Consider the following 56,931-nt stretch of genomic DNA (forward strand, 5'->3'; position numbering starts at 1 on the left):
GTGTTAAGATGATAGCTTATAATCAAATTATCTGAAAAATCATACCCATTACAATCATAACTTCAACAAATACTTCAAAAAAATATACAAAAAATAAATATAATTAATATCATTATAAATAAAATTATTCATAAAATATCCACTATTTAGAAAATGAATATCAATACTTTATATTATTTTATATATTTTTATTAAAATTAGAAAAAATTGGAAAATTTTATGAAACTTTTATAAAAAATTGTTATATAATACCTATTAAGTTCATAAACGAAACTTAAATAAAACCCACAAGGAGTACATCATGGGAACAAGAAAAGAACACGACTTTATTGGTGAGTTAGAAATTTCTGATGAAGTTTATTATGGAGTGCAAACTTTTAGAGCACTAGAAAACTTCAATATGAGTGGTAGAAGACTACAAGATTATCCTTATTTTGTAAAAGCTTTTGCTCAAGTTAAAAAAGCAGCTGCTCTAGCTAACAAAGAAGTTGGAGTTCTTGATGCAGATAAAGCTGATGCTATTGCTAAAGCTTGCGATAGATTGATTGCTGGTGAATTTTTAGATCAATTTGTTGTGGATATGATCCAAGGTGGTGCTGGTACTAGCACAAATATGAACACTAACGAAGTTATCACAAATATTGCTCTTGAAAGTATGGGTCATAAAAAAGGAGAATATCAATACCTTCACCCAAATGATCATACAAATTTAGGTCAATCTACAAACGATACCTATCCAAGCTCAATCAAAGTAGCAACCTATGCAAAACTTAGTGATCTTTTAAAAGCTATGGAAGGTTTAAAAGCTGAATTAGAAGCTAAAGCTAAAGAATACAAAGATATCATCAAAATGGGTAGAACAGAACTTGAAGATGCGGTTCCTACAACCTTAGGAAACACTTTCAATGCTTTTGCTAGCTATATTAAAAGTGATATTGAAAAGATCACAGCAGCTCGTGAGTCAATGAGCTATTTAAATTTAGGTGCTACAGCTATTGGAACAGGAATTAACTGCCACCCTGATTATAAATTTGTGGTTGAGAAAAAATTAAAAGAAATCACTGGTGTTGATTTTAAACCTGCTGAAGATTTCATTGCAGCTACTCAAGATACAGCTGATTTTGTACATGTAAGTGGCGCATTAAAAACTGCAGCTGTAAGATTATCTAAAATCGCAAATGATTTAAGGTTGATGAATTCAGGTCCAAGATGCGGTCTAGCTGAAATTAGTTTACCTGCTATGCAACCAGGTAGTTCTATTATGCCAGGTAAAGTAAACCCTGTAATTTGTGAAGCAGTTGGCGAAGCTTGCTATGAAATTATAGGTAATGATGTTACTATTATGCTTTGCTCTGAAAGAGGTGAATTTGAACTTAATGCTTTTGAGCCAGGCATTGCTTATGGGTTATTTAACTCGATCGTATTGCTTGAAAATGCAATGAAAACTTTAGCTGAAAAAGCTATTAAAGGATTAAAAGCAAATCCTGAAAACTGCAAAAAACTTGTATTAAATTCAATCGGAATCGTGACTGCATTTAATCCTGTTTTAGGTTATGAAAAATCAGCAAGTATTGCAAAAGAAGCTCTAGAAACTGGAAAAGCAGTAGGTGATATTTGCCTTGAAAGAGGCTATTTACCAAAAGAAAAAATTGATGAGATTTTAACACCAGAAAATATGTTAAATCCTCATATGACAGAAAAAAGAAAAGCTTAATAACTTAGGAGTTTAATCATGGATATTATGATTATTTTACAACTTGTTGTCTTCCTTGGGGCAATATTCATAGGTATCCGCCTTGGCGGCATAGCAATAGGCTATGCCGGAGGTTTGGGTGTTGTTATTTTAGGTCTTGTTTTAGGCATGAAGCCAGGTAATATTCCTTGGGATGTTATTTTAATCATCGCTGCTGCTATTGCTGCGATTTCTGCAATGCAACAAGCAGGTGGCTTAGACTACATGGTAAAAGTTACTGAAAGAATTTTGCGTAAACACCCAAAATTCATTAATTATCTTGCACCAGCTTGCGGTTGGTTACTTACTATTTTAGCAGGTACCGGTAATGCAGTATTTTCATTAATGCCTGTTGTTATTGATGTTGCAAAATCTCAAAATATTAAGCCATCAGCTCCACTTTCATTAATGGTTGTTGCTTCACAAATTGGTATTACAGCTTCTCCAGTTAGTGCTGCTGTTGTTTATATGACTGGTGTATTAGAGCCACTTGGCTGGAACTATCCTGCATTAATTGGAATTTGGATTGTAACTACTTTTGCTGCTTGTATGATTACAGCTTTTATTGTAAGTTTAATTACTCCAATGGATCTTAGCAAAGACCCTGTATATCAAGAACGCTTAAAAGCTGGTCTTGTAAAAAGTGCTTCAGATGTTTTACATAGTGAAGATAAACCGGGTGCAAAACTTTCAGTTGCTATATTTTTATTTACGGTATTAGCAGTTGTTCTTTATGCTACTGCAATTTCTAATAATATTAAATGGATTGATCCTGTAGTTATCCCAAGAGATGCTGCAATTATGAGCTTTTTATTAACTGCTGCAACTTTAATTACATTCTTATGTAAAGTTGAACCTGCAAAAATTTTAGATACAAGTGTATTTAAATCAGGTATGACAGCTTGTGTATGTGTATTTGGTGTTGCTTGGCTTGGAAATACTTTCGTTGCAGGCCATGAAGCAGGTATTAAAGAAGTAGCGGGTGAATGGGTTAAACAAACTCCTGCTATGCTTGCAGTTGCTTTCTTCTTTGCTAGTATGCTTTTATACTCTCAAGCAGCTACTGCAAAAGCTATTGTCCCAGTTATCGTTGCTGCATTAGGAATTTCAGCTACAAATCCTGCAGATTCTTATATGCTAGTTGCTTGTTTTGCTGCTGTTTCAGCACTTTTTGTACTTCCAACCTATCCTACTTTATTAGGTGCAGTTCAAATGGATGATACAGGTACAACAAGAATTGGAAAATTCATATTTAATCACGCATTCTTTATTCCGGGTGTATTAGCTATTGCTATTGCTGTTTCATTAGGATTTTTAGCAGTAGGAATGCTTTAATGCTCTTACTTTCCGCTTTTAGCGGAAAGTTTTCTTCTTTTACTTATTAACTAATTTTAAGTAGAATATTTTTTTAATTTTTAAAGAAATAAAATGGCAAAATTATCTTTAGATAGAAATAATATAAGAATCTTATTTATAGGTTATATACTTATAGCTCTTTTTGGCACTTTCATCCTTATGCTACCCATTATGCACACTAAACCAATATCTTTTTTAGATGCATTTTTTACTAGTGCTTCAGCTGTAAGTATGACAGGACTCATTGTGCTAAATACTTCATTAGATTTTAGTTTTTATGGACAGCTTGTTATTTTACTACTTATCCAAATAGGTGGTTTAGGCTATATGAGTATAGCCATGGCTTTATATATTTTAGTACGAAAAAAGATGAGTTTTGGAGAAAAAAATCTTTTAAGAGAATCCTTAATTTATCCTGGTGCTGATGGACTTGTAGGTTTTTTGAAAAAGGTTTTATTTTTTGTATTTGCTATTGAAATTGTTGGTGCTGTTTTATTATTTTTAAGATTTAAATTAGATATGAATTTAACTGATGCTCTATGGGCTAGTATTTTTCACTCCATTTCTGCTTTTAATAATGCAGGTTTTAGCATATTTGAAAGTGGTTTAATGCCTTATAGAGATGATTTTTGGATTAACTTTATCATTACCTCTTTGATTATTATTGGCGGTTTGGGCTATTTTGTATTGCTAGAATTATACTTTTTTTCAAAAAAACGCTTTGCTAGTCTAAGTCTGCATACAAAGCTTGTTTTAATTTCCACTATTATACTAATCATTTTTGCAAGTTTGATTGTGTTTTTATTTGAATATCACAACCCAAAAAGCATAGGAGAATTTTCTCTTTTTGATAAAATTATGAGTGCATATTTTACAGCGGTAAATTACCGAACTGCAGGATTTAACACTCTTGATCTTAGCACCTTTAAGGATGCAAGCTTATTTTTTGGATCTTTGTTTATGATTGTAGGTGGTGCACCAGGTGGAACTGCAGGGGGCATTAAAGTAACTACTATTGCGGTACTATTAATTTATGCATATTGGAGTATCAAAGATAGTAATACAAGAATTTTTAACTTTGAAATTCCAAGCGAAACTATTAATAAAGCTTTCATTATAGCAGTAAGTTCAATTGTTTATATTATTACCTGCGTGTTACTTTTATCTTTGATTGAAGATGATAAAAGTTTTTTACCTTTGCTTTTTGAAACAAGTTCAGCATTTGCCACAGTAGGTGTTTCGGTTGGCGATGGTGGGACCTTATCACTTAGTGCGCTTTTTAGCTCCGAAAGCAAACTTATTGTTATTTTACTAATGCTTAGCGGTAGAGTGGGTGTGCTTGCGTTTTTATTTAGTATATTTTTTAAAGAAAAAGAAAAATATTTAAATTACCCAAAAGGAAAAATCATACTATGAAAAAAGAAACTTATGGTATTATAGGACTTGGAAGATTTGGCTCTGTTTTAGCAAAAGAACTTATTGACCAAGGCAAAAGAGTTATTGTTTCAGATATTGATGAAGAAGCTGTTAAAGAGTTGCAAGATCATGCAGATTTTGCTTATATCTTAGATTCTACTCACACCATAGCTTTGAAAGAAGCGGGCTATTCAAATGCTGATGTTGTCATACTTAGTATAGGTGAAAATCTAGAATCAAGCATACTTACCTTCATGGCCTTAAAAGAAATAGGGGTAAAAAATATCATAGCTAAAGCAAATTCTTCTACACATGGACAAATTCTTTCAAAACTTGGAGTTAATAAAGTCATCTATCCTGAAAAAGAATCTGCAAAGCGTTTGGCTAAAATTCTTATCACTAATCCAAATTTTGAAATCATAGATCTTTCAGCCAACACCATAAAGGTAGCAAAACTTTTAATCGATGAGAATTTAGCGGGGAAAACTTTGCAATCCATTGGACAAAATTTAAAAGTCATTGCACACAAACAACATGATACTTGGAGCATTATGCCAAATCTAGAAAATACCGCTTATTTAAACGATATATTAATGCTACTTGGCACTCAAGAAGAACTTAATCAATATGATTATTGAAGATTTTAAATGCTACTTTTACTTTGCACTATCAATATGATAAATCTAGAAAAGAAATTCTAACGCACGGCTACACAGACCCGATCCATATTCTAGGTCACTAAATTTTTAATGTCCTTGTAAAATAAGGACATTAAAATAAATTAAATATAATCAAAAAACTATACTTATAAGCATTCTTGAAAGCTAATTTACAAAATATAAAAAATAAATATAACATTAAAGAGATATTTTAAGTGGTGTCAAGGGGGAGACTTGAACTCCCGACCTCCGGCTTATGAGACCAGCGCTCTAGCCAGCTGAGCTACCCTGACATAAAAAGGAGTTAAAATTATACTTTATTTTGCTTAACATTTTATAAAATACTTATTTTATAAATTTTATATATTTTTTAACTTTTTTGTGCTAAAAATATGAAATTATATTTAAAAAGGATTTTAATGCAAATTAGCTCAAGTTATGGCGGTGCCTTTTATACGCAAAATCCTTATCAAAACAAAGACAAAGAACAAACAAAAGAAAATATCTCTGAAAAAGAAAACCCACAGCAAACAAAAGAAAATAAAAACGATCAAGAAAAAGATGAAAAAACTCAAAAAGTTAATGGTAAAGACTTAAGTAGTGAAGAAGTAAAACAGGTACGAGAGCTTGAAAAAATCGACAGAGAAGTAAGGGCTCATGAAGCAGCCCACCAAGCAGCAGGTGGAGCCTTAGCAGGAGCTGCAAGTTTTGGCTATACAAGAGGTCCTGATAATAAAATGTATGCAGTTGAAGGAGAAGTGCCTATAAGAATGCAAAAAGGCAATACTCCTGAAGAAACTATAGCCAATGCTATGCAAGTAATTGCTGCAGCTATGGCACCAGCTGATCCTAGCCCCCAAGATTATAAAGTAGCAGCTAATGCTATGCAAATGCAAAATGATGCACGCACCGAACAAGCTAAAATAAAAGCAGAAGAATCAAAAACTCAAAATGATAAAAATAAAGACGAAGACGATAAAAAAGCAAATCCAAATTCTAAAGCCATAAAATCATACACACAAAATTCATCACAAGATTACATAGGAAGTCAGTATAATAAAAGTGCATAGTGGCAGAGAGGAAGGGATTCGAACCCTCGGTGAGTTACCCCACACACGCGTTCCAGGCGTGCTCCTTCGACCACTCGGACACCTCTCTAAAAATGAAGATTATAACTTATTTTTTTAAATTTATACTAAAAAAGGGATTTTATGAAGCTTTTTTACTCTTGTTTTTATCTTTTTATTTTACTTTTTTTAAGTGCTTGTTCAAATCATGCTAATGTTAATTTATCTTATGAAAAAGCCTTTGTAAACAAACAATGCGATGAAAATACTTTAACTTTAAAAAATGCAGACAAAGACACTATATACACAGGGTTAAATTTAGCCTCTTTAGCAAGAGTTTGTAAAGATTATGAAAAAAGTAATGCTTTTTTTGATAAAGCAGAAGAGGCTTACAAATATGATGTAGATTTACAAAACGGGCTTCAAAAAGCCACAAGAAATTTTAGCGAAATTTTACTTAATGACACCATCAATGATTATCAAGGTTATTTTTATGAAAGGATTATGCTAAATACCTACAAAGGTTTAAATTATATGAGCTTGGGAGATTTTAAAAATGCAAGAGTAGAGTTTAACAGAGCTTTATACAGACAAGATAGAATGAAAGAATATTTTTATGATTATATACAAAAAGCTCAAGAAGAATACCAAAAAGAACTTCAAAAAGATAAAAAAACATATGCGAGTTTTCAGCAAAATTTAAGCCCTATCTATAAACAATATGATAATCTTCTTAGCACATTTAACGCAAATAAAAATTATACTAATATCTATGCTAGTTATCTTAGTGCTTTATTTTTCTTTTTTGATAAAGATTATATTAAAGCTTATGATCTTTTAAAAGAAGTAGCATTAAGCGATGTAAAAAACAAACAACTTCAAAAACAATTTCAAGTATTTGAAAAATTCACTCATTTAAAAACATCCTTCCCTCAACAAAAATATATTTTTATCATTTATGAAGATGGTTTTAGTGCTACAAAAGAAGAATTTGATCTTACCCTGCCATTTGTTTTTAATGATAATCTTGCAAATATTAGTGTAGCTTTTGCTTATTTAAAATCAAGAAATGCTTCTTATAAATTCTTGCAAAGTCAAGATGAAAAAACACAAAATCTAATTTATTTTGATGATATTATAGCAAGTGAATTTAAAACTCTTTTACCCTCTATGGTGATAAAAACCCTAGCCTCAAGTGCTCTTAAAACTTCAATTAATTTAGCCATAGCTAATAATGATTCTAGTGGCTTTTTATCATTTATTAGCACTGTTAGCACTGCTTTAATCAATAAAGCAGATCTTAGAATGTGGCAAGCTTTACCAAAAAGTGCTAGTATTTTAATGCTAAAAAATGAAGGTTTAGTTAAAATTTATGATGATAAAGAAAAAATAATCTTTGAAGATGAGCTAGAAAAAGATAAAAATTATATTGTGCTTATAAGATCTTTTGTGCCAAATTCAAATATTATTTACAAAATTAAAGAAAAATAAGGAGATAAAATGAAAAAAAGTTTATTTTTTATGGTTTTTGCGCTTTTGATTTTCAGTGCTTGTTCTTCACAACCAAAATATACTGATGGTAAAGCTTCGCAAAAAGTTCAAGGAAACGCACTTACTTTAGGACTTGATAGAGAAGATTTTGAAAAAACTGCTGAAGATATGATACAAAGCTTGCTTAGTGATCCTGCTTTTGCAAATTTAAATAGCTCTAATAGAAAAGTTATTGCCATAGGAAAAATCATCAATGACACCCCGCAAAGAATAGACACAGATAAACTCACTTCGAAAATTACCATAGCATTAAGAAAATCTGGTAAATTTATATTAACAACCGCTGTAGCAGCAGGTGGAGCAAAAGATAGTTTATCTCATGATGTAAGAGATTTAAGAGACAATGAAGAATTTAATCAAAATTCCATAGCCAAAAAAGGCACACTTTTGGCCCCAAATTTCTCACTTTCTGGTAAAATCAGACAAGATACCGTTAAACTTTATAATGGCAAAATCCAAACTGAATATTTTTTCCATTTAATTCTTACAGATTTAACTAGCGGTTTAGCTTTTTGGGAAGATGAAAAAACTATTGATAAAACAGGTAAAAGCAAGAGTGTAACATGGTAAAAAAACTACTAATTCTTTTTTTCGCTCTTGTTTGTTTTTGTCAAGCACAAAGCGCTTTAAACAAAGAAAGTTATGGTGAGGGTTTTGGAAATACAAGAAGTGAAGCAATAAAAAATGCCATCAATGAAGCTCTTGGGAAAATGGAGGGCTTAAAACAAGTTAAGCTTAAAAAATTCGAATTTAGCTTTAATGGAAATTTCAATATAGGATATGATGAAGAAATAGACTTAGTTAGCAATGGAGTTTTTAATAGCTATGATATTAAATCTTTAACTCAAACAAATCAAAATGAATTCCATGCAAAAGTTGTAATTTACAAAAAACTTTATAGTGAAAAAAATCTTGAAGATAAAAGTTCGCTAATTATCATCAATAAAGTTAAAGATGAACTTTCGGCTAAATTTGAACAAGAGCTTTTAAGCGTTTTGCTCCAAAGTAAAAAATTTAGAATTTTAGATAGAGCAAATCTTGATCTTTATAATCAAGAAAAATCTTTACTTATAAAAAATGCAAGCGATGATGAACTTGTTAAGCTTTATAATGTTTTAGGGGCTGATTTTTTACTTATTTTAAACCCTAAAATAACACAAACACAAAATGAAATTAACACTCAAACTTATAATATTAACATTGATTATCGTTTGATAGAATTTGCTACAACTCAAATCAAAGCTTCCAATACCTTAGAATTTAAAATGAGTTCTACAAGCAAATCAAGCAAACAAAAAGCCCTTAGAGGTATAGCTACAAAAATTACCGAAGATATTTTTAAACATTCTAAAGACAATGACAAAGAAGAAGAAATAGAACATGGTTTGGATGCAAACTATCAAATCAACAATGAAGGTGGAGTTAATTTAGGTTTTTAAAATGCAAAAAGCATGGGATATTAATGCAAAATTTTGGGATGTACAAATGGGAGATGATTCTAATGAATTTCATAAAAAAGTTGTGCATCCTAAAGTTGAAGAATTGCTAAACATACAAGATGATGATTATATTCTAGATATTGCTTGTGGAAATGGAAATTTTTCCGCTTATATGTGCAAAAAATATAATATAAATGTTTATGCATTTGATTATAGTGATCAAATGATAAAATTAGCAAAACAAAGATGGAAAAATTTTTTACACAAAATTCATTTTCAAACCATAGATGCTAGCGATGAATTAACTTTGCAAAATTTAGCTAAAAAACACACCTTTAGCAAAGCTGTTTCAAATATGGCTATCATGGATATGGAAAATATCCAGCCCTTATTTAAAAGTCTTTATTTTCTACTAAAAGAAAATGGAATTTTTGTTTTTGCTACTCAACATCCTTGTTTTGTAACATTAACTAAAAAATATCTTAGTCCGCATAATTATCTTGGGTATGCATTTGAAAAACAACCTGTAAAACATCACTACTACCACCGTTCTTTGGAAGAAATTTTCAACACTTGTTTTAAAAATGGTTTTATCATAGATGGATTTTTTGAAGAACCTTTTTTAGATGAAGAATTTCCTGAAATCATAATTGTCCGAGCAAGGAAAATCAGTTTTTAAATTGCAAAAACTCACATCTTTTGCAAAGGTCAGCTTTTAAAATTCCTTGCTTAAAGCCTTCTTTTAATTCTATATATAAAGACGAATTTAAAAGCTCGCTAAAATCTTTTTCAAAACAATTTCCAAGTTTTATATCCCCTTTAGTATCCAAACAACAAGGCACTAAAGTTCCATCGCTTAAAATAGCAATTTGTCCATTTAAAGCATGACAACACCCATTCTCCCTAATAACCTCATCCTTTAAAGAAGGCCATTTAAAAAGCCTAGCTTGGTGTAACATAACATGCCTTTCTAGGCGATTTTTAGCTTTTTGCTTTTGAATTTTTACTTTAAAATTTTGCTCTAAAAAATCATAAATTTTCTCATTTTCTAAAGGTGGGTTGAAATTTTTATCTAAATTCCAAAGTCTTAAATTGATAAAAGAATTGTTTTTATTTTCCAAGTGCAAAAAAATAAGTTTTAAAACAGGCTCAAAGTATTCTTTTAAACTCATTCTACTTTGAGATAAAAAGGCGCCCAAAGAAATATTGATTTGTCGTATGTTTTTAGAATCTAAAACAAGTTTTATTTTCTCATCATCAAAATAAAACCCGCTTGTAGTAAGTTCTATTTGCATATTAAATTTAAAAGCTATTTTTAAATACTCTTTTAAATTTAAAATCCTTAAAGGATCTCCAAGCACATGAAAAGTAAAAAGCTTGGCATGACTATGCACACTTTTGCAAATTTTTTCAAAATTTTCAAGGTTTATTTGTTTTCTTTGCGCTTTTTGACTAGGACAAAAATCACATTTTAATCCACAAATATCACTTAATTCTATATAAATTTTCTCAAAATGCATAATCACTCTTTTTAAAAAGTTCAAACGCCTTTAGGGCAAGTTTTGAAAGTGCAAGATGTTCTAATTCTTTATAAGAAAATGTTTTTGCTTTGAAATCTTCAAAATCATCATCTTTTAAAAAATACACCTTGGCATTAATTTTATATTTGGTGTAAGAGTGTTTAAATTCACCTATGAATTTTGCATTTTTTTCTTTATTGTATTCTAAAAAATTATACATATTAAAATATAGCTTTTCTTTGCTTTTGATAAGCAAAAACTGCTCATTTTTTTGCACTATGAGTATATTTAAAATAATATTTTCATATTGAGTTTTTTTAGATACATGAAATTTTTCATATTCATTTTTTCCACTACAAAAACTCTCTATGGGGCAAAGCTTGCATTTTGCATTTTTAGGTAAACAAATCAAAGCCCCTATATCCAACAAAGCTTGATTATGATCAAATGCATTATCATAGTTTAAAAACTCTTTTGCTTTTTGCGTTAAAAGTTTAGAGTTTGGATTTTGCAAACTATAAAATCTACTCAAAACTCTTTTAATATTTGCATCCACAAAAGCTTTAGCTTGTAAAAAACCAAAACAAGCTATAGCACCAGCTGTATATTCTCCAATACCAGGAAGTTTTTGAAGCTCTTTAATGTCAAATGGTAATTTTGCATTAAATTCTTGCACACAAATTTTTGCACATTTATGTATATTCCTAGCTCTAGTATAATACCCAAGTCCTTGCCAAGCTTTTAAAACCTCATCTTCGCTTGCCATAGAAAGTGCTTTTAAAGAAGGAAATTTAGCTAAAAACTGAAAATAATAATTTTGCAAAACACTCTTTACTTGAGTTTGTTGTAACATAATCTCGCTAATATAAACAGCATAAGCATTATCAATATTTTTTAGCTTTTTTAAATCATCCTCGCTACCATATTTTCTATATTCTTTATGCAAAATACGCCAAGGAAGGTTTTTTCTACCATTCTCGTTATACCATTTTAAAATACTTTCATGAATTTTTCGCATTAAAACTTTCTTTGTTTTTAAAAATTATACAATCTATTCTTAAAAGCTTTATGTTAAAATTAAAAAAATATTTTTAAAAAGGAGTAAAAATGAAAAGTTTTTTAAAAGGTTTAGGATTAGGATTACTTTGTTTAGTATTGTTTGTACTAGGAGTAGTTTTTAATACTGAATTTTTAGGTTTAAAAAATCATAATAAACAAAATGTAGAATTTTCAAGAAATATAGAAGTATCAAATGAAATCATGCCAAATGTTTTTAATGCTGTTTTAAATTTTAGCGCGAGCGAAGAACTTAGTAAAAAAACTATCATCTCTAGTGATGAAAAAAATCATATTGCTAAAACTTTCAAAGAAATTTCAGATCGTATTGCCAAAGAAGACTATTGTAAAGGTGGAAGTTATACTTTAGAGCCAAGTTATAATTATTATCAAGGAGTAAAAACACTTAATGGGTATAGATTGTATTCTAATTTCACTTGTCAAATCCCACAAAATAAAAATAAAGACTATGAAAATCTTATAAAAGATATAGAAAATATCAGCAATACTAATACTTTAATTTCTTTTAATACTAAAGCCTTGCAAGCAGGATTTGACGAAGCAACCTTAGAAGCAAACAAAGAAGATTTATACGATCTTGCGCTTAAAAAAGCTTTTGAAAAAGCTCAATATTATTCTAAAACTTTAACAAAAACTTGCATAGTAAAAAATGTTCATTTTGATAGTTGTAATATCAAATACAATTCTCCAAGTTTAGCAGTTAGTGCAGATAGTGTAGTGCTTCCTGTTATTAAAAATGAGAAGCAAAGCTTAAAAGCTAATGTGCTTTTTGTTTGTCAATAAATTTTATTTTGGCTTTATCTTGGGTTTTTATAATTTCTCATCATTAATTTAAAGGAGAAAAAATGAAAAAAATTATAGGTTTATTTATTATGGGTTCTTTAGCAGCCTCTTTAGCATTTAGTGCTGATTTTTCCAAAAAAAGCAATGATGAAATTTTAAATCTTGCAAAAAGCGTAAAAGCACAAGATCAAGCTGACTTAATTATAGAAATGAAAAAGAGAATGAATGAGATGAAATACAAAGACGCAAAAGTTTTTCATCAACAATTTAAAAGTAACTTACGCGAAAACATCTCTAAACTTTCTCCTCAAGAAAGAAGTCAAAGAAAGGCTATCGTTCAAGAAGATATGCAAAAACTAACCGATGAAATGAGTGGCAAAGAAATACGAGATTTAAATTTACATCATTATAATAAAAATGAACACAAAGCCCATAAAATGAATCATCAAGGGCATGGTGCAAATCATGGAAATTGCTCAATGAGATAAAATGGCAGCAAAAATTCTACTCTTAGAAGATGATTTAAGCTTAAATGAAATCATCAATGAAGCCTTAAGCGATGAAGGTTTTAAAGTCTCTTGTGTATATGATGCACAAGAGGCACTAGAAAAAGCTTATGAAGAAAATTTTGATCTTTGGATTTTTGATGTTAAAGTTCCAAAAGGCAATGGTTTTGAAGTATTAAAGGAATTAAGAGAAAGTGCTAAAAACACTCCTGCTATATTTTTAACTTCTTTATCCATGCTTGATGATGTAAAACAAGGATTTTTATCAGGTTGTGATGATTATATTAAAAAGCCTTTTGATGTTGATGAGTTAATTATCCGTGTAAAAAATATCATTAAAAGAAATTTTAGTCATCAAAAGGAAGACTTAATCTTACTTAGCTCTTCAAAAAATATTTCTTTTGATCCTATCAATAAAACCCTTTATCAAAATGAAGAAATTATCAACCTAACTAATAAAGAAAAAGAACTCCTAGCTTTACTTTTAAAAAAACGCCCTCATTTTGTAAATATAGAAACTATTTTTGACGAAATTTGGAGTTTAGATGAAGAGCCTGTGATCATGAGCCTTAGAGTGTATATCAAAAATTTAAGAAAAATTCTTGGTAAAGACCTTATCATCAATCAAAGAAATATAGGCTATGCCATTAGGCTAGAAAATGAAAAGTGAAAACTTTAATAATACCATTTTTAAAATCCTAGCCCTTTATATCATCACAAGTGGCGTATTTTTAACGATTTTTTTTATTACTTTTTATCAAAAAGAAGCAAATTATATACGATTAAATCAAATCACACACTCATACACTCACTATAATTATATTTTACAAAATATCATCGAAGCAAGACACGATAAAAATTTATTAAACAAAGATGATTTTTCTTATATTTCTAAAAAAATAAATACTCAATTTGCTATTGTTGCAAACAATCAAATCATTTTTAGTAATTTAACTTTTGATGCTTTAAAAATATTAACACAGCTTAAAGAAAACAACTTTATTTACAACGAAAACAAAAGATTATTCATAGATTTTTCAAGGATTAGAAATCTTAATACTTATATAGATACGAGTAATTTAAGAAAGCCAAAACACCATTCTCATTTTTTGAGACATAAAAATATCCATATCATTATAGAAACGGAAGATCTTGGCTTTAAAAAAGAACAATACCGCAAAGATAATTACAATAATTTAGATATTAACGATTATGCTAATGAACTTTGGAAACTAAAATTAAAAACTATTTTTTATACACTTATATGTATTTTACTACTTGCTATAATTGCTTATATACTCATCTTGCTTGTTTTTAAAAATATCAAAGAACAATTTAAAACACTCAATGATTTTATTAAAGATACCACGCATGAAATTAACACACCTTTGAGCGTGATTTTAGCTAGTATTAAAAAATTTGATGATACAAATTTAAATCCAAATAACACTAAAAAACTAAATCATATCAAACTAGCAAGTAAAAATTTAAATCATATTTATCAAAACCTCATAGCCTTAAATTTTTTCTTACAAAAAGAAAATACAAAAGAAGATATAAATTTAAAAGAACTTTTAGAGCAAAGATTAGAATATTTTGACACTTTAATCTCTCAAAAAAATCTCATCATTGAAAAAGAGCTTTTAGAGCAAAATTTCTATGCAAATAAAGAAGAAATGCAAATTTTACTTGACAATCTTTTAAGCAATGCCATAAAATACACCAATACTAATAAAAAAATCTTTATTTGTTTAAAAGAAAAAACACTTAGTATTAAAGATGAAGGTCAAGGTATGAGCGCTAAAGAAATTACTCAAATTTTTACACGCTACAAACGCTTTAATCAAGACCAAGGTGGTTTTGGCATAGGCTTAAATTTAGTCAAACAAATAGCCGATAAAAACAATATCAACATAAAAGTTTTGAGTAAAAAAGATAAAGGAAGTGAATTTATACTTTCTTGGTAGGGATAAAAATGGAAATTTGCTTAGAAAAAATTAAAATAGATAACGCTTGGAAGGAATTTTTAAAAGAAGAGTTTTTAAAGCCTTATTTTTTAGAAATAAAAACTCATTATATCAATGCTTTAAATGAAAGAAAAACTATATATCCGCCCGCGAATTTAATCTTTAATGCTTTTAATCTAACCCCTTTACAAGATTTAAAAATCATACTTTTAGGACAAGATCCTTACCACAACCCTCATCAAGCCATGGGTTTGAGCTTTAGCGTGCCAATGGGTGTTAAAATTCCCCCATCTTTGCTTAATATCTATAAAGAATTGCAAGATGACTTAAACATTCCTATAGCAAAACATGGTGATTTAAGTAAATGGGCTAAACAAGGAATTTTACTTTTAAATTCTATTTTAAGTGTAGAAGCAAATAAACCTGCTTCACATGCACATTTTGGTTGGCAAAAATTTACCGATGCGGTCATATCAAAACTTAGCAATGAAAAAGAAGGATTGATATTTTTACTTTGGGGAAATTATGCTAAAAATAAAAAAAATTTAATCAACCCTCAAAAACACTTTATCCTAGAAGCAGCACATCCTTCGCCTTTAGCGAGAAATGCTTTTTTAGGTTGCAAGCATTTTTCAAAAAGTAATGAAATTTTATCAAAACTTGGTAAAAGTCTTATTGATTGGAATTTAAACCCTTAATTTACTTAAAACTTATATACTTTCAAAAATTTTCAAAAAAAGGAATACAATGACTTGTCCAGTTTGTGTAAATACTGACTTATTGATGAGCGAAAGAAATGGAGTTGAAATTGATTATTGTCCAAAATGCCGTGGTGTTTGGCTTGATCGTGGTGAGCTTGATAAAATCATAGAAAGAAATTCTTCTCAAAGTACGCAACAACCTCAACAACAAAATTATAACCAACAAGCAAACTACCATCATAATAACGGCTATAAATACAAGAAAAAAGAAAGTTGGCTTGGGGAATTATTTGACTTTTAAGCCCAAAGGCTTAAAAGTTTTTATATTTTTACTTTAATTAAAGCATTTTCTGCCATTTTTGGCACCCATAAATACTCACCATCAAAAAACATATCTGCAGGACCTTTTATAGAAGCCAAATCAAGTTTTATTTCTTTATTATCTTTTAGAGTATAAATATATCCTTGAAGATTTTTACCCCAACTTGACACTAAAAGATTTTTATTTTTATCATACACAATGCCATCAAATTGTTCTATTTTTTTGCTTAATTCTTGAATTTTCTTTGAATTTAAATCAATACTAATGATTTTCCCACCTGCTTTATCACTTGGATCATAACCTGCTACAAATAAAGTATTTTTATCTATTAACAATCCATTTGGGCCACCATATTTTGAATCTAAATGGATAAAGTTTTCATATTTTTTATCCTTTAAAAATACTTTGTGGATGTATCCTGTACCTGTGTCACTAACTAATAATGTGTCATTATTTAACACAGCAATATCATTTAAAAATACCGCATTTTTTATAGGAAGTTTGAAAATTTCTTTTTTATTTTTTATATCAAAGCCATATAAAATATCAATATCAACCACATATAAAACATCACCTATTTTAGACATACCTTTTGGAGCATTAAGACCTTTTATAAATTCTAATTCCAAAATTTTTCCATCTTTATCTAATTTTGAAATAAAACCATCATTGTCTTTATTTAATGGAGTTAGCTCTTTTCCTACATTAGATACATAAACTGCATTTTTATCTACATATACACTTTCAGGATGTGCAAAACCTTTAAATTCTTGAACCTCTAAAGCATTTGCGCTACAAAATGCAAATAAGGCCAAAGTTAAAATACTTTTTTTCATAATTGTTACCTTTCTTAAATTTTATTAACAAATTCTAATAAAAAACCAAAATAAAATCTATCATTTTTAAGATAAAAAATATAAGTTTTTTGACTTTTGTTCTTGTTTTGGGGTAATGCCATATCTTTTTTTATATCTTGCTATAAACCAAGCAGGAGAATTAAATCCAAGTTCATAGCAAATTTGAGTGATATTTTTCGTAGAAAATTCAAGTAAAAATTTAGCTCTTTCAAAACGCTTGTTATCAAGCCATTCTTTAGGAGTAATACCAAAACTTTGTTTAAAATTACGACTAAAACTTGCTATATCCATTTTACTAAATTTGGCCATAGAAGCTACACTTTCAAAGTCATTTTGACAATATGCAAACATCTTATAAAGCTCTAATTTAAAACCACTTAAAATGGCTTTTAAAAAAGCTAAAAACTCTGCATTATCTTCACTATATAATAAAGACAAAAATAATTCTTCAAATTTTAATCTAAGCAGATATTCATTTTTCTCATTAAATTCATTTATACAAGGTAAGAAAGACTCGAAAATACCTTTAGTTATCAGATTAGTTTTTAAACTAAATAAACTTTTAGCATATTTTGGAGAATCTAATTTACAAATTAATTCTTGATATTTAAAAATAAGTTCTATTAAAATACTTTCCTTAAAACACAAAATAATAGATTCATATATATTTTCATCATTTAAATAATCTCTAATGGAAAAAGAATTTTTTGTAAAAAACACAAGCTCATCTTTTTTTACATTAAACTGATTATCCATAGTATAAATACTTTTAGAACCTTTTAAAATAAATACTAAAGCATAATCTTTAAATACAACTTCTTGATTTTTATCATTTGAAAAATCTTTTTGATACCAACATAAAGAAAAAAAAGTATTTTTCAAAACATTTTGACTGATTTTTTCAAGATCTTTTGGAAAAATTAACATATATACCTTTTTATAAGTTTTTTGATTATTTATATAATACAATAAAAAATATTTTTTATTAAGAATTTATGTTACAATATAATTAATTTCAATTAAAAAAGGAGAAAAAATGAAAAAAATCATTCTAGGTTCTTTACTAGCATCAAGCTTTTTATTTGGAGCAAATTTAGAAAATTTTAATCCAAAAGCACAAAAAGATCATTTAGTTATCAAAATGGAAATTCTTGATAAAAAAGCTAATAAAGATGCAGGCGAAGTTGTAGCAGTACAAACTCCTTATGGGGTAGCATTTTATCCAAATCTTAAAGGTTTAGAAAGTGGAATTCATGGCTTTCATGTTCATGCAAATGCTGATTGTGGAGCAACTGATAAAGGTTTAGGTATGAAAGCAGGTGGACACTGGGATCCTGAAAAAACAGATGCTCACTCAAGCCCATGGGATGATAAAGGTCACAAAGGGGATTTACCACCACTTTATGTAGAAAAAGATGGTAAAGCAACTAACCCTGTATTAGCACCAAAAATCAAAACTCTTGATGAGCTTAAAAATCATGCTCTAATGATACATTTTGGAGGAGACAATCACAGCGATCATCCTGCAGCACTTGGCGGTGGCGGTGCTAGAATGGCATGTGGTGTTATAAAATAAAAATCTAAAGGCTTTTTAGCCTTTAGTGTTATTTAAAAAGCTTAGTAAAATCAAAATCGCCCATAAAATCATGGCTTGATCCGCCAAAACTTTGACTAGGACTATAAGTAGCAATAGCCACTGCAAGCTCACTAAGCATAGAAGCTATTTCTTCTCTTTTATCGACTATATAAGCTTTCATACCTTCATAATCACTAGTTTCTAAAATTTTTAAAGGATTATAAATTTCAAAAGCAAATGCCTTTGAACCAACATTTACATTATAATTATTATCAAATAAAGCATTACCTAAAAATGAGCAATTATCTACTATTTTCAAACTTTCACTAGCAATTAAAACTTTATCTTGCACATCTTCATAGTTTTTATCTTCTAGAAGTTTTGAAATTTTTTTCAATGAAGAATCTAAAATTTGCAAAGCACCTATAAAGTCATTAGCATCAGTAATATCTTCACTAAATTTTTGCGTTTGATGTTTTAAATTTGCACCATCTATACTTGAACCTACTTGTCCTAAATGTTTTTGTAAGATTTCTAATTCATCTCTCATAATACACCTTCCTTGTTATTGCTATAACAAGAAAAGCATTTTTTATTCCAAATTTTGATCTACCCAAACTCTAAAATCTTTAGCAAAAAGCAAAAAAACCTCATCATAGTTTTGGATTAAAATTTGAGGATTATTATCATTTAATTCTTTTTCATAGTAAAAGTACTTACTCGCTATAAGTTTTTTAGTGTTTATTTGCACTAAATTTAAATTAATACCAAACTTTATTTTAGAATGCAACTCATCACTAAAATCTTGCTCTAAAATATCCACTTTACTTTCTAAAACATAATCAGCACTAGCTAGACTATCTTGATTTAAAACTGCTTTAAATACCCCTAAATCTTGCAAATGAAATTCCAAAAAAGATTTTATCATTAAAGCAGGATTTTCTTTCCAAAAATGATAAGCATAGGTATTGATAGTATAATCTTTTTTATAAAAAATTTCATTAGTATAAGCTAAGCCTTTAGGTAAGGAAACTATAATAGTTGCATTTTTTTTATTTTGACTTTGCTCTAGCTTTTCTAAATTAATACTAAAATATTTATTTGCAGGTAAAGTTTGACTTGGATTAATCAAAGAGCAAGCGCTAAAAAAAATAGCTATTAAACTAATATATAAATATCTCATTTTATTCTCCTGGAGCATATTGAGTAGCCTTATCTTTATAAATTATATCTGAAGGATTTTGCTTTAAAATATTTAATAATTGCGTAAAATCTAAAAACAAAACTCTTAAAATATCCAAATTTTCATTTAAAAGCATTCTACTTTTATTAAGCTCATTAAGTTGGCCATTAGCATTGTTTAAAAAATTTGAAAATTCATCTGCACTTTTGCCAAGTTTAGAGCTTGTTTTATTTAAATTTGCTAAGAATGCTGGTACATTAGCATTTAAATGTGCAGAAAATTCTGATGAATTTTGCAAAATTTGCTCTATGTTTTTTAAATTTTTATCACTTAAGAGTTTTTCTAATTTTATTTTTGAACTTGTGATTAGTTCTAATAAATTTGAAGTTTGCTTATCTATGCTTGCAAAAAAACTTTCTTTTGATTTTATAATAGGATAAACATCATCGCCTGCTCTCAAAACACTAGCTTCCTCACTACCTCCTGCAAGCTGAATAAATTTAAATCCTGTTATGCCTTGAATTTGCAAACTTGCATAAGTATCTGTTTTAACAACCAAACTAGAATCAAGCTTAACTAAAATTTTTACTCTTAGTTGCTTACTTGAGCTATCTATACTGATATTTTCAACACTTCCAACATCTACTCCTAAAAATTTAACTGGAGCTTTTACACTAAGTCCTGCAACTGATTCTTCCATATAAATTTCATAATATTTGAATGATTTTTCATCTTTTAAATTTCCATACCACACTATAAAAAACAAACTGATAAAAAATAACACACAAACAAAAATTCCAATCAAAATATAATTTGCTTTGTTTTCCATTATTGCATAAACCTCTCATAAAGTCTTGGATTTTGCTCTTGCAAAGCCTCGACATTTCCCAAAAAACCAACTTTTTTTTCTTCTATAATCAAAAAGCGGTTTAAAACATTTTTCATACTCTCTTTATCATGAGTAATTAAGACTACACATAATTTAAAGCTTTGTTTTAAACTCAAAAGTAACTCATCAAATTCTCTTGAGCTATAAGGATCAAGCCCTGAAGTTGGCTCATCTAAAAAAAGTAATTTAGAATCAAGTGCCAAAGCTCTAGCTATGGCCACTCTTTTTTTCATACCCCCACTTAACTCACTAGGATAAAGCTTAGCCACGCTCTCATCAAGCCCTACCATCTTAAGCTTCATCATAGCTATTTCTTTAATGTCGTTTTTGCTAAGTTTTGTGTATTCAACCAAAGGTATGCTAATGTTTTCAAGTATATTAAAAAAGCTAAATAATGCTCCATATTGAAAAACAACACCCCATTGTTTTTGCAAAAACAAAGCATCTTCATCGCTTATATTTTTTAATCTCTTACCTAAAATTTCATACTCTCCCTTATCAAAATGCTCAAGCATTAACATTTGTCTTAAAAGCACAGATTTACCACTACCACTACCACCTAAAATGCCAAAAATTTCATTATCTTGCACTTCAAAACTAATATCTTCATGCACACATTTACTTCCAAAATAAGTGCTGATATTTTTAGCCTTTATAATCAAAATCCAGCCTTTGTCAAAAATACAGAGAAAATCGCATCAAAAGCTATTACCCAAAAAATAGCATTTACCACACTTTTTGTCGTATAAACACCTATACTTTCGGTAGTTTTTTGTACAAAAAATCCTCTAAAACAAGCAATAGAAGCAATCAAAAATCCAAAAATAGGTGCTTTTATAAGTCCTATGATAATATGTTTTAGCTCCACTGCTTCTTTAAAACGACTCATAAACTCACTCGCACTAATTTCTAAACTAAACCAAGCAACTACAATTCCACCTATAATACTTAAAATATCAGCTACTATTACTACCAAAGGCATAGCAAGCGCTAAAGCTAAAACTCTAGGTAAAATGATAAATTCACTTTCTTTAAAACCCATAGTTTTCATCGCATCAATTTCATCAGTAAGTTTCATTACTCCAATTTGAGCTGTATAAGAACTTGCACTCCTGCCTGCAATAACAATAGCACTAATTAATGGTGCAAGCTCTCTAGTGGCAGAAATTCCCATTAAATCGACAATATAAATATTAGCTCCAAATTGTGCAAGTTGATACGCAGCTTGATAAGCAAGCACCACACCCACAAGCAATGAAGTTAGCATAATAATAGGTAAAGCATTAATAGCGCTATTTTCTACATGATATAAAAATGCCTTAAAGCGAAGTTTTTTAGGGTTTAAAAGTGTTTTAAAACAAGTATAAATAATAAGTCCTATGAAATTTAAAAACTGCACTAAAATTGTAAAAGAATTTGCAACTTTCTTTCCTAAATTTTCAAAAAAATCTTTGATTGTTTTTTTATCTTCATAAGAATCACAAAAGCTTTTGTAGTGTTTTTGACAAAGTTCAAAAAGCTTAGCATGCTCACTTTTAAGATTTATCCTACTAAACTCAAAACCTTTTTGCTTAAATTCATTTTCTAAAGCTAGAAAATACCTAATTCCGGCAGTATCTATAAAATCTAAATTTGCAAAATCAAAAATAATATTTTTTTGAGTAGGAAAATCTAATTTTTCCAATTTTCCTACGCTTGTTTTATCCCATATACCAAAGACGCTAAAAATGCATTCTTGATTTTTAACATCTTTGATTATTTTATTTTTCATTACATAGACTTAAAATATATGAGCTTAATTTCTCCTCACTAAATCCAAAATGCTCAAATACATCTTTATCTTTACCACTCTCACCAAAACTTTCTATACCATAAAGCTCATCACAAATTCTATAAAGCTCGTTTGAATTTGCAGCTTCCACGCCTATAACCTTACCTTGTAAAATTCTTTCTTTATAAGATTTTTCTTGAGCAATAAATAACTCATAACAAGGCATAGAAACCACATTAGCAATCACACCTTTTTCTTTTAAAATCTTAGCTGTTTTTACACATAATGACACTTCACTACCACTTGCTAAAAGTGTAAATTGTGCATTTGCGTTTTCTTCTAATAAATAAGCCCCATTTTCAACATCTCCAAAAACAGGCTCGCTTAAAGCACTTAACTTTTGACGCGATAAAACAAAAACACTTGGCATATTAGTTTTAAGTGCAATCTGCCATGCTTTTACATTTTCAACCCCATCAGCTACTCTAAATGTCAATGAATTTGGCATAGCTCTAAAAGTGCTAAGCTGCTCTATAGGTTGGTGTGTTGGGCCATCTTCACCTACACCTATACTATCGTGAGTAAAGATGAAAAAGTGTTTAGCCCTCATCAAAGCTGCTATTCTTGCAGCAGGTTTTAAATACTCACTAAATATAAAAAAAGTAGCACAATAAGGCAAAAACAAACCATATCTTGCAAAAGCATTTGATATAGCAGCCATTGCATGCTCTCTTATACCATAGTGGATATTTTTTCCATTTGGAAAATCGCCCATATCTTTGAGTTCAGTTTTATTTGATGGACCTAAATCTGCACTACCACCTAAAAATCCCGGTAAGGCTTTAGCGATAGCATTTAAAATCACACCATTACTATCTCTAGTAGCTAAATCTTGTCCTTTAAAATCAGGAAATTGTATTTTTGAAAAATCAGGCTCTAAAAGCTCTTTTAGCAATGCTTGCTTCTCTGCATTTAAATTTTGTACTTTTTGATTCCATTTAGCTTGTGCTAAATCCCCAAGTTCTATTGCCCCACTAAAGCGAATTTTAACTTCTTCTGGGATTTCAAAAGTTTTTTGTGGATCAAAACCTAAAGCCTCTTTTGCCTTTTTTATAAGCTCTTCACCCAAAGGTGCTCCGTGAGAATGATGACTTCCCTCAAGATCTAAAGCTCCTTTAGCTATGGTAGTATGAGCGATAATTAAACAAGGCTTTTTGCTTTCTTTAGCAGTTTTTAATGCTAAATCAATTTGCTCAAAATCATGCCCATCTATCTCAAGTACTTCAAAATTTTGCGCTCTAAAACGCTCTTTTACATTTTCATTAAAAGCAATAGTCACATCACCTTCAATTGAAATATTATTGCTATCATAAATGATGATTAAATTATCAAGATTATGCACACCTGCTAAAGAACAAGCCTCATAAGAAATTCCTTCTTGTAAATCTCCATCACCGCATAAACAATATACTTTATGATTGATAATCTCTTCGCCCAAAAGCAAACTTGCTTTTTTGGCTGCCATAGCAAAACCAACCGCATTTGCAATGCCTTGTCCTAAAGGCCCTGTGGCGATTTCAACACCTGGAGTGAAAACTTCAGGATGACCTGGGGTTTTAGAGTGTAATTGACGGAAATTTTTTAAATCTTCTAAACTTACATCATAACCGCTCAAATGTAAAAAGCTATAAAGCAAAGCACTAGCATGACCACCTGAAAAGATTAATCTATCGCGGTTTAACCATGTAGGATCTTTTGGATTATGCACTAAATGAGTACTTAAAACACTTATAATATCTGCTAAACCCATTGGAGCACCTGGGTGGCCTGAATTTGCTTTTTGCACCATATCCGCACATAAAAATCTTATAGTGTTGGCTTGTTTTTGTAACATTGTTTAACCTTTTAAATATTTATCAATCAAAATTTGAAGCTCATTAGCAAGCTTAGAGTCTAAATTTTTCATTTTTTCTTCACATAAAGCAATTTTATCATCTTTTACCTTTTTAGCACCTTCTAAACCTAAAAGTTTAACAAAAGAATTTTTATGCAAATCATTATGAGTTGGCTTTCCTGCTTCTTGAGTATCTAAAGTCGCATCGATAATGTCATCTTTAATTTGAAAAACTAATCCTATTAAAAGCCCTATTTCATAAATTTGCTCGCATTCTTTTTCATCTAACTCACAAATTTCACAACCCATTTTTAAAGCCGCTGCAATCAATCTTGCAGTTTTATGAATGTGCAAAAACTCAACTTGCTCTAAATTTAAAGGCATATCTTCAAAATAACAATCAATAGCTTGCCCGATAATCATACCACCAAGCCCTGCATTAAAGGCTAGAGTTTCTATGAGTTTTAATCTAACATTTTCTTTTAAATCAAGCTTAGAAAGAAGTAAAAAAGCTTGAGTATTTAAAGCATCGCCCACTAAAATAGCCGTAGTTTCATCATATTTTTTGTGTAAAGTTTGCTTTCCTCTACGCAAAGAAGCATCATCCATAGCAGGTAAATCATCATGTATTAAAGAGTAAGTGTGGATAAATTCCAAAGCCAAAGCTGCATTTAAAGCCTTTTCAAACAAAGCAGGATTTTTAGCATTAACTATACCCAAAAGCAGTTGGGCTCTAAAATGCTTCCCACCAGCTTCTAACATCCATTTTAATGCTTCATTAAAAAATGGATGAAAACTTTGAGTTTTAGGAAAATTTTGCTCTAAATGCTGTTTGAATTTTTCTAAAATCACTTATTTAGCCTTATAAAAAAGTCAAAGTATCCTTTATTAAAATGCTCAAAGTCATTATTTTTCGCTGAAGGGATATTGCTTGCTTGTCTTGAGACTAGAATATCAAAAGTATTAGCTTGAGCTAAAACAGCTTGAAGTTCATTAAAATTGTTGATTTTTTGATTATTAATTCTTAAAATTTTATCCCCTTTTAAAAATCCAGCCATTTGTGCTTTAGAATTTGGAGTAACTTCTGTAACATTCATTTTCATATCTACGCGTAATCCTAGATTACTATAAAAAGAACTTGGCTTAGCTTGAACCACTTTTTTAGGCTTAGCAAATGCACCCAAGTCTTTATCAAAAACCATAGTGGAGATATTAACATCTTTATTGTCTCTTAATACATTAAAGTATAAAGTTGCACCGCGATCAGCAAATAAAATTTTTTCATTTAGTTTTCTTAAATCATCATAAGCTTGTCCATCAACACTCACAAGCTCATCATTAAGTAAAAATTGTCCATTTTTACGCACATTTTTAACATAAATTTTGCCATCACGCATATCAAAATCCACACCTATATCACCCCAATAAGCATCAGGATATTTTGCAAAGTGTTTTAAATAACGATTACCTATAAGTTTGCCATCTTCTAAACTTATACCAAGCATTTTACAACACGGCGAGTTAAGCTCTCCGATTTTAGAAGCAAAGTCAAGTTGATCACGCTCTGTCAAACTTTGCCCAAAATACTTCAAATGCCCTATATAGCTTTTATTGCTATCTAAAATTCCCACCCAACTATTGCGTGTTAAATCTTCTTCATTTCCCATAGGTGCAGGAATTAAACTAAAATCTGTTTTTACTAAATACAAATTTAAAAAGGGATCATATTTAGTATAGCTGTTTAATTTCGCGTTTTTAGTTTTAACTACTGCTAAAGTATTTTCATTTAAAGCAAAGGCAGGTAAGCCCTCATAAATCAACATACTAGCTTTATTTTTTTCATAACAACCCAAAAAATCATTAAAAGTCGGTCTTGGCACAGCAAAAAGTGTGCAAACTACACCCAAAATACAAAGTAAAATTCTCATAGCATTCCCATTCCGCTAAATAAATTACTAGCCATTGATTTTTTATTTTGTTCTACCATTTTCATCACATCATTAATCGCTGCTATTAATAAAATTTGCATAGACTCTTTATCTTCTAACAAAGAATCATCAATGTTTATATCGATGATTTCACCTTTTCCATTAGCACTAACTTTTACTAAACCACCACCGCTTTTTGCACTAAATTCTTTTTTTAAAGCTTCTTGCTCTAATTCATTTGCTTTTTCTTGAGCCTTAGTTAAAAGCTCGCCCATTTTAGAAAAATCCATATTTTCAAACATTTATTTTCCTTCTTTTAATATCTCTAATACTACTTCTTTATCATTAAAAGGATATTTTACACCCTTGATTTCTTGATAAGTCTCATCGCCCTTACCCAAAATCACTACAAAATCATCTTTTGTTTTAAGCTCTAATGCTTTTTTGATTGCTTCTTTTCTATCACATTCTACAAAAACACTCTCATCTTTTTCTATACCATTTAAAATATCATTAATTATATCCATTGGCTCTTCTGAACGCGGATTATCACTTGTGATGATGAGTTTTTTAGCATAGTGTTTGGCAACTTTAGCCATTAACGGACGCTTAGTTTTATCTCTATCTCCCCCTGCTCCAAAAACCACAATCAAATCACGATATTTTAAAGCATCTAAAACTTTTTCTATACCATCGGGCGTATGAGCAAAATCTACAATCACATCTTTTGCAACCACTTGCATTCTACCCTCAATGCCACCAAAATTACTAATGGCCTTTTCAAGCTCTTTTAAATTTGGCTTAACAAGTTCATTTACACAAGCGCTTGCAGCCAAAAGATTATAAAGATTAAAAAGCCCCACCAAAGAAGAATCAATCATAAAAGTTTCTTTACCAAAATTTACCACAGCTTCAATGCCATTTTTTAAAGCATAAGCTTTAATGTGATAATAACTTGGATTTTCCACTCCATAAGTAAAAGCACCTTTGACATTAAAATTTATAGCTTTTGCATCTTTGTTGATAAATTTCATACACTCATCGGTAAAAAAACTTTCTTTTGCCACTCGGTAGTTTTGAAAATCCCCATGAAAATCTAAATGATCTTGAGTGATATTAGTAAAAATTTTAGCCTTAAACTCAAGCCCTTCAATGCGATTTTGCACCAAAGCATGCGAGCTTACTTCCATAATCAAAAATTCACATTTTTCCTTACTTGCTAAAGATAAAAGCTCTAAGGTTTGTAAAATAGGAGCAGTAGTTAAGCCTTTTGGAGTGATATTTTTATCATTTATAAAACTACCCCTAGTTCCCATTAAAGCACATTTATAACCTAAATCAAGCAAGATAGAGTAAATAGCCCCCGCAGTAGTTGTCTTGCCATTTGTGCCTGTAATGCCTATGATTTTAATACTTTCATTTATATTTAAAAGCTTCTTGCATTCGCCAATGCCAATAACTTTTGCTTGTTTTTCTAAAGCTTGATGAAGAAATTTTTCATTTTGAGTAGTTTTTAAGAAAAAACAATCTTTTTCGCATTCATTAGAATTATCACAAATGAAAGTATTTTCAATCTTTACTATCATAATTTAATTCCTTGATTTTCTCACTAAGCTTAATAAATCTATAATTAGAATAAAAATGCGCTGAAACATCTTCCATATAAGCTACGAGCATATCTTTATAACCATGTTCTAAAAGCTTTTCTAAAAAATCCACAAAATCTTCTTTATCGTTAATAATAAGTTTATTAGATATTATAACATTTTCTAAGGCTTGTTTAAACCCAACTTTTGCTTCGCTAAGTAAAAAATCTTGATAACTCAAGCCCTCAAAATCTTCGCTATCTTCTTCAAACTGCACACTTTGGCTAAGATTAATGAGTTTTTCTAAGTCTTTATCTACTTTAGTATTTTTATAATTTTGCATAAAAAATTCAAAAAAAACAAAAGCTTCTTCAGGGCTTTTTAAAGCCAAATCACAAATATTAATAAAAGTTAAAAGTCTCTTATTTTTACGCTTTTCATAAGCGAGAGAAAAATACATCTTAGCATTTTTAAAATCTTTTTTGTAAAAACATTCTATGGCTATTTTTTTATAATTTTGCAAATTCGCTTTCCCCACCTGCTAAATTTACTATAGTAATATCTGGATGTATATCGATTTTAAGTTGTTTTTCCAAGCCATATTTCAAAGTCGTCCCACTAGCTGGGCAGCCATGACAAGCTCCGGTTAGCTTCACATAAACTACACCATTTTTCACACCCAAAAAATCAAGCCCTCCGCCATCATTTTCTAAAATATGCATAGTTTTAGCTAGACTGGCTTTTACAGGTTCGATTAATTCCTCATCACTAAAAGGCATATTCATAATTTTTCCTTGATTATTTTTAGTTTAATTTTATCTTATTTGCCTTTAAAAAATGTAAATTATTGTTTATTTTAGACTTTTTGCTATACAATGGTAAAAAGACTTTAGGAAATTTTATGCAAAAACACACCCAAATAAAAGGTTTTGAAAAACTCAAACTCATTATCATACTAGGCTTTTTATCTGCCATAGCACCACTTTCAACTGATATGTATTTACCTGCTTTAAATGAAGTAGAAAAAAGCTTTCAAACAAATTCTTTTTACACTCAACTTTCTCTTGCAAGTTTTTTCATCGCCTTTTCTTTAGGTCAGCTTTTATATGGACCATTAAGTGATGTATATGGCAGAAAAAAACCTTTATACATAGGACTTTTTATTTTTATTTCTTCAAGTATTGCTTGTGTTTTAGTTGATTCCATTCATGCTTTTATAGCTTTGCGTTTTTTTGAAGCTTTAGGAGGTTGCGTGGGTGTAGTCGTAGCAAGAGCTATAGTAAATGATGTTTTTGAGCTTAAAGAAGCAGCAGGAGTTTATGCTTTAATGATGGTTTTTACTTCTTTAGCCCCTATGCTTTCTCCTACTTTTGGTGGAATTTTACTTGAATTTTTTTCTTGGCGTAGTATATTTTTAACATTGTTTATCTTAGGCTTTATTTTATTTTTGCTTGTTATTTTTGTTCTAAAAGAAAGCAATCACAACACCAAAGGAAAAAAATTCAATCACAAAGAGGTTACAAAAAGTTACAAAAAAGTTTTAAAAGATCGCCGTTTTGTAGTATATTTGCTTTGTGGAAATTTAATATTTGCAGGTTTTTTTGCTTATTTAACCGGCTCATCTTTTGTTTTTACACGCGTTTTTGGATTAAGCGAGCAACAATACGCAGCCCTTTTTGGAGCTCATGCTCTAAGCTTTGTTATATGTGCAAATATCAATGCAAGATTAGTCCTTAGGTTTTCTCCTTATTATATACTCCCTAGAGCGCTTATGGTAATTACTTTTTTAACTTTTTTACTCATTTTGGGTGCAACTTTTGAGCTAGGTTTTTGGGCTTTTGAAATTCCTTTGTGTTTTATCATAGCAAGTTTGGGTTTTATCCTGCCAAATACCACAACCTTAGCTATGGCAAGATCAAAACAAAATGCAGGCAGTGCTTCAGCACTCTTAGGTGCAGCACAATTTGCTATGGCAGGAGTAATGGCATTTTTAGTAAGTCTTTTAAATGCCAATACACCTATATTTTTATCACTTATTTTAGGAACTTGCACATTTTTATCTTTGATTTCTTATCTAAGTTTGATTAATAAAAGAAAGTTAAATAAAATCAAAAAGAAGTTAAGCGTGATTTCTCACGCTTAATTAAGCAATATTTTTGAAAAGATTCATTGACTATATCGAACCTTTTTCAAAAAACTTTATATTTATTTTCAAAACACTTATAAACAATTTATGTTAAAATTTCTCATCAATCAATAAAATAAAGGCTTTATTAATGAAAAAAATAGCTACTATTTTTGCAGGTGTTAATGGATGTGGAAAAACTACCTTATATTATAATGAACTTGAAAAAAACAAAGACTTTGGACTTAGAATCAACATCGATGAAATCGTAAGTAGCTTTGGTGATTGGAAAAATCGAGAAGATCAATTTAGAGCTTCAAGGATAGCCATTAAAATGCGTGAAAACTATATTAAAAAAGCTTATGATTTTAACCAAGAAACCACACTTTGTGGCACTAGCATTTTATCTTTATTCAAAAAGCTACAAAAAATTCTTACACTATAAATCTTTACTACATCGGACTAGACTCTCCAAACACGGCAAAACAAAGAGTTAAAATTCGCGTAGCTAAAGGCGGGCATGATATAAAAGAAGAGCTTATAGAAAAAAGATACTACGAGTCTTTACAAAATTTTAACACCGTTGTCAAATTCTGTAATCGCATTACTATTTTTGACAATACTCAAAATTATAAAAAACTCTTAGAATTTAAAAACAACAAGCTAGAAGTATTTGAAACTACCAAATGGCTAGAACCATTAATGATAAATTTTAAAAATCCAAGTTTATAAATTTTTATTTTAACTTGTCGATATGCAAATCATGCTACTCACTCCTTAAGGCAAGAAAGAAGTGAGTTAGCAATAGATTGAAGGCTTCAAGGCTATCAAGTATTACAAGGCTACCTCGATAACCTTGTAAAGCTTGATCCCAAGGTTTTTAAAACCTTGGGTTAAGATTATTGTTTTAATTGAAGCAAAGTATTTAAAAGCTGATCACTTGTGGTAATCGTTTTTGAGTTTGCTTGATAACCCCTTTGGATTACGATAAGCTCTGTTAATGCACGACTTAAATCCACATTCGACATTTCTATAGCTGAGCCTTTTAAGCCCCCTCTACCACCTTCGCCCGCATGACCTATGGTAGCTGTTCCTGAGTTTGCTGTCGCTTTATAAAGGTTATTACCCATTTCTTCAAGACCCATATTATTTGGGAAAGTAGCTAGAGCAACCTTAGCTAGCGCTAGAGTTTTACCATTTGTAAATTCTCCATAGATATAACCATTCTCATCAGTTCTTAATGCATCTGGCTTTAAGTTACCCCCTGTGTAACCATCTGTTTCTTGTTTAGTAGTAGATGAGTCTTTATCATAGCTTGTTAAACCATCAAAACCACCTGTTGTTCCAAAGTCAAGTTTTATAACTTGATCAGGTTTTGAGCCGTTGTTTCCGGTGAAATTTAATACATTTGGTGTATAGCTTTGAAGCGAACCATCATTACCAAATCTTAAATTTCCTACTACTATATTTCCCGGAGCTCCATCACCACTAAAATTAATCTCTGCAGGTTCAGGCACTGAAATGATGATAGACCATTCAGCCCCACCATCTGCTGTTTTAGTTTGTTTGGTAAATTGCACGGTTAGCTCATGTCTAGTTCCTAATGAGTCAAAGATTTCTATACTAGCAGTATGAGCTGAAAGATACATATCTTGAGAATATTTTTCATTATTACCTGCGTTGAAATTTCCATCTAAGGCGCTAAACATAGCTGTGAATTTATCATTGGTAGCGATTTTATTTACCTCATCTGAAAAACCTGTAACTTTAAAAGTCATGTCTTTTGAATTTTCACTTTTAGGATTAGTTATTTTAAATCTACCATCACTTTCTACTACTACTTCTACACCAGCATTAGCATCACCTTGACCGGGTCCATTATCAGGAGCGCCACCAGTTCCCCAATTTTCTAATTTCCCATCTCCATCATAATCCACGCCCCATCTTGCATCTCTTTGTAAAAGCTCTCTTAAATCTTCAGTAGTATGGAAAAATCTTTTACTATTCATATCAGGCATATTTGCTTGTCCAGCATTTGCTGCATTAGGATTAGGATTTGCTCCTATATCTACATTATTTTTACTATAAATATACTCATGAGCAGTTACCACTTGAACATTATTTTTCACATTTCCAGCTCCATTATCTCCATCTGTTCCAAGCCAAGCTCTTGTATTAGCATTATCTCCATTAGCGGTTATAACAGCATTTAAATCACCTTGAGTTGGATTTTGATTTGTTTGAACTTGAGATCCAGCTGTATTGCCATTATTTATGGTGATATTTAAATTTTTTGATTTGGCAGTTGTTCCTGTGCTATTGTCATTAGTAAAAGTCATTTTACCATCTACTATGGAAGCTACCACTCCAGTTTCAGCTGTCTTAGCATTGATAGCATTTAAAAATACATCTTTACCAACACCTTCAGCGGTAATATGCACACCATTTATAGTAATATCTAATCTAGCATTATGAACTGTTTCCCCATCTTTTATACCCCAAAAAGTATATTGCGTATTTCCTTGCAACTGCCCTCTCTCTGTTGGCATATCTGTACTCATGGTAATATTAGAAGTATGCTTAGCATCAGCAAAACTCACCCACATACCTTGACCATCTCTTAGGTTTAAACCCTCACCTTGAGCATTAAATACTACACCCATATCCACACCTTTTTCAGTTACTTGGGCTCCACTTTTAGAAGTAGTATAAAACTCAGTATGGCCAGTATCATTTTCATCTATAGTCGTTCCTGTATCAGCTCTAACTCCATGTTGTGAATCAAGAGCATAGATAGGACGCTTAGCAGAAGCATTCATACCCAAAGTATTACCACTATCTAAATTTGCTGTAAGGCTTACTGAAGTACTTGCTCTAGCAGGCATACTCATACCAGGTGGGATAACTATATCTTGCACTGAAGTTGAAGAGTCAATTTGCCCTGTTTCTTGATTATAATTCCAACCTTGAACGGTGTAGCCGTTATTATCTACGAAATTTCCTACTGCGTCTGTTTTAAAGTCCCCTGCACGGGTGAAAAACTGCGTAGTGCCACCATCATTTGAAACGATGAAAAATCCATCACCATTGATAGCCATATCGGTGTTTTTGTCTGTAGTTTGGATATTACCTTGAGAGTGAATTCTAGTAGTAGAATTTACACCTGCACCAAGTCCAACTTGCATAGGGTTTTTACCACCTAGGTTGCCATCTGGAGCTGTAGCTATCTTAGAAGTTTGACTCATAAGCGTTGAGAAATCCGCACGAGAATATTTAAAACCAAATGTATTAACATTGGCTATGTTATTACCTTCTACATCCATTGCGTATTGGTGTGCTTGGAGTCCTGAAACCCCAGCCCAAAGAGATCTCATCATAATTAAATCCTTTAAAAAATATTGCTTTGTGATTACTTCACAATCTACTATTGCTTAGCCAAGACAAAGCAATAAGTGTTCCAAAAATGTAAATAAAATAAAATTAAATTGAATACATATATTGTAAAAGTAATTTAGTAAAATAATGGAAAATAAAGCTTTTAGTCAAAAAATTAATGTCTACAATTTTCATAACAAATTGTTATAAAAATGCATGCTATGTCTTTAAAGTGTAAAGTTTTTTTAAAATTACTCGATATAGTTAGTGAATCTTTTCAAAAATATTGCTTAATTAAGCGTGAGAAATCACGCTTAACTTTTATTTCTTTCTTTTAATTTAGCAATCACATCATTTAAACTCAAATCCGCATCAGCTAATAACACTTCTAAATGATAAAGTAAATCAGCTGCTTCATTTATAAGCTCATCTTTGTCTTTAATAGTAGCAGCTAAAGCCGTTTCAACGCCTTCTTCGCCTACTTTTTGTGCTATGCGTTTAGTGCCTTTTGAAAAAAGCTCAGCCGTGTAAGAAGAACTTGCGCAAGTGTTTTTACGAGAATTAATCAGCCTTTCAAGACGCGATAAAAACACAAAATCAGCCTTTTTAGAAAGTGTTTCAAAACAAGAAGTATCACCCGTGTGACAAGTAGCTCCGCTAGGTTTAACTAAAATCAAAATACAATCTCTATCACAATCAAGCCCCATATCTATGATATGTAAAAAATTCCCACTTTGCTCGCCTTTCATCCACAAACGCTCTTTAGTGCGTGAGTAAAACACAACCTTTTGGTGCTTAAAACTCTCTCTTAATGCCTCTTCATTCATAAAACCTTGCATTAAAACTTCACAAGAATGATAATCTTGAATGATCACAGGAACAAGGTTATTAACCTTTTGCCAATTAATGCTTTTTATGAATTCTTCCTCATTTATCTTCATAGCTTTTCCTTTTTAAATACGAATTTGTATGCCTTGATCTTTTAAAAATAGTTTTAATTCTTTAATATCTATAAGTTTTTTATGAAACACTGAAGCTGCCAAAGCTCCATCAACACCGAGTTTAAAAGCGTCTAAAAAATGCTCTTTAACTCCTGCACCACCACTTGCTACTAAAGGCACAGGGCAAATTTGTCTAACTTTAGCAAGTTGATCAAGATCATAACCCTTTCTCATACCATCTTGATTCATCATATTTAGCACGATTTCACCCGCACCTAGCTCGCATACTTGCTTTACCCACTCTAGTGTTTTTTTACCACTATGATGAGATTTGCTCTCATCTCCGGTGTATTTATAGACTAAAAGCTCGTTGTTTTCATCTTTAAAAGTATCTATACCTACGACTACACATTGCACTCCAAAGCTTTTTGCAAGGCGTGAGATTAAATCAGGATCATTTAAAGCAGGGGAATTAATAGAAATTTTATCAGCACCATTTGCTAAAAGCTCTTTTGCGTCATCTTCGCTTTTTATACCTCCTGCAACGCAAAATGGTATAGAGATATTTTGTGCTACCTTGCTTACCCAAGTTCTATCAATGCGCTCATTTTTAGCTGAAGCTGTAATATCATAAAATACAAGCTCATCAATGCCATTTTGTGAGTAAAAATTAGCAAGCTCGATGATATCGCCCATATCTTCATGGTTTTTAAACTGCACCCCTTTAACTACTCTACCATCTTTTACATCTAAACATGCGATTATGCGTTTTGCAAGCATTCTTTAGCCTCCTTTATACTAAATTCTTTATCAAGTAAGGCTTTACCTACAATGATACCACTTACTATGCCATTTAGCTTTTTAAAATCTTCTAAGCTTGCCACACCTCCGCTTGCTTGGGTTTGTAAATGTGGGAATTTCTCATGCAAAGTTTTATATAAAGTGATATTTGCTCCACTCATCGTGCCATCTTTAGAAATATCTGTGCATAAAATGTGCTTTACATTTTTGTAAAAATTTAAAAGCTCAAATAATTTTTCATCGCTTGTTTTACTCCACGCATCAACAGCCACAAAAAACTCATCTTTAACACAAATACTATCAAGCGCTAAGACTATATTTTCTACGCCAAATTCGCTCAAAAGCTCTTGTGTAAAGGCTTTATTTTTAACCGCTAAAGAGCCTATAACTACGCGTTTAACACCGCTATCAAACAAAGCTTTAACCTCATCTTTAGTGCGAATTCCCCCACCTACTTGAAGATTTACTTTGATTTTAGAAGCTAGATTTTCTATGAGTTTTAGTTGTCTTTTACTAGGATCTTTTGCACCGCTTAAATCCACCAAATGAAGCCAAGCAATGCCTTGAGCCTCATACTCTTGAAATTTAGCTAAAGGATCAAAACTGTATTCTTGCTTTTTAGTATAATCTCCTTTATAAAGCCTTACTACTTTGCCATCTATTAAGTCTAATGCTGGAATGATTTGAGTTTGCATTTTTACCTACATATTTATGAAATTTTTTAATAATACTTCACCCGCTTCGCCACTTCTTTCAGGGTGAAACTGCACGCCATAAAAATTGTCTTTGTTTAAACTTGCACTAAATTTAGTAGAATACTCACACTCTGCGATGGTGTATTCATTTAACCCCACACAATAACTATGCACAAAATAAAAATAAGCCCCATCTAAGCCTTTAAAAAGTTCATGTGAACTAAAGACTTGATTCCACCCCATATGTGGGAAAGTAAAATTTGCTTTTTCTTGGAATTTTTGTGTATCAAAAGGCATAATGCCAAGTGTTTTTTGGTGTAATTCTTCTGAAAATTTACCCAAAATTTGCATACCAAGACAAATACCTAAAAGTGGTTTCGTGGTAGTTTGGATAAAATTTTCTAAATTAAGTGCTTGCAGATTAGCCATTGCTTTAGCTGCTGTGCCAACACCAGGAAGCAAAAGCTTATCTGCTTGTGAGAGTTCTTTTAAATCATGCGTGATAATACTTTTTTGCCCTAAACGCTCGAGTGCAAAAGCAAGTGAAGCTAAATTCGCACAACCCGTATCTATAATAGCTAGTTTCATATCACTCCTTTAGAGCTTGCTAGGTTTTCATTTTCTATTTTTATAGCCATTTTTAAAGCTCTTGCAAAGGCTTTAAAAAGTCCTTCGGCTTTGTGATGATCGTTTTTGCCTTTAACTTTTAAATGCAAACTCGCACCCATAGCATAGCTTAGTGAGTAGAAAAAATGCTCTATCATTTCTGTGCTTAATTCTCCAAGTTTTTCTTTTTTAAACTTAGCCTTATAAACTAAATGTGGCCTATTGCAAAAGTCAATCGCACAACTTGCCAAGCACTCATCCATAGGTAAAACAAAGCCATATCTTGCAATACCTATTTTTTGATCTAGTGCATTTTTAATAGCCTCGCCCAAAGCAAGTGCGACATCTTCTACGCTGTGATGTTCATCAACTTCTAAATCCCCTTTGCATCTTATCTCTAAAGATATATTTGCATGCGTAGCAATTTGCTCTAACATATGATCAAAAAATGCGATATTTGTTTTTATATTAGCTTTTGCTTTTTCATTAAAAGCCATTTTAACTTGAATTTGGGTTTCTTTGGTATTACGCTCTATACAGGCACTGCGGTAATTTTGCAAAATAAAATCAGCGATTTGCTCCCAGTTAAAATCGTTTTTATCGTATTTTAAACCTTGAATTTCAAGATTTTGCGCTAAAAGCATATCGCTGTCTCTATCGCCTATAACAAAACTTTTGGTTTTATCATAAAGTTTATTTTTGATATAGTTTTCAAGCATGGCAGTTTTTGGCTTCCTGCAGGCGCAATTTTCATGCTCAAAATGCGGACATATAAAAATATCTTCAAATTCTATGCCACAACTTTGAAAAACACTTAGCATTTTTTCATGAGCCTTGTCAAAATTTTCCCTAGGAAAAGAATTTGTGCCTAGGCCATCTTGATTACTTACCATAACAAATTTAAAACCAAAATTTTTTAACTTTAAAAGCGCATTGATAGCACCTTTTTCAAACTCAAGTTTTTCCAAAGAATCGATTTGAAAATCATCTTTTGGCTCATCAATGAGCGTGCCATCTCTATCGATAAATAAAATTTTTGCACTCATTTTAGACTTTCTAATCTTAAACTCACGGCATTTTTATGCCCATCAAGCCCTTCAGCTGCTGCTAAAATTTCCACCACAGGACCAAGCTTTTTAAAGCCTTCTTTGCTAAGTTCTTGTACAGTCATTCTTTTCATAAAATCAGCAAGCCCTAGTGAAGAATAAGACTTGGTAAAACCATAAGTTGGCAATACATGATTTGTTCCACTTGCATAATCTCCCATAGATTCTGGAGAATACTCACCTAAAAATACCGAACCTGCATGCATAATATCATCAAGCAAGCTAGATGGATTTTGTGTATGAATGATCAAATGCTCGGGTGCATAGTCATTTGAAATACTTATGGCATGTTTTATATCTTTTGCAAGAATGATTTTAGAGTGTGCTAAAGATTTTGAAGCAATTTCTTTACGCGAGAGTTTTTCAAGCTGTAAAGCAACTTCATTATCTACTTCTTTAGCTAATTTTTCACTTGTGCAAACTAAAATCGCTTGAGAATCTGCTCCATGTTCAGCTTGCGAGAGTAAATCTGAAGCTATAAATTTAGCATTAGCAAACTCATCTGCTAAAACTAACACTTCAGAAGGCCCTGCTTGCATATCAATAGCTACTCCATGATTATTAACTTGCTTTTTGGCTTCAGTTACAAAAGCATTTCCTGGGCCAAAAATTTTATCTACTTTTTGCACACTTTGCGTTCCATAAGCAAGCGCTGCTATAGCTCCTGCTCCACCTATTTGATACACTGCATCAACTTCACAAAGTTTTGCCACAAAAGCAATGGCAGGATGTAATGGCGCTGGGGAAGCTAAGGCTATGAATTTACATTTTGCAATTTTAGCAGGGATAGCTAGCATAAGTGCGGTTGAAAAAAGTGGTGCTAAGCCTCCTGGTATATAAAGCCCTACTTTTTCAATGGCTCTTGTTAGCACCTTGCAAGTTACCCCTTCAAAGGTTTGAACCTCTATGGTTTGACTTTCTTGAGCTTTGTGGAATTTATAGATATTTTCATAAGCTATTTTGATAGCTTGTTTTAACTCATCATCAATTTGCTCTGCTAAATTACTAAGCTCTTCATCACTTAGTTTGATGGAATTTAACTCTACTTTATCAAATTTTATAGCCATTTGTTTTAAAGCTTCATCGCCATTTATTTTAACATCTTCAATAATTTGTTCTACTATGGTTTTAACCTGCGCATTAGCACTCATAGCAGGACGCTTGAGTGCTAATTCTTGTTCGCTTTGGTTTAATTTTTCAAAATCAAGTATTTGCATTTTTATCCTTTAAGAGAGCATTTTTTCAATAGGTAAAACTAAAATCGCACTTGCACCTTCTTTTTTCAAAGCTTCCATAGTTTCCCAAAATAAATTTTCTTGACTTACCATATGTAATGCCACTCTAGCTTTATCATTTTCTAAAGGTAAAATTGTAGGTTTTTCAACACCTGGTAACAAGGCTGTGATTTTTTCTAGCTTTTCAATAGGAGCATGCAACATGATGTATTTTGACTCTCTTGCTTGCATAACTCCATGAATTCTAATGAGTAATTTATCGATTAATTCTTGTTTGTGTGAAGCTAAACTTTCTTTTCTTTGGATAATGCAAGCTTTTGACTTATAAATCACCATAACTTCTTTAAGTCCGTTTGCTTTTAAAGTAGCTCCACTTGAAACTAAATCACAAACTCCATCAGCTAAATTTGCACTTGGTGCTACTTCAACTGAGCCTGTTAGCATACAAGTTTTATAAGGAATGCTATTTTCTTCCATAAAACGCTTTAAAAGCTGTGGATAAGAAGTTGCTATGCGTAAATTTTTAAAACTTTCTATACCTTTATACTCACTATTTTCTGGCAATGCTAAAGACAGACGACACCCACCAAAATCAAGCTTTTTAAGCATTATAAAATCTGCATTTTCGTTTTTTGATTTTCTTTCTAACTCATTTTCTTCTAAAACATTTTCCCCAACTATGCCAAGATCTACTACTCCATCAAAAATTAACCCTGGTATATCATCATCTCTTACTCTAAGTAAATCAATAGGTAAATTTGTAGAAAAAGCAATTAAACTTTGATCGTGTATGCGAAGTTTTACGCCTATGGACTCAAGCAAGGCAATAGAATCTTTACTTAAACGACCTGATTTTTGTATAGCTATGCGTAATCTTGAATTTTCTTGCATTTTTTTCCTTTTTTGTAGTTAAAAAGATTAATAGTAGCAAAAAATGGATAAAAATACAAAAAATAGTAAGTAAATAAATAAAAATAAGAAGTTTTTAGCCTTTAAAAGGCTAAAAATTAAGCTACGAATTCGATGAAAGCCATTTCTGCAGCATCGCCACGGCGGATTCTTGTTTTGATAATTCTTGTATAACCGCCATTTCTATCTGCGAATTTAGGTGCAATTTCTGTTACAAGTTTATTTGTAGCTTCTTTATCTTGCAAGCTAGCAAAAACTGCTCTGTGAGCATTGAAATCACCTTTTCTTGCACGAGTGATCAATCTTTCAACATAACCTCTTAATTCTTTTGCTTTAGGTAATGTTGTTTCTATTTTACCTGCTTTAATAATAGCAATGGTAAGGTTTTTTAATAAGGCTGCACGATGAGTAGAAGTGCGACCTAACTTTCTATATCCATGTCTATGTCTCATTGATTATCCTTCATTTTGTGCTTTTAATTCTGTAATTTTTTTCTTTAGCGTTTCTTTTGCACTATCACTGAGTTTTGAATTTCCTATAGGGAAACCTATAGATTCCATTACACTTTTAATCTCATCTAAAGATTTTTTACCAAGATTTTTTAAATCTGCAAGTTCGCTAACACTCATTAAGGCAAGTTCACCAATATAAACTACATTTGCTTTTTCTAAGCAGTTAAAACTTCTTGCACTTAAATTTAACTCAGTTATATTTTGAAGTAATTTTACATGTTCTACTTCATTATTTGGTGTTTGACTTCTTACAACGCTTTGTGCATTAGTGATTTTATCAAACACTGATAATTGTTTATACATTGCTTCTAAAGCATTTTTAAAAGCGTCACTTGGTGAAATTTGACCATCAGTTGTGATTGTAAAAACAACTTTTTCATAATCTGGATTATCTTCAAAAAGCACTTTTTCTATATCATAAACCGCATGTTTTACCGGAGTAAAGAACGCATCAAGTGCTATAAATTCAGGATCTAAGAAATTTTGAATTTCTTCAGAAGGCACATAACCTATACCTTTTTCAATGATTAAAGTAAATTCTAAATCTGCATCTTCATTAATCGTTGCAAGATAGCTATCTGCATTCACAACTTCAACAACTTCATTGTCTAAGTCTTTTCCGCAAATTTCTTTTGGTCCTTTAAAACTAAAAGTTACGATTTCTTTTTCAGAATCTGTTTTTAGTTTAAATCTTAATTTTTTTAGATTGATAATAAACAATGCTACATCTTCAAGCATACCACGCATACTATCAAATTCATGCGCTACGCCTTTGATTTTAACTCCTGTTGGAGCAAAACCTACTGTGCTTGAATAAAGCAAACGACGCAAAGGATGCGCCAAAGTAATAGCATAACCGATTTCAAAAGGCCATGCACTTACTTTTGCTACTGTATCACTGATATTTTCAATACTAAACTCTGTTGGTGTATAAGCAGAAGTTGTAATATGTCTCATATCAAAAACCTTTATTATTTAGAGTACAACTCAACGATATATCTTTCCTCAACTGGAATGATAACTTCTTCTCTTTCAGGTTTTCTTGTAAAAATTCCAAATCTTTTATCTTTTTCTACATCAACCCAAGCAACTATACCAGTTTGAGCAGTAAGTTCGATCGCTCTTGAAATTTGAGGATTGTTTTTGCTTTTTTCAATCACTTCAACTTTTTGGCCTGCTTCTACTCTATAACTAGGAATATCTACTCTTTTACCATTTACTAAAATGTGTCCATGAGTTACAAGTTGTCTAGCAAAACGGCGTGTTGTAGCAAAACCCATTCTATAAACAACATTATCAAGTCTTTGTTCTAAAAGCTGGATCAAAAGCGCACCGGTATTGCCATCTTTTCTAGCAGCTTCACTAAATAATCTTCTAAATTGTTTTTCACTAACACCATACATAAATTTAGCTTTTTGTTTTTCTCTTAATTGAAGTCCATATTCACTAATTTTAGCTTTTCTTTGTCCATGCTGACCTGGTGCGTAAGGGCGTTTATCTAAAGCACTTTTACCTGCTAATCTTCTTTCGCCTTTCATTGCCAAGCTTACGCCAAGTCGTCTTTCTAATTTTTCTACTGGTCCTCTATATCTTGCCATTATAATTCTCCTAAATCTTATATCTTATTCTTAGACACGACGACGTTTTGGTGGTCTACAACCATTATGAGCTAATGGGGTAATATCTTTTAAGAAAGTTACTTTGATACCTTCCATAGCACCTACACTTTTAACTGCTGTTTCACGACCACTTCCTGGCCCTTGTACTTTAATGCCTACTTCTTTAATACCATGTTCTTTTGCTTTATTTAAAGCATCTTCTACTGCTTGTTGTGCCGCATAAGGAGTTGATTTTTTAGAACCTTTAAATCCTAAACCACCTGCACTACTCCATGCAATAGCATTTCCCATTTCATCAGTTACAGTAACCATAGTATTATTAAATGTTGCACTGATATAAACTATACCTTTAGCTATATTTTTTTTAACTATTTTTTTCTTAACAACTTTTCTTTTTGCCATTTTCTATCCTTATGATTTTGCACCAACGGTTTTTCTCTTACCTTTTCTAGTTCTGGCATTTGTTTTTGTTTTTTGACCACGAACCGGTAAGCCTTTTCTATGTCTTAAGCCTCTAAAGCTTCCTAGATCCATTAATGCTTTGATATCCATAGCAACTTGTTTTCTAAGATCACCCTCAACCATATAGTTTTCTTGAATTTCTTTACGGATAGCCGCTGCTTCGTCCTCACTTAACTCATGAACTCTTTTATCATAAGAAATTCCGGTTTTATCTAAGATTTTTCTTGAAGTATGCAAACCTATACCATAAATATAAGTCAAACCATATTCAATTCTTTTTTTCTTTGGTAAATCTACACCTGCAATACGAGCCATAAATTATCCTTGTCTTTGTTTGTGTTTTGGATTTTCGCAAATAATGCGAACTACGCCTTTACGACGAACTACTTTGCATTTGTCACACATCTTTTTAACAGATGGTCTAACTTTCATGCTTTACTCCTGTTATTGTAAATTCCACTTTTTTACAACTGCACCAGGTTTTTAGAGCAACCAACTATTTTCAAAATAAGTGGTGATTTTGAAAATACTTCTTCATACAGTTTTATTGCAATTTCTGCAAAAGTGCTAATTATACTTTACTTTTGCTTTTAAACAACTTAGACTTATTTGTATCTAAATGTAATACGACCCTTATCAAGACTATAAGGCGTTAGCTCTACTTTAACTCTATCGCCAGGCATAATTCTAATATAATGCATACGCATTTTACCTGCAATATGACAAAGTATCACATGTTTATTATCTAATTCAACTTTAAAAGTCGCATTAGGTAAAGCTTCGATTACATTACCATCGATTTCGATAATATCATCTTTTGCCAATATTTCTCTCCTTTCTATAAAATACAAAGCTATTATTTTATCACAATTTTTCTTTTTAAATTTTTAATATTTTTTTACAAACTATAATATTTTTACTATAATTACAAAATTACTACAAAAAGAAAGTATTTATAGATGTCAAAAACTTTAAAAAGAGGTGATTTTAAAACTCTTTCCTTATCTTCTTTGGGTGGAGCTTTAGAATTTTATGATTTTGTTATTTTTGTATTTTTTGCTAATTATATTTCAAGAAATTTTTTTCCTAGTGATTTAAGTGATTTTTGGAAACTTTTAAACACTTATGGGGCTTTCGCAGCAGGATATTTAGCTAGACCAATCGGTGGTATAATTATGGCACATTTTGGAGATAAAATGGGTCGTAAAAAGATGTTTATGCTTAGTATATTACTCATGGTGTTTCCAACTTTCTCTCTAGCTTTTATACCTACTTTTGAAACTATAGGATATTTTGCTCCTATTTTTTTACTACTTGTTAGAATAGCTCAAGGTATAGCTATAGGCGGAGAACTCCCTGGTGCTTGGGTATTTGTAAAAGAACATGCACCCGATGGAAGAGATAGTTTTTATATTAGCGCTATTAATGCTTCTATGGCTTTTGGAATTCTTTTAGGTTGTATTGTTGCCTTAGCGATTAATCATTACTTTGATCAAGAAGCAATTTATGAATATGCTTGGCGTATTCCATTTGCTATAGGTGGATTTTTTGGTATCATTTCTATATATCTTAGAAAATTTTTAGAAGAAACACCTGTTTTTCAAAAAATGCGACAAGAAAATGATTTAGAAAAATTTCCTTTAAAAACACTTTTTAAAGAAAAAAATATTTATTTAGACATCATTGCTTCTATGCTTTTAACTTGGATGCTCACAGCTTGCGTGATAATACTTATTTTACTTATGCCTAATTTTATATCAGAAGTTTTGATTCTTGATAAAACAGATGCGATTTTAATCCAAATGTTTGCAATAGTAATTTTATCTTGTGGAACTTTACTTGCTGGAATTTGGGTTGATAAATTTGGTTTTTTAGCTACCGCTTTAATTTTTACCATAGGATTTAGTTTATCGTGCTTTTTTTATTTTTATTTTTTCTATGCTCAAATTTTGCATTTGAGTATATATTTTTATTTTATAGCGTGTTTTTTTGGTGGTATTAATGCTTTAGCACCTATTTTAATGTGTAAAATTTTTAAGCCAAGTATTCGTTTTAGTGGAATTTCTTTTTCTTATAATATAGCTTATGCAATAGCGGGTGGTTTCACTCCTCAACTTGTATTTGCATTACATTCTTTGGCTATAAAACCTGAAAATCCTTTCGTGTATGGAATTTTTATTTATATTTTGTTTTTATCCCTGATAACACTGATAACTACCATATTTACTTATAAGAGGTTAAGATTTTAATGTTATAATTAAAAAAAATTATTAATTAAAAATTTATAAAATTAAAGGAAAATGATTATGAAAATTTTTATTGTTTTAATACTTTCTTTGTTGCCACTTTTAGCATTTGAAATGATTACACCTATACCAGAAAGCATTCCTTATAATAAAGAAAAAGCTATTTTAGGAAAAAAACTCTATATGGATACAAGTTTATCAAAAGATAAAAAAGTATCTTGCAATAGTTGTCATGATATTGCAAATTTTGGAGTAGATAATAAAACTTTTTCAACAGGTATTAATGGCATAATAGATGAGCCATTCCATACTCCTACAAATTTTAATGCCGTTTTTAGCCTAGCACAATTTTGGAGAGGCAATGCAAAAGATTTACAAGAACAAGCCAAACATCCTTTGTTAAACCCTAAAGAAATGGGGTTAAAAGATGCAGATGAAGTGGTGCAAATAGTAAAAACTAACGCAATTTATGAAAAAGAATTTAAAAGACTTTACGGAGAAGTTACCTTTGATAATATAGCAGATGCTTTAGCTGAATTTCAAAAAACCTTACTTACGCCAAATTCCCCATTTGATCGCTACTTAAAGGGAGATAAAAATGCTATAAGCGAACAAGCAAAAAGAGGCTATAATGCCTTTTTATCAAATGGTTGTATAGCGTGCCATCAAGGACAAAATATAGGTGGAAATATGTATCAAAAAATGGGGGTATTTGTTCCTTATGATAATGGAACAAATTGGAAAGGACGCTATGAGATCACTCAAGATCCTCACGATCAATTTGTAGTAAAAGTGCCAAGTCTTAGAAACATAGCCAAAACTGCTCCTTATTTTCATGATGGTTCTATGCCAACACTTGATGCTTGCGTACAATTTATGGCGTATTATCAGCTTGGTAAATTTTTAGAGCAAGATGTAGTTGATGATATAGTTGCATTTTTAAATTCTTTAACAGGAGAATACCATGATCCACTCAAATAAAAAAACTTTCTCTTTTTTAAAACAATTCATCACTTTATCCATAGTGGTTTTGGTATTGCTTTTAACTTTGACTTTATTTATTTTTAATACTTACAATACCACCAAAAGAAATTCACTTATTATGGATTCTTTTCAAAAATTAGAAATTCTAGATACTAAAATAGATGAAATTTTTAAAAATAAACTAAATCTACAAAACTATGACATTAGCGTCAAACTAGTAAGAGATTTTGAAAATACTTTAGCTATTTTAAAAGCTAATGAAATAGATACTAAAAAGCTAGAAGCAATTTTTCAGAAAAAAAATACACAACTACAACATTTTAAATCAGCCAATTCTATTGCTATAAATTCAAAGCTTTATCTTTATGAAATTCAACAAGAAATCATCAAACAAACAAATCAATTAGCACTCACTACTCAAGAGGCTAAACAAATAGAATATATAGGAAATATTTTAAGCATTATAGGAACTATGGATATATTAGAACCTTTAGCGCAAAATAGATTACAAAATCTTGTCACAAATTTAAACGCAAAAGATTCTCAATTACCACAAGAGTTATTTGAGCTTTTTAATACACATTGTAAGATGATATTAAGTCAAATTAAAATATTAAAAGATAATTCTCAAAGTTTTCTTGATCAAGAACTGCAAAAACAAATTCTAGCACACCAAAATTTAATTGCTAAAAATATCAATCTACAAAATAAATATAATCTTTATACAGCTATAGGAATTTTCCTATTTACCTTAGTTGTATTGATTTTTTTCATACTTTTAACATTAAAAAAAGTAATCATACCTATATCTTTACTTGAAAAACTAAGTGCAAATCTAGCGGGAGAACATGCGAATTTAAGTGCAAGATTAGACATTGATAAAAAAAGTGAATTAGCTACAAGTGCTAGCTATATTAATTCTTTCATACAGATAGTGCAAAATTCAGTTTTAGAAGCCATACAAACTGCAAATTCAAGCCACAAAAGCTCACAAAAACTTTCCCAAAATGCTGAAATTTTACAGCAAAGTTCACTTTTACAGCATGAGCAAATTTCTAATGTCCATGAAATAAGTTCTGTTTTAGAAAGTCATATAGACTTAACTCAAAATCTAGCTAAAAATACTATAAAAGATATGCATGATATGCAAGAAGTTATGGGAGAAGTTGAAAAAACGCTTAAAGAGCTAGTAGAGCTTATATTACTAAGTGGAGAAAAAGAACAAAGTGTTTTAAGTGCTATGGATATACTAGTACAAAGTGCTGATAGTATTGTAGAAGTTACAGCAGCTATTAAAGATATAGCCGATCAAACTAACTTGCTAGCTTTAAATGCAGCTATTGAAGCAGCTCGTGCAGGAGAACATGGTAGAGGCTTTGCTGTTGTTGCTGATGAAGTTAGAAACTTAGCTGATAAAACTACAAAATCTTTAGTCGCTATAGAAACTACTGTAAGAACCATAGTACAACAAATCAATGACAACAAAAGCTTGATGGATGGAATTCATCAATCCATGAGTGATACTTCCAACAAAGCTAATATCTTACAAGGTGAAGTCGGTGCTTCTATAGAAAAATTAAAAACAAGTATCCATTCTACTAAAATTATGGAAGAAAAAAGTGATGAGTCAAAAGCTAAAATGAATGAGTTAGAACAAAATGTAGAAAAAGTGACTGAACTTGCAAATTGTGTTAAAAACTATTCACTCGAGCTAACACAAATTTCACAAGATGTTTTAGAAAATGCTTCTAAACTTTCAGAAAAACTAAAAACATTTGAGTAAGAAAGTTTAAACTTTCTTACTTAGATAAAATATCTGCTTTGCCATTTATAATTGCAACACAATGCTCATAATGAGCAGCATTTAATCCATCTTTGCTTCCTGCTTCCCAATTACCTTTTAAATGTACCGGTGTGCCATCTTTTTGACATACCATAGGCTCTATGCAAAATACCATGCCATTTTTGATTTTAGGTCCACTTTTTGCACTAGCACCTGGTTCTAAATAATTTGGAATTTCAGGCTCACCGTGTGGCTTTTTACCTATACCATGACCACAATAACCTTTCAAAGGTACAAATCCTCTTTTAGCGATAAACTCGCCAAGCTCATATGAAAGCTCTTTAAAACGCATACCTTCTTTGATAATATCTATAGCATAATACAAAGCATCTTTAGCACAAGCAATCAAAGCCTCATCAGTGGCTGAAATTTGACCTATAGGTATAGTCCTTGCTGCATCTCCATAATATCCATCTATGCAAGTACCCACATCAAGCCCTAAAATATCGCCTTCTTTTAAAATACGCTCATCCCCTACGCCATGAATGCAAGCTTGATTAAGCGAGATACAAATACTGCCTGGAAAACCATATAAGCCTTTAAAAGATGGTTTTGCACCATGATCAAGTATAAATTCTTCTGCTTTAATGTCAATTTCTTTTAAACTCATACCCGGAACTATAATGCCTTCTAGATAGTCAAGCGTTCTAGCTACAAGTTCATTTGCCTTGCGTAGTTTTTCTATTTCTGCTGGTTTTTTGATTTCTATCATTTATATTTTCCTTAAAATTTTTAAAAATTTAGCATTTATGCGCTTTTAAAAGCTTTAAGGAAAAACCTTAAGTTTTAAAACTTAAGGTTTTAACATACACTTGTAAGATTAGTAGCTAGGCCACCTAAAGAAGTTTCTTTGTATTTTGAGTTCATGTCTTTGCCGGTTTCATACATAGTTTTTATAACCTCATCAAGACTTACTTTTGGAGTTGATTTTCTACTCATTGCCATTCTAGCAGCTGAAATTGCTTTAATCGCTCCAAAGGCATTTCTTTCTATACAAGGAATTTGCACTAAACCACTTACTGGATCACAAGTTAAACCTAAATGATGCTCCATTGCAATTTCAGCAGCATTACAAGCTATCTTTGCATCAAAACCCATTACAGTAGCCATAGCTCCTGCTGCCATAGAACTTGCACTACCAATTTCAGCTTGACAGCCAGCTTCAGCACCACTTATACTTGCATTTTTCTTATAAAAAGAGCCTATTAACATAGCAGTAAGTAAAAAATTAATGGCTTTTTCATCGTTAAAACCAATAGTATGATTTTTAAGATAAAGCATTACAGCAGGCACAACAGCACATGCACCATTAGTTGGTGCAGTTACCACTCTAGCTCCACTTGCATTTTCCTCTGCAATAGCAATAGCATATAAAGAAATAAAATCAATAATTCCTAAAGGATCACTTGTCATAGCCAAACGCTCATTAAGTCCTTTGGCGCGGCGTTTTAAATGTAAATTCCCTGGAAGAAAATCTGAGCTTGGATGAATACCATTATAATAAACTTCTTGCATTACTTCCCAAATTTCTAAACAATAAGCTCTAATTTCTTCTTTAGTGTGAAATTGAAGCTCATATTCATAAGAGAGTTTTGCTAGATCCCATGAATTTTCTTCGCAAATTCTTAAAGCATCGCTTGCGTTATTAATATCAAGTTCTAATTTAGTATGTTTTTGCTCACAAGCTCCGTCTTTGTGTTTTTGAAGTTCAGCTTCACTCATAACAAAACCACCACCTACTGAATAATAAATTTCTTCAGCAATGATTTCTCCATTTTCATTATAAGCACTTATTTTCAATCCATTTTCATGCAAAGGTAAAAAGTCTTTTTCAAAAATCAAATCTTTATCATAATCAAAATTTAATTCTTTTTGAGCATCTAAAACCAAAATTTTATCTTGCAAAATTTTATTAAACACACGATCTTGCAAAGCAACATTTAATTCTTTTGCTCTTAAGCCACTCAACCCCCATATAATAGCTTTATCACTTAAATGGCCTTTACCAGTAAGCGATAAAGAGCCATAAAGTTTGATTTGAATTTTTGTAATTTGTGTGATTTTATCTTTGATTTTTTCACAAAACATATTCCCTGCTAGCATTGGTCCTAAAGTATGAGAAGATGAAGGACCGACACCAACTTTAAATATACTTAAATTACTACTCATTCATCAGCACCTTAAAAAGTATAAATTACAGTGATGATTGTCAAAATACCTGTGATAAACACAAATGCATCTAAAGCTTTGTTTTGGAATTTTTTCATTTTAGATACAGTGTAAATTGCAATCATAGGCATTAAAAATAAGATTGCGGCAATGATTGGACCACCTAAGCTTTCAATAAAACCTAAAATACTTGGATTTACATAAGCAGTAATTAACATAACAATATACATTACCAAAGTTGAATAAACTGCGATTTTTTTCAAATCCGGATTATCATTACCTGCTAATTTACAACATTTTCTAACTATACCATAAGCACCTTCCCTAGCACCAAAATAATGCCCAAAGAATGAACTAGAAATTGCTAAAAATGCGATTAGTGGACCACCATAAGAAATAAATGGATTATCAAGTTTATTAGCAAAATAAGAAAGTACAGGTATGTTTTGTGCTCTAGCTTCAGCAAGTTCTGCAGGAGTTAAAGAAAGCACGCAAGATACCACAAAAAACATTACAAAAGCAAGTAACATTACAGAAGTTCTAAATAACACTTGATTTGCTTTTTGTACTGAATTTTCAGGATATTGCCTTTTTACACTTAAAGAAAAAGTAGAAATCGCTGGTGAGTGATTAAATGAAAACACTAAAACCGGTAAAGTTAGCCATACTATAGTAATAAATTCTTTTGTTCCAGGAATAGCACTAAAACTTTCAAACGACCATTGCGGGATAAGATATAAAGAAAATAAAAATAAAATAGCACATAAAGGATATACAAGCCACTCACATACTTTAGTAATTAATTCTTCACTAAAAAGCATAATAAGCATAAAAATACTTACTAAAACAAAAGCAAAAAGCGCTCTATAAAAAGGAAGTAAATTAGCTATAGTTTTTCCTTGCTCATTTACACTTGTTTGATACATAGCACTAATTGCGTTTGCGAAAGAACCATTTGGATCTAAAAGTGGTAAGAATTGGTTATAAATAAAACTCTCAAAAGTATTAGTTATACCTACACAATATGCTAAACAAATTGGGAAAATTGCAAAGAAATAAAGCACAGAAATAAAAATACTTACTTTTCTACCAAAATACTCTTCAGCCGCATGAGTAATATCTTTATCATTACCATTTGCTTGACATACAAAACGACTTAAGGCTCTATGGCTTAAATACACCATTGGAAAAATAATCAAAGCCATTACAACAACTGGCCAAAAACCACCAACACCTGCTTTAATAGGTAAAAATAAAATCCCCGCACCAACTGCAGTCCCAAAAAGAGAAAGCATCCAACGCGTATCAAAAGAATTCCACTTAAGATTATCCACATTTTCTCCTTGTAAAAAATAATAAAAAAAGCTTTTACCTAAAAACTTTTTGTATTATTTTACAAATATGCTCTTGAGTAATTTGGCGTGATTTTTTCCCTTTCATTTAAAGCAACTGCGGCTTCATTTGCAAAATTTGGATTTCTTAATAATTTTCTACCATAACAAACTAAATCACACACCTCACCCAAAAGCAAAGCCTCACCTTCGCTAGCACTATTTATAAGACCCACACAAGATATAGGAATTTTAACAACTTCTTTTAAAGCCTTAGCATAAGGAGCTTGATAAAGTGGTGCTATATTTGGCACTAAAGAAGGTTTGTTAATATTTCCTCCTGCTGAAATATCTAACATATCAACGCCTAAATTTTCTAAAATCAAGGCAAGTTTTTTACTATCTTCCAAATTCCAACCACCCTCTTGCCACTCTGTAGCTGAAATTCTTACAAATAAAGTAATATCAACTTCTTTTTTTATACGCTTAATGATATCACACAAAAGACGCGCTCTATTTTCAAAACTACCACCATATTCATCATCTCTTTGATTTGATAAAGGAGATAAAAATGAACTAAGCAAATACCCATGAGCACTATGAAGTTCTATCGCATCATAGCCTGCTTCTTTAGCTCTTTTAGCACTTTGGATAAATTCTTGCTCTATTTGCAAAATTTCATCTTTACTTAAAACATGAAGTTTAGAAAATTTTTCACTAAAAGCGATATTACTTGGGGCTTTTGATATAGCTTGTTTGCATGAATTTTTACGACCACTATGATTTAATTGGATAGCAACTTTAGCACCAAAATGATGACAAAGATCGACAAGCTCCTTATGTCCTCGAATTTGAAAATCTCCCCAAAGGCCTATATCATTATCAGCAATTTTTGCATTTTCATTAATCGCACAAGCTTGAACTATGATAAGCCCAACACCACCCAAAGCTCTAGCTCCATAATGTATCAAGTGAAATTGATTAATCTTACCATCTAAAACTTGTGTTTCATACATATCCATAGGAGGCATTACGATGCGATTTTTTACATAAAAATTTCCAATCTTTAGCTCACTTAAAAGTAAAGACATAATACCCCTTAAAATACTTTTTATATTACTATAATAGAAAAAAATTAATTTTTCTTAAAACATAGAGTATTTTAGACCAATATTATAATTTTTAATAGATTATTATTAAAAAAATAGTTTTTAATTATATTTTTTCATTATTAAAACTACAAAACACAATCTAATCAAATAAGCTTTTCTCAAAACACTTTAACATAAAGCTTTTGCGATGCAAAGGTGAATAACCAAATACTTTAATCTTTTCTATATGAGCTTTTGTACCATAACCTTTGTGTTTATCAAAATCATAATTATTATATATTTTAGAAAAATAACACATTTTTTGATCACGACTTACCTTAGCTAATATACTAGCGGCTGAAACTTCTTGCACTTTCATATCAGCTTTAATCATAGTATTAATACCCAAAACACCATAATTTAAATTTCCATCATATAAAATCTCATCTTGGTTAAAATGTTTTTTTATTATCTTTAAGCCCAGATTTAAACACTGACTAAGTCCTAAAATATCAATTTGCAAAGGTGAAAAAGCAAGGATTAAAAAATTTGAATTAGAAAGAATTTGCTCATATAATTCTTCTCTTTTTTTTGCACTTAATTTTTTAGAATCAGCTAAACCATCAATATTTTTTAAAAGCTTGCAAGCTGCCAAGTGCATATCTCCAGCTAAAGCCCCACGTCCAGCCTCATCTACTCCAACTAAAGCCACTATTTTTCCTTTATAATAGTGTATTTTTCTACTAAATTTTCTAAAGAATAATTTATATTGGCAGGTGAGCTTGAAGGAAGTTCAAAAAATTCTTGCTCAGGATAAAATTTAGCAAAATATTTACTTGCAACTTTACCTAATACACAAATTTTTTCTATATTTGCCTTATCTAAAATAATACTTATATCATTTGCTTTGGCATAAGAAATAGTTTTATCATCTGAATTCTTTATCTTACAACTTGCTATAACATCCCAAAGTGCTATATGATTTACTTTCAAAAAAGCTTTTTGAACTTGTACTGTTTTTAACTCACACTCAAATAATATTTCAAAGATACGCCAAAAACGATTTTTACTATGTTGATAATAAAAATTTTCTTCTCTTGATTTAATAGATGGAAAAGAACCTAGTATTAAAACTTTTGAGTGTTCATCAAAGAAAGGTTCAAAAGGATGAGTTAAAATTTGCATATTAGGCCTTGATAAAAATAAAATATTTTATCATTTTTATCAAGATTTTTAAAATTATCCTAAAAATTCTCGTTTGAAGTATTCTTTTGGAGCTTTACACAAAGGACAGGCATTTGGTGCTTTTTTACCACGGTGTATATGCCCACAAACTTCACAAACCCATAATTCTTCTACTTCTGAATTAAAGAAATCTTCTTCTTCAAGCATTTTTTTAAGTGCTAAATATTCTCTTTCATGCTCAATTTCTACTTTACCAATAGCAGTAAATAATCTTGCTATGTTTTTCTTGCCTTCATCTTCTGCAATTTGTGCAAAATTTGGATACATGGTAGTATGCTCGTAATTTTCACCCTCTGCTGCACAGATTAAATTTTTAGCAGTTTCTTCTAAAGCTTTACCATCTACTAATTCATGGTATGCTTTAAATTCAGCTCTTGCATGCCATTTTTCATTTTCTGCAGCTTCTCTAAAATGCTTTGCAATAGCATGCCAACCTTCTTCTTGAGCAATATCTGCAAATAAATCATATTTGTTTCTTGCCATAGATTCACCTGCGAAAGCTTTCATCAAATTTATGGCTGTTAAATCTTTAGTAATGCACTCCATTTCTTGACCGCAGCAACTAAGCTTTCCACCACCTACATTTTGCACTTCTACTTCATTGCCGCATTTTTGGCATTTATAGCTTTCATATTGTCTCATTTAATATCCTTGTGATTAATTTAAGTAAGATTTTGATTGAAAAACTCACCCAAATGTTATTGTAGCATTTGGGTGCTAAAAGATTTTAGTATTTTAAGAAATATTCTTGAATTTTCTTAGGATCACTTGTTTTAGTTAAAGCAAGCATTAATAATACTCTAGCTTTTTGAGGACTCATATCACCTGTATCAATAAAACCAAGTTTTGCATCAGCATCACTTACCGCAACTCTACCAGCTACTACGCGTGAACTTACCGCTACATTAAGACCTTTTTTAAGCAATTCTTTTAATACATCTTTTTGATAATCATGAATACTGCCAGCACCTGTTCCAGCTACAACTATACCTTTAGTTCCATTTTCAAACAAGGCTTTTGCTGCAACACCGCTACCATCATTTGCATAACTATAAAGAATATCTACTTTTGGTAATTCTTTTAGCTTGCTAACATCAAATGGAGATTTTTTAGTGTGTAATTTTGTATTAGTATTGTAGAAGAATGCTTTTCCATCTACTATATAACCCATATCACCCATATCCGGTGAACTAAATGCATTTACATTTAAACTATGAGTTTTCATAACGCCTCTAGCGCTTTGAATTCTATCATTCATAGCCACCATTACACCTTTATTTTTTGCTTGTGGATCTGCTGCTAACGCTACAGCATTGTAAAGATTTTTAGGACCATCTGCACTAATTGCAGTTGATGGGCGCATTGCACCAACTAAAACAACAGGTTTATCGCTTTTTACGGTTAAATTTAGGAAATATGCAGTTTCTTCCATGGTATCAGTACCATGAGTAATCACAACTCCATCTACATCAGATTTTAAAAGCCTATTGACTTCTTTAGCAAGTTTTAGCCAAATTTCATTTGTCATATCTTTACTATCAATATTTGCAATTTGATCCCCGCTAATTACTGCTAAATCTTGAATTTGAGGCACTGCTTTAATCAAAGCATCAACCCCTAAAACACCCGCTGTATAACCTGTTGTAGCTACCGAACTATCAATCGAGCCTGCAATAGTTCCACCTGTAGCTAAAATTGCAACTTTTGGTTTTGCTTCCAAAATTCCTGCTCCTAAACTTAGTGCCATAGCTGCGCACATTAACATTTTTTTCATGTTAGTCCTTTCATTAGAAATGATAAAAATTATAATGCAACTATGTTTAAATAAAAATAAATTATTAATATAAAAAATACTTTAGTAAATATTCATTAATTAAAGCCATAAATTTGCAATTTTTTTTAGTTTTTCCACATCGCTTGAAGCATAAAATTGAATGTTAGCTTCTTCTTGGATTGATGTTAAGTTAAATTCTTGTTGCAATTGCAAAGCTATAGCCTCGCCTGAATGAATAAGTTTTGTATTTTTGCCAAAATACTCTTCCAAAGAATGGGCGATTAAAGGAAAATGCGTGCATGCTAAGATTAAAGCATTAGGATGAAATTTAAGCTTATTAAAATAATACTCAAAAGCAGCTTTTAAAAAATCTCCTTGAAAAATCCCTTCTTCAACCATAGGTACAAAAAGCCCAGTTGTTTTTTCTTCCACTTTTAAAAAACCTTCTTTGATTAAAGCTTGCTTATAAGCGTGAGAATCCACGGTAGCTTGTGTTGCAATAACTAATATATTAGAGTTTTTATCTTCTAAAGAGTTTTTAACCGCTAAAACCCCTGCTTCTATAACTCCAAGAACCGGAAATGGTGCATTTGCTTTTAGAATTTCTAAAGCATGCGCGCTAACTGTATTACACGCAATAATAAGCATATCGACTTTTTTTTCTTTGAAAAACTCTAAAGCTTCTAGGGAAAATTTAATGATAGTTTTTTTATCTTTAACCCCATAAGGTACCCTTGCGGTATCTCCATAGTAAATATATTCTTTAAAAAGTTTTGCTTGAAGTAAAGATTTTAAAACACTAAGCCCACCTACACCGCTATCAAAAACGCCTAGTCTCATCAAAATCCTTAAAAAGAGAAGAAAGTAGAAAATCTACTTTCTTATAAGCCTACTGCACTTAAGGTTTGGTATTTATTCATATAAATTTGAGCTTCAATTTTTCTCATTGTATCAAGCGCTACTTGAACTACGATCAAAACAGAAGTTCCACCAAAATAAAAAGGCACACCAAACAACTTCACAATAAGCCATGGTAATGTAGCTACAAGCCCTAAATAAATAGAACCTGACAAGGTAAGTCTTGATGCTACTTCATTAAGATAATTTGCAGTTCCTTCACCTGGTCTAATACCTGGTATGAAACCGCCTTGTCTTTTAAGATTTTCAGCTATATCTTTTGCATTAAATACAATTGATGCATAAAAATACGCAAAGAAAATAACAAGTAAGAATGTTAAAAAATGAAAGAAAAATCCATTTGGATTTAAAAAGTCATAAATTTTTAACACATACTCATTTGTACTTGTTTGCAAAATAGTGCTTGGAAACATCAAAATCGCACTTGCAAAAATAGGAGGAATTACTCCACTTAAATTTATTTTAATAGGTATGTAATTCATAATGCGTTTGTTTTGATTTTGCATGATTACTTTTCTTGAGTAAGAAATAGGAATTCTTCTTTCTCCAAGCTCTACTACTATAATAGCCCAAATAGTAAGTAAAATTACAACTAAAATAGCAATGATAGTCAAGAAATTCATCTCACCTGTATTTACCAAATTTACTGTTCCACTAATTGCACCTGGAATTGTAGAAACAATACCGCCAAAGATGATCAAAGAAATACCATTTCCTATACCGCGTTGAGTGATTTGCTCACCTATCCACATTAAAAGCATGGTACCTGCAAGCATAGAAATAGCAGAAAGTGCAATAAAAGTATTCATATCAATCATAATAGCTGACTGACCTGCTTTTCCATGAAGACTTTGCAAGCCTATAGAAACGCCTATACTTTGTATCAAAGTGATAGCTATAGTAGCATAACGGATAATTTGCATATATTTTTGCATACCATCGCGTTCTTTTTTCATCTTTCCTATGTTAGGAAAAGTTGCCGCTAAAAGCTCCATAATAATCGAAGCAGTAATATAAGGCATAATGCCTAGAGAGATGATGCTAAGTCTTTCAGCAGCACCCCCACTAAACATATTAAACAAGCCTAATGCATTAGATGCATTAGAATCAAAAAATTCCTTGATAACACTGACATTAACCCCCGGAACTGGAACATAAGCTAAT

The 56,931-nt window shown here is 30.9% G+C and carries 62 protein-coding genes, 2 tRNA genes and 1 pseudogene (1 of these 65 only partly in view); 22 read left to right on the forward strand and 43 right to left on the reverse strand.

From position 1 onward, the window contains the following. Nucleotides 1–301 precede the first annotated feature (301 nt). The 4 genes from L8X27_RS02845 (at nt 302) to L8X27_RS02860 (ending at nt 5,142) form a co-directional block, all read left to right on the forward strand. Entirely contained in the window at nt 302–1,714 is a 1,413-nt protein-coding gene (locus L8X27_RS02845) for an aspartate ammonia-lyase (RefSeq protein WP_263681024.1), read from the forward strand. 18 nt (nt 1,715–1,732) lie between these two features. Further along, nucleotides 1,733–3,067: an anaerobic C4-dicarboxylate transporter gene (locus tag L8X27_RS02850; protein WP_133319185.1), complete on the forward strand. Its 1,335-nt coding sequence runs from the start codon at nt 1,733–1,735 to the stop codon at nt 3,065–3,067. A gap of 93 nt (nt 3,068–3,160) precedes the next feature. Next, a complete protein-coding gene (locus L8X27_RS02855) occupies nt 3,161–4,504 on the forward strand; it encodes a TrkH family potassium uptake protein (RefSeq protein ID WP_263660354.1) in 1,344 nt (447 codons plus the stop codon). Further along, nucleotides 4,501–5,142: a potassium channel family protein gene (locus L8X27_RS02860; protein WP_133319183.1), complete on the forward strand. Its 642-nt coding sequence runs from the start codon at nt 4,501–4,503 to the stop codon at nt 5,140–5,142. Before L8X27_RS02855 ends, L8X27_RS02860 begins: the two co-directional genes overlap by 4 nt. A 237-nt stretch (nt 5,143–5,379) precedes the next feature. Here the strand turns inward: L8X27_RS02860 and L8X27_RS02865 are convergent. Beyond that, nucleotides 5,380–5,456: transfer RNA gene (locus L8X27_RS02865), tRNA-Met, on the reverse strand. A 126-nt stretch (nt 5,457–5,582) separates the two neighbouring features. Here L8X27_RS02865 and L8X27_RS02870 point away from each other — a divergent pair. Continuing rightward, nucleotides 5,583–6,233 (forward strand): putative metalloprotease CJM1_0395 family protein, encoded by a 651-nt coding sequence (locus L8X27_RS02870; RefSeq protein ID WP_263661462.1) that lies wholly within the window; start codon nt 5,583–5,585, stop codon nt 6,231–6,233. Here L8X27_RS02870 and L8X27_RS02875 read toward each other — a convergent pair. Next, nucleotides 6,234–6,321 (reverse strand) — tRNA-Ser (locus L8X27_RS02875). A 53-nt stretch (nt 6,322–6,374) separates the two neighbouring features. On the opposite strand from L8X27_RS02875, the gene L8X27_RS02880 reads away from it, so the two are divergent. The 4 genes from L8X27_RS02880 to L8X27_RS02895 are packed head-to-tail and all read left to right on the forward strand — an operon-like array spanning nt 6,375 to nt 9,899. Continuing rightward, on the forward strand, nt 6,375–7,721 hold the full coding sequence (locus L8X27_RS02880; protein WP_263681025.1) for a hypothetical protein: 1,347 nt from the start codon (nt 6,375–6,377) through the stop codon (nt 7,719–7,721). Nucleotides 7,722–7,730: 9 nt separating this feature from the next. Beyond that, nucleotides 7,731–8,351 carry a penicillin-binding protein activator LpoB gene (gene lpoB, locus L8X27_RS02885; RefSeq protein ID WP_133319180.1) on the forward strand — a complete coding sequence of 207 codons (621 nt, stop codon included), beginning with the start codon at nt 7,731–7,733 and terminating at the stop codon, nt 8,349–8,351. Continuing rightward, complete coding sequence (locus L8X27_RS02890) at nt 8,345–9,220, forward strand: CsgG/HfaB family protein (RefSeq protein WP_259443361.1); 876 nt, start codon at nt 8,345–8,347, stop codon at nt 9,218–9,220. Before lpoB ends, L8X27_RS02890 begins: the two co-directional genes overlap by 7 nt. 1 nt (nt 9,221) lies before the next feature. Beyond that, complete coding sequence (locus L8X27_RS02895) at nt 9,222–9,899, forward strand: class I SAM-dependent methyltransferase (protein ID WP_263681026.1); 678 nt, start codon at nt 9,222–9,224, stop codon at nt 9,897–9,899. Here L8X27_RS02895 and L8X27_RS02900 read toward each other — a convergent pair. Continuing rightward, complete coding sequence (locus L8X27_RS02900) at nt 9,889–10,740, reverse strand: radical SAM/SPASM domain-containing protein (protein WP_263681027.1); 852 nt, start codon at nt 10,738–10,740, stop codon at nt 9,889–9,891. The genes L8X27_RS02895 and L8X27_RS02900 overlap by 11 nt on opposite strands. Then, complete coding sequence (mutY, locus tag L8X27_RS02905; protein ID WP_263661846.1) at nt 10,730–11,758, reverse strand: A/G-specific adenine glycosylase; 1,029 nt, start codon at nt 11,756–11,758, stop codon at nt 10,730–10,732. The genes L8X27_RS02900 and mutY overlap by 11 nt, the downstream gene beginning before the upstream one ends. An 89-nt stretch (nt 11,759–11,847) precedes the next feature. Here mutY and L8X27_RS02910 point away from each other — a divergent pair, with 89 nt between their 5' ends. From L8X27_RS02910 to L8X27_RS02935, 6 genes are all read left to right on the forward strand, one after another. After that, nucleotides 11,848–12,600 (forward strand): SIMPL domain-containing protein, encoded by a 753-nt coding sequence (locus tag L8X27_RS02910; RefSeq protein ID WP_263681029.1) that lies wholly within the window; start codon nt 11,848–11,850, stop codon nt 12,598–12,600. Nucleotides 12,601–12,662: 62 nt separating this feature from the next. Beyond that, nucleotides 12,663–13,088: a DUF1104 domain-containing protein gene (locus tag L8X27_RS02915; RefSeq protein ID WP_258108242.1), complete on the forward strand. Its 426-nt coding sequence runs from the start codon at nt 12,663–12,665 to the stop codon at nt 13,086–13,088. Between the two features lies 1 nt (nt 13,089). After that, complete coding sequence (locus L8X27_RS02920) at nt 13,090–13,776, forward strand: response regulator transcription factor (protein ID WP_263661454.1); 687 nt, start codon at nt 13,090–13,092, stop codon at nt 13,774–13,776. After that, nucleotides 13,766–15,073 carry a sensor histidine kinase gene (locus tag L8X27_RS02925; protein ID WP_263664483.1) on the forward strand — a complete coding sequence of 436 codons (1,308 nt, stop codon included), beginning with the start codon at nt 13,766–13,768 and terminating at the stop codon, nt 15,071–15,073. Before L8X27_RS02920 ends, L8X27_RS02925 begins: the two co-directional genes overlap by 11 nt. An 8-nt stretch (nt 15,074–15,081) precedes the next feature. Further along, nucleotides 15,082–15,771 carry a uracil-DNA glycosylase gene (gene ung, locus L8X27_RS02930; protein ID WP_220567033.1) on the forward strand — a complete coding sequence of 230 codons (690 nt, stop codon included), beginning with the start codon at nt 15,082–15,084 and terminating at the stop codon, nt 15,769–15,771. 49 nt (nt 15,772–15,820) lie between these two features. After that, nucleotides 15,821–16,075 (forward strand): zf-TFIIB domain-containing protein, encoded by a 255-nt coding sequence (locus tag L8X27_RS02935; protein ID WP_133319172.1) that lies wholly within the window; start codon nt 15,821–15,823, stop codon nt 16,073–16,075. Between the two features lie 20 nt (nt 16,076–16,095). Here L8X27_RS02935 and L8X27_RS02940 read toward each other — a convergent pair whose 3' ends face one another. Both L8X27_RS02940 and L8X27_RS02945 read right to left on the reverse strand, forming a co-directional pair. Then, complete coding sequence (locus L8X27_RS02940) at nt 16,096–16,932, reverse strand: ATP-binding protein (protein ID WP_263659153.1); 837 nt, start codon at nt 16,930–16,932, stop codon at nt 16,096–16,098. Between the two features lie 66 nt (nt 16,933–16,998). Further along, a complete protein-coding gene (locus L8X27_RS02945; protein ID WP_133319170.1) occupies nt 16,999–17,880 on the reverse strand; it encodes a helix-turn-helix domain-containing protein in 882 nt (293 codons plus the stop codon). 109 nt (nt 17,881–17,989) lie between these two features. Between L8X27_RS02945 and L8X27_RS02950 the strand changes: the two genes are divergently transcribed. Next, nucleotides 17,990–18,529, forward strand: a complete 540-nt coding sequence (locus L8X27_RS02950; protein WP_133319169.1) for a superoxide dismutase family protein — start codon at nt 17,990–17,992, stop codon at nt 18,527–18,529. A 28-nt stretch (nt 18,530–18,557) separates the two neighbouring features. Here L8X27_RS02950 and L8X27_RS02955 read toward each other — a convergent pair whose 3' ends face one another. The 12 genes from L8X27_RS02955 to L8X27_RS03010 are packed head-to-tail and all read right to left on the reverse strand — an operon-like array spanning nt 18,558 to nt 28,559. Beyond that, nucleotides 18,558–19,079 (reverse strand): flagellar FLiS export co-chaperone, encoded by a 522-nt coding sequence (locus tag L8X27_RS02955; protein ID WP_133319168.1) that lies wholly within the window; start codon nt 19,077–19,079, stop codon nt 18,558–18,560. Nucleotides 19,080–19,121: 42 nt separating this feature from the next. Next, a complete protein-coding gene (locus L8X27_RS02960) occupies nt 19,122–19,712 on the reverse strand; it encodes a hypothetical protein (RefSeq protein WP_133319167.1) in 591 nt (196 codons plus the stop codon). A gap of 1 nt (nt 19,713) precedes the next feature. Then, complete coding sequence (locus L8X27_RS02965) at nt 19,714–20,541, reverse strand: MlaD family protein (protein WP_133319166.1); 828 nt, start codon at nt 20,539–20,541, stop codon at nt 19,714–19,716. Continuing rightward, on the reverse strand, nt 20,541–21,263 hold the full coding sequence (locus L8X27_RS02970) for an ABC transporter ATP-binding protein (protein ID WP_220567028.1): 723 nt from the start codon (nt 21,261–21,263) through the stop codon (nt 20,541–20,543). The genes L8X27_RS02965 and L8X27_RS02970 overlap by 1 nt, the downstream gene beginning before the upstream one ends. After that, nucleotides 21,260–22,360 (reverse strand): MlaE family lipid ABC transporter permease subunit, encoded by a 1,101-nt coding sequence (locus L8X27_RS02975; protein ID WP_375154869.1) that lies wholly within the window; start codon nt 22,358–22,360, stop codon nt 21,260–21,262. Before L8X27_RS02975 ends, L8X27_RS02970 begins: the two co-directional genes overlap by 4 nt. A 1-nt stretch (nt 22,361) precedes the next feature. Continuing rightward, on the reverse strand, nt 22,362–24,266 hold the full coding sequence (tkt, locus tag L8X27_RS02980; RefSeq protein WP_263671438.1) for a transketolase: 1,905 nt from the start codon (nt 24,264–24,266) through the stop codon (nt 22,362–22,364). Nucleotides 24,267–24,269: 3 nt separating this feature from the next. Then, nucleotides 24,270–25,115 carry a polyprenyl synthetase family protein gene (locus L8X27_RS02985; protein ID WP_263671451.1) on the reverse strand — a complete coding sequence of 282 codons (846 nt, stop codon included), beginning with the start codon at nt 25,113–25,115 and terminating at the stop codon, nt 24,270–24,272. Continuing rightward, entirely contained in the window at nt 25,115–26,194 is a 1,080-nt protein-coding gene (locus tag L8X27_RS02990) for a PDZ domain-containing protein (protein ID WP_263662673.1), read from the reverse strand. The genes L8X27_RS02985 and L8X27_RS02990 overlap by 1 nt, the downstream gene beginning before the upstream one ends. After that, nucleotides 26,191–26,496, reverse strand: coding sequence for a YbaB/EbfC family nucleoid-associated protein (locus L8X27_RS02995; RefSeq protein ID WP_039667857.1), 306 nt, complete (start codon nt 26,494–26,496; stop codon nt 26,191–26,193). Before L8X27_RS02995 ends, L8X27_RS02990 begins: the two co-directional genes overlap by 4 nt. Continuing rightward, the gene (locus tag L8X27_RS03000; protein ID WP_263671437.1) at nt 26,497–27,780 is read right to left on the reverse strand and encodes a UDP-N-acetylmuramoyl-L-alanyl-D-glutamate--2,6-diaminopimelate ligase; all 1,284 of its coding nucleotides are present in this window, start codon (nt 27,778–27,780) and stop codon (nt 26,497–26,499) included. Beyond that, a complete protein-coding gene (locus L8X27_RS03005) occupies nt 27,764–28,303 on the reverse strand; it encodes a histidine kinase (protein ID WP_133319159.1) in 540 nt (179 codons plus the stop codon). The genes L8X27_RS03000 and L8X27_RS03005 overlap by 17 nt, the downstream gene beginning before the upstream one ends. Further along, the gene (locus L8X27_RS03010; protein ID WP_039619526.1) at nt 28,290–28,559 is read right to left on the reverse strand and encodes an iron-sulfur cluster biogenesis protein NfuA; all 270 of its coding nucleotides are present in this window, start codon (nt 28,557–28,559) and stop codon (nt 28,290–28,292) included. Before L8X27_RS03010 ends, L8X27_RS03005 begins: the two co-directional genes overlap by 14 nt. Before the next feature lie 122 nt (nt 28,560–28,681). Between L8X27_RS03010 and L8X27_RS03015 the strand changes: the two genes are divergently transcribed. Together L8X27_RS03015 and L8X27_RS03020 are read left to right on the forward strand one after the other, a co-directional pair. Next, a complete protein-coding gene (locus L8X27_RS03015) occupies nt 28,682–29,923 on the forward strand; it encodes a multidrug effflux MFS transporter (protein ID WP_220567024.1) in 1,242 nt (413 codons plus the stop codon). 133 nt (nt 29,924–30,056) lie between these two features. After that, the gene (locus L8X27_RS03020) at nt 30,057–30,350 is read left to right on the forward strand and encodes a hypothetical protein (protein ID WP_263671436.1); all 294 of its coding nucleotides are present in this window, start codon (nt 30,057–30,059) and stop codon (nt 30,348–30,350) included. A gap of 454 nt (nt 30,351–30,804) precedes the next feature. Here L8X27_RS03020 and flgE read toward each other — a convergent pair whose 3' ends face one another. From flgE to infA, 15 genes are all read right to left on the reverse strand, one after another. Beyond that, nucleotides 30,805–33,282: a flagellar hook protein FlgE gene (gene flgE, locus L8X27_RS03025; protein WP_263671435.1), complete on the reverse strand. Its 2,478-nt coding sequence runs from the start codon at nt 33,280–33,282 to the stop codon at nt 30,805–30,807. A gap of 312 nt (nt 33,283–33,594) precedes the next feature. Next, on the reverse strand, nt 33,595–34,221 hold the full coding sequence (hisIE, locus tag L8X27_RS03030) for a bifunctional phosphoribosyl-AMP cyclohydrolase/phosphoribosyl-ATP diphosphatase HisIE (protein WP_087700818.1): 627 nt from the start codon (nt 34,219–34,221) through the stop codon (nt 33,595–33,597). 12 nt (nt 34,222–34,233) lie between these two features. Then, the gene (gene hisF, locus L8X27_RS03035) at nt 34,234–35,001 is read right to left on the reverse strand and encodes an imidazole glycerol phosphate synthase subunit HisF (protein WP_263681030.1); all 768 of its coding nucleotides are present in this window, start codon (nt 34,999–35,001) and stop codon (nt 34,234–34,236) included. Then, nucleotides 34,983–35,717, reverse strand: a complete 735-nt coding sequence (gene hisA / locus L8X27_RS03040) for a 1-(5-phosphoribosyl)-5-[(5-phosphoribosylamino)methylideneamino]imidazole-4-carboxamide isomerase (RefSeq protein WP_263681031.1) — start codon at nt 35,715–35,717, stop codon at nt 34,983–34,985. The genes hisF and hisA overlap by 19 nt, the downstream gene beginning before the upstream one ends. A gap of 6 nt (nt 35,718–35,723) precedes the next feature. After that, complete coding sequence (hisH, locus tag L8X27_RS03045) at nt 35,724–36,305, reverse strand: imidazole glycerol phosphate synthase subunit HisH (protein WP_039640530.1); 582 nt, start codon at nt 36,303–36,305, stop codon at nt 35,724–35,726. Beyond that, the gene (hisB, locus tag L8X27_RS03050) at nt 36,302–37,369 is read right to left on the reverse strand and encodes a bifunctional histidinol-phosphatase/imidazoleglycerol-phosphate dehydratase HisB (protein ID WP_263669986.1); all 1,068 of its coding nucleotides are present in this window, start codon (nt 37,367–37,369) and stop codon (nt 36,302–36,304) included. The genes hisH and hisB overlap by 4 nt, the downstream gene beginning before the upstream one ends. After that, nucleotides 37,366–38,646, reverse strand: a complete 1,281-nt coding sequence (gene hisD / locus L8X27_RS03055) for a histidinol dehydrogenase (RefSeq protein ID WP_263664494.1) — start codon at nt 38,644–38,646, stop codon at nt 37,366–37,368. The genes hisB and hisD overlap by 4 nt, the downstream gene beginning before the upstream one ends. A gap of 9 nt (nt 38,647–38,655) precedes the next feature. Continuing rightward, nucleotides 38,656–39,555, reverse strand: coding sequence for an ATP phosphoribosyltransferase (gene hisG / locus L8X27_RS03060; RefSeq protein WP_263662687.1), 900 nt, complete (start codon nt 39,553–39,555; stop codon nt 38,656–38,658). Nucleotides 39,556–39,671: 116 nt separating this feature from the next. Beyond that, nucleotides 39,672–40,025 (reverse strand): 50S ribosomal protein L17, encoded by a 354-nt coding sequence (rplQ, locus tag L8X27_RS03065; protein WP_012660847.1) that lies wholly within the window; start codon nt 40,023–40,025, stop codon nt 39,672–39,674. A gap of 3 nt (nt 40,026–40,028) precedes the next feature. Continuing rightward, nucleotides 40,029–41,042: a DNA-directed RNA polymerase subunit alpha gene (locus L8X27_RS03070; protein WP_039627711.1), complete on the reverse strand. Its 1,014-nt coding sequence runs from the start codon at nt 41,040–41,042 to the stop codon at nt 40,029–40,031. A gap of 14 nt (nt 41,043–41,056) precedes the next feature. Then, entirely contained in the window at nt 41,057–41,683 is a 627-nt protein-coding gene (gene rpsD / locus L8X27_RS03075) for a 30S ribosomal protein S4 (protein WP_263659172.1), read from the reverse strand. Nucleotides 41,684–41,713: 30 nt separating this feature from the next. Beyond that, nucleotides 41,714–42,106 carry a 30S ribosomal protein S11 gene (gene rpsK / locus L8X27_RS03080; RefSeq protein WP_133319145.1) on the reverse strand — a complete coding sequence of 131 codons (393 nt, stop codon included), beginning with the start codon at nt 42,104–42,106 and terminating at the stop codon, nt 41,714–41,716. A 9-nt stretch (nt 42,107–42,115) separates the two neighbouring features. Next, nucleotides 42,116–42,481, reverse strand: coding sequence for a 30S ribosomal protein S13 (gene rpsM / locus L8X27_RS03085; RefSeq protein ID WP_012660843.1), 366 nt, complete (start codon nt 42,479–42,481; stop codon nt 42,116–42,118). A 3-nt stretch (nt 42,482–42,484) separates the two neighbouring features. Continuing rightward, nucleotides 42,485–42,598, reverse strand: coding sequence for a 50S ribosomal protein L36 (gene rpmJ / locus L8X27_RS03090; RefSeq protein WP_002781429.1), 114 nt, complete (start codon nt 42,596–42,598; stop codon nt 42,485–42,487). A gap of 173 nt (nt 42,599–42,771) precedes the next feature. Then, complete coding sequence (gene infA / locus L8X27_RS03095; RefSeq protein ID WP_012660842.1) at nt 42,772–42,990, reverse strand: translation initiation factor IF-1; 219 nt, start codon at nt 42,988–42,990, stop codon at nt 42,772–42,774. A gap of 135 nt (nt 42,991–43,125) precedes the next feature. Between infA and L8X27_RS03100 the strand changes: the two genes are divergently transcribed. From L8X27_RS03100 to L8X27_RS08040, 4 genes and pseudogenes are all read left to right on the forward strand, one after another. After that, nucleotides 43,126–44,415 carry an MFS transporter gene (locus L8X27_RS03100; protein WP_263661436.1) on the forward strand — a complete coding sequence of 430 codons (1,290 nt, stop codon included), beginning with the start codon at nt 43,126–43,128 and terminating at the stop codon, nt 44,413–44,415. A 54-nt stretch (nt 44,416–44,469) separates the two neighbouring features. Continuing rightward, a complete protein-coding gene (locus L8X27_RS03105) occupies nt 44,470–45,393 on the forward strand; it encodes a cytochrome-c peroxidase (RefSeq protein ID WP_243705637.1) in 924 nt (307 codons plus the stop codon). Then, a pseudogene (locus L8X27_RS08035) lies at nt 45,377–46,051 on the forward strand (DAHL domain-containing protein); the annotation flags it as partial. The gene L8X27_RS03105 and the pseudogene L8X27_RS08035, both read left to right, overlap by 17 nt. A 501-nt stretch (nt 46,052–46,552) precedes the next feature. Continuing rightward, nucleotides 46,553–47,179 (forward strand): methyl-accepting chemotaxis protein, encoded by a 627-nt coding sequence (locus L8X27_RS08040; protein WP_263665375.1) that lies wholly within the window; start codon nt 46,553–46,555, stop codon nt 47,177–47,179. A 16-nt stretch (nt 47,180–47,195) separates the two neighbouring features. On the opposite strand, the gene map is transcribed toward L8X27_RS08040, so the two are convergent. The 10 genes from map to secY form a co-directional block, all read right to left on the reverse strand. After that, nucleotides 47,196–47,951 (reverse strand): type I methionyl aminopeptidase, encoded by a 756-nt coding sequence (map, locus tag L8X27_RS03115; RefSeq protein ID WP_263659176.1) that lies wholly within the window; start codon nt 47,949–47,951, stop codon nt 47,196–47,198. An 89-nt stretch (nt 47,952–48,040) separates the two neighbouring features. Further along, the gene (locus L8X27_RS03120) at nt 48,041–49,408 is read right to left on the reverse strand and encodes an L-serine ammonia-lyase (RefSeq protein WP_263664497.1); all 1,368 of its coding nucleotides are present in this window, start codon (nt 49,406–49,408) and stop codon (nt 48,041–48,043) included. A gap of 11 nt (nt 49,409–49,419) precedes the next feature. Next, the gene (locus L8X27_RS03125) at nt 49,420–50,703 is read right to left on the reverse strand and encodes an aromatic amino acid transport family protein (protein ID WP_133319191.1); all 1,284 of its coding nucleotides are present in this window, start codon (nt 50,701–50,703) and stop codon (nt 49,420–49,422) included. 98 nt (nt 50,704–50,801) lie between these two features. Then, nucleotides 50,802–51,830, reverse strand: coding sequence for a tRNA-dihydrouridine synthase (locus L8X27_RS03130; RefSeq protein WP_220567006.1), 1,029 nt, complete (start codon nt 51,828–51,830; stop codon nt 50,802–50,804). A gap of 160 nt (nt 51,831–51,990) precedes the next feature. Then, complete coding sequence (locus L8X27_RS03135) at nt 51,991–52,542, reverse strand: ribonuclease HII (RefSeq protein ID WP_220567005.1); 552 nt, start codon at nt 52,540–52,542, stop codon at nt 51,991–51,993. After that, complete coding sequence (locus L8X27_RS03140; RefSeq protein ID WP_220567004.1) at nt 52,542–53,015, reverse strand: DNA-deoxyinosine glycosylase; 474 nt, start codon at nt 53,013–53,015, stop codon at nt 52,542–52,544. The genes L8X27_RS03135 and L8X27_RS03140 overlap by 1 nt, the downstream gene beginning before the upstream one ends. 54 nt (nt 53,016–53,069) lie before the next feature. Next, on the reverse strand, nt 53,070–53,717 hold the full coding sequence (locus L8X27_RS03145; RefSeq protein WP_220567003.1) for a ferritin family protein: 648 nt from the start codon (nt 53,715–53,717) through the stop codon (nt 53,070–53,072). A gap of 85 nt (nt 53,718–53,802) precedes the next feature. Next, complete coding sequence (locus tag L8X27_RS03150) at nt 53,803–54,834, reverse strand: type II asparaginase (RefSeq protein ID WP_257928322.1); 1,032 nt, start codon at nt 54,832–54,834, stop codon at nt 53,803–53,805. Between the two features lie 114 nt (nt 54,835–54,948). Continuing rightward, nucleotides 54,949–55,689, reverse strand: a complete 741-nt coding sequence (murI, locus tag L8X27_RS03155; protein ID WP_263671430.1) for a glutamate racemase — start codon at nt 55,687–55,689, stop codon at nt 54,949–54,951. A 41-nt stretch (nt 55,690–55,730) separates the two neighbouring features. Next, nucleotides 55,731–56,931 carry the 3' portion of a preprotein translocase subunit SecY gene (gene secY, locus L8X27_RS03160; protein ID WP_133319135.1) on the reverse strand. Its footprint extends 62 nt past the window's final position, so 1,201 of the gene's 1,263 nt are visible here — the last part of the coding sequence; its start codon lies off the right edge, out of view; it ends in the stop codon at nt 55,731–55,733.

It is taken from the genome of Campylobacter sp. CNRCH_2015_1657, assembly GCF_025772685.1.
GTDB classification, from domain to species: Bacteria; Campylobacterota; Campylobacteria; order Campylobacterales; family Campylobacteraceae; genus Campylobacter_D; species Campylobacter_D lari_D.

Coding starts and splice junctions, on each gene's coding strand:
- L8X27_RS02845 (WP_263681024.1), top strand. CDS start 302: ATGGGAACAAGAAAAGAACACGACTTTATTGGTGAGTTAGAAATTTCT.
- L8X27_RS02850 (WP_133319185.1), top strand. CDS start 1,733: ATGGATATTATGATTATTTTACAACTTGTTGTCTTCCTTGGGGCAATA.
- L8X27_RS02855 (WP_263660354.1), top strand. CDS start 3,161: ATGGCAAAATTATCTTTAGATAGAAATAATATAAGAATCTTATTTATA.
- L8X27_RS02860 (WP_133319183.1), top strand. CDS start 4,501: ATGAAAAAAGAAACTTATGGTATTATAGGACTTGGAAGATTTGGCTCT.
- L8X27_RS02870 (WP_263661462.1), top strand. CDS start 5,583: ATGCAAATTAGCTCAAGTTATGGCGGTGCCTTTTATACGCAAAATCCT.
- L8X27_RS02880 (WP_263681025.1), top strand. CDS start 6,375: ATGAAGCTTTTTTACTCTTGTTTTTATCTTTTTATTTTACTTTTTTTA.
- lpoB (WP_133319180.1), top strand. CDS start 7,731: ATGAAAAAAAGTTTATTTTTTATGGTTTTTGCGCTTTTGATTTTCAGT.
- L8X27_RS02890 (WP_259443361.1), top strand. CDS start 8,345: ATGGTAAAAAAACTACTAATTCTTTTTTTCGCTCTTGTTTGTTTTTGT.
- L8X27_RS02895 (WP_263681026.1), top strand. CDS start 9,222: ATGCAAAAAGCATGGGATATTAATGCAAAATTTTGGGATGTACAAATG.
- L8X27_RS02900 (WP_263681027.1), bottom strand. CDS start 10,740: ATGCATTTTGAGAAAATTTATATAGAATTAAGTGATATTTGTGGATTA.
- mutY (WP_263661846.1), bottom strand. CDS start 11,758: ATGCGAAAAATTCATGAAAGTATTTTAAAATGGTATAACGAGAATGGT.
- L8X27_RS02910 (WP_263681029.1), top strand. CDS start 11,848: ATGAAAAGTTTTTTAAAAGGTTTAGGATTAGGATTACTTTGTTTAGTA.
- L8X27_RS02915 (WP_258108242.1), top strand. CDS start 12,663: ATGAAAAAAATTATAGGTTTATTTATTATGGGTTCTTTAGCAGCCTCT.
- L8X27_RS02920 (WP_263661454.1), top strand. CDS start 13,090: ATGGCAGCAAAAATTCTACTCTTAGAAGATGATTTAAGCTTAAATGAA.
- L8X27_RS02925 (WP_263664483.1), top strand. CDS start 13,766: ATGAAAAGTGAAAACTTTAATAATACCATTTTTAAAATCCTAGCCCTT.
- ung (WP_220567033.1), top strand. CDS start 15,082: ATGGAAATTTGCTTAGAAAAAATTAAAATAGATAACGCTTGGAAGGAA.
- L8X27_RS02935 (WP_133319172.1), top strand. CDS start 15,821: ATGACTTGTCCAGTTTGTGTAAATACTGACTTATTGATGAGCGAAAGA.
- L8X27_RS02940 (WP_263659153.1), bottom strand. CDS start 16,932: ATGAAAAAAAGTATTTTAACTTTGGCCTTATTTGCATTTTGTAGCGCA.
- L8X27_RS02945 (WP_133319170.1), bottom strand. CDS start 17,880: ATGTTAATTTTTCCAAAAGATCTTGAAAAAATCAGTCAAAATGTTTTG.
- L8X27_RS02950 (WP_133319169.1), top strand. CDS start 17,990: ATGAAAAAAATCATTCTAGGTTCTTTACTAGCATCAAGCTTTTTATTT.
- L8X27_RS02955 (WP_133319168.1), bottom strand. CDS start 19,079: ATGAGAGATGAATTAGAAATCTTACAAAAACATTTAGGACAAGTAGGT.
- L8X27_RS02960 (WP_133319167.1), bottom strand. CDS start 19,712: ATGAGATATTTATATATTAGTTTAATAGCTATTTTTTTTAGCGCTTGC.
- L8X27_RS02965 (WP_133319166.1), bottom strand. CDS start 20,541: ATGGAAAACAAAGCAAATTATATTTTGATTGGAATTTTTGTTTGTGTG.
- tkt (WP_263671438.1), bottom strand. CDS start 24,266: ATGTTACAAAAACAAGCCAACACTATAAGATTTTTATGTGCGGATATG.
- L8X27_RS02990 (WP_263662673.1), bottom strand. CDS start 26,194: ATGAGAATTTTACTTTGTATTTTGGGTGTAGTTTGCACACTTTTTGCT.
- L8X27_RS02995 (WP_039667857.1), bottom strand. CDS start 26,496: ATGTTTGAAAATATGGATTTTTCTAAAATGGGCGAGCTTTTAACTAAG.
- L8X27_RS03000 (WP_263671437.1), bottom strand. CDS start 27,780: ATGATAGTAAAGATTGAAAATACTTTCATTTGTGATAATTCTAATGAA.
- L8X27_RS03010 (WP_039619526.1), bottom strand. CDS start 28,559: ATGCCTTTTAGTGATGAGGAATTAATCGAACCTGTAAAAGCCAGTCTA.
- L8X27_RS03015 (WP_220567024.1), top strand. CDS start 28,682: ATGCAAAAACACACCCAAATAAAAGGTTTTGAAAAACTCAAACTCATT.
- L8X27_RS03020 (WP_263671436.1), top strand. CDS start 30,057: ATGAAAAAAATAGCTACTATTTTTGCAGGTGTTAATGGATGTGGAAAA.
- flgE (WP_263671435.1), bottom strand. CDS start 33,282: ATGATGAGATCTCTTTGGGCTGGGGTTTCAGGACTCCAAGCACACCAA.
- hisIE (WP_087700818.1), bottom strand. CDS start 34,221: ATGAAGATAAATGAGGAAGAATTCATAAAAAGCATTAATTGGCAAAAG.
- hisF (WP_263681030.1), bottom strand. CDS start 35,001: ATGCTTGCAAAACGCATAATCGCATGTTTAGATGTAAAAGATGGTAGA.
- hisA (WP_263681031.1), bottom strand. CDS start 35,717: ATGCAAACTCAAATCATTCCAGCATTAGACTTAATAGATGGCAAAGTA.
- hisH (WP_039640530.1), bottom strand. CDS start 36,305: ATGAAACTAGCTATTATAGATACGGGTTGTGCGAATTTAGCTTCACTT.
- hisB (WP_263669986.1), bottom strand. CDS start 37,369: ATGAGTGCAAAAATTTTATTTATCGATAGAGATGGCACGCTCATTGAT.
- hisD (WP_263664494.1), bottom strand. CDS start 38,646: ATGCAAATACTTGATTTTGAAAAATTAAACCAAAGCGAACAAGAATTA.
- hisG (WP_263662687.1), bottom strand. CDS start 39,555: ATGCAAGAAAATTCAAGATTACGCATAGCTATACAAAAATCAGGTCGT.
- rplQ (WP_012660847.1), bottom strand. CDS start 40,025: ATGAGACATAGACATGGATATAGAAAGTTAGGTCGCACTTCTACTCAT.
- L8X27_RS03070 (WP_039627711.1), bottom strand. CDS start 41,042: ATGAGACATATTACAACTTCTGCTTATACACCAACAGAGTTTAGTATT.
- rpsD (WP_263659172.1), bottom strand. CDS start 41,683: ATGGCAAGATATAGAGGACCAGTAGAAAAATTAGAAAGACGACTTGGC.
- rpsK (WP_133319145.1), bottom strand. CDS start 42,106: ATGGCAAAAAGAAAAGTTGTTAAGAAAAAAATAGTTAAAAAAAATATA.
- rpsM (WP_012660843.1), bottom strand. CDS start 42,481: ATGGCTCGTATTGCAGGTGTAGATTTACCAAAGAAAAAAAGAATTGAA.
- rpmJ (WP_002781429.1), bottom strand. CDS start 42,598: ATGAAAGTTAGACCATCTGTTAAAAAGATGTGTGACAAATGCAAAGTA.
- L8X27_RS03100 (WP_263661436.1), top strand. CDS start 43,126: ATGTCAAAAACTTTAAAAAGAGGTGATTTTAAAACTCTTTCCTTATCT.
- L8X27_RS08040 (WP_263665375.1), top strand. CDS start 46,553: ATGGGAGAAGTTGAAAAAACGCTTAAAGAGCTAGTAGAGCTTATATTA.
- map (WP_263659176.1), bottom strand. CDS start 47,951: ATGATAGAAATCAAAAAACCAGCAGAAATAGAAAAACTACGCAAGGCA.
- L8X27_RS03120 (WP_263664497.1), bottom strand. CDS start 49,408: ATGAGTAGTAATTTAAGTATATTTAAAGTTGGTGTCGGTCCTTCATCT.
- L8X27_RS03125 (WP_133319191.1), bottom strand. CDS start 50,703: ATGCTTTCTCTTTTTGGGACTGCAGTTGGTGCGGGGATTTTATTTTTA.
- L8X27_RS03130 (WP_220567006.1), bottom strand. CDS start 51,830: ATGTCTTTACTTTTAAGTGAGCTAAAGATTGGAAATTTTTATGTAAAA.
- L8X27_RS03140 (WP_220567004.1), bottom strand. CDS start 53,015: ATGCAAATTTTAACTCATCCTTTTGAACCTTTCTTTGATGAACACTCA.
- L8X27_RS03145 (WP_220567003.1), bottom strand. CDS start 53,717: ATGAGACAATATGAAAGCTATAAATGCCAAAAATGCGGCAATGAAGTA.
- L8X27_RS03150 (WP_257928322.1), bottom strand. CDS start 54,834: ATGTGCGCAGCTATGGCACTAAGTTTAGGAGCAGGAATTTTGGAAGCA.
- murI (WP_263671430.1), bottom strand. CDS start 55,689: ATGAGACTAGGCGTTTTTGATAGCGGTGTAGGTGGGCTTAGTGTTTTA.